General features: G+C 64.9%; 52 protein-coding genes (1 of these 52 running past the window's edge). 18 read left to right on the top strand and 34 right to left on the bottom strand.

Annotated elements, in window-relative coordinates:
• The 3 genes from BH683_RS02870 to purL form a co-directional block, all read right to left on the bottom strand.
• Window positions 1–167, bottom strand: the 5' portion of a protein-coding gene (locus BH683_RS02870) for an MFS transporter (protein WP_084834767.1). It extends 1,111 nt beyond the left edge of the window; 167 of the gene's 1,278 nt are visible here — the first part of the coding sequence; it begins with the start codon at window positions 165–167; the stop codon falls past the left edge of the window.
• The gene (locus BH683_RS02865) at window positions 148–660 is read right to left on the bottom strand and encodes a MarR family transcriptional regulator (protein ID WP_084834766.1); all 513 of its coding nucleotides are present in this window, start codon (window positions 658–660) and stop codon (window positions 148–150) included. The genes BH683_RS02870 and BH683_RS02865 overlap by 20 nt, the downstream gene beginning before the upstream one ends.
• A gap of 125 nt (window positions 661–785) precedes the next feature.
• A complete protein-coding gene (gene purL, locus BH683_RS02860; protein WP_084834765.1) occupies window positions 786–3,065 on the bottom strand; it encodes a phosphoribosylformylglycinamidine synthase subunit PurL in 2,280 nt (759 codons plus the stop codon).
• Between the two features lie 133 nt (window positions 3,066–3,198).
• Here purL and eccA point away from each other — a divergent pair, with 133 nt between their 5' ends.
• Window positions 3,199–5,031 (top strand): type VII secretion AAA-ATPase EccA, encoded by a 1,833-nt coding sequence (gene eccA, locus BH683_RS02855; protein ID WP_084834764.1) that lies wholly within the window; start codon window positions 3,199–3,201, stop codon window positions 5,029–5,031.
• Here eccA and BH683_RS02850 read toward each other — a convergent pair.
• From BH683_RS02850 to cysD, 3 genes are read right to left on the bottom strand one after another with little or no spacing between them, the layout of a single operon-like run.
• Window positions 5,015–5,797: a 3'(2'),5'-bisphosphate nucleotidase CysQ gene (locus BH683_RS02850; RefSeq protein WP_084834763.1), complete on the bottom strand. Its 783-nt coding sequence runs from the start codon at window positions 5,795–5,797 to the stop codon at window positions 5,015–5,017. The two genes, eccA and BH683_RS02850, sit on opposite strands and share 17 nt — an antisense overlap.
• Complete coding sequence (gene cysC / locus BH683_RS02845) at window positions 5,794–7,677, bottom strand: adenylyl-sulfate kinase (protein WP_084834762.1); 1,884 nt, start codon at window positions 7,675–7,677, stop codon at window positions 5,794–5,796. The genes BH683_RS02850 and cysC overlap by 4 nt, the downstream gene beginning before the upstream one ends.
• Entirely contained in the window at window positions 7,677–8,591 is a 915-nt protein-coding gene (cysD, locus tag BH683_RS02840) for a sulfate adenylyltransferase subunit CysD (RefSeq protein WP_094647204.1), read from the bottom strand. Before cysD ends, cysC begins: the two co-directional genes overlap by 1 nt.
• A gap of 69 nt (window positions 8,592–8,660) precedes the next feature.
• Between cysD and BH683_RS02835 the strand changes: the two genes are divergently transcribed.
• The 5 genes from BH683_RS02835 to BH683_RS02815 all read left to right on the top strand — a co-directional run bounded on the left by BH683_RS02835 (window position 8,661) and on the right by BH683_RS02815 (window position 13,827).
• Entirely contained in the window at window positions 8,661–9,533 is an 873-nt protein-coding gene (locus BH683_RS02835) for a helix-turn-helix domain-containing protein (protein WP_084834760.1), read from the top strand.
• A 145-nt stretch (window positions 9,534–9,678) separates the two neighbouring features.
• Window positions 9,679–10,581, top strand: a complete 903-nt coding sequence (locus BH683_RS02830; RefSeq protein ID WP_084834773.1) for an enoyl-CoA hydratase — start codon at window positions 9,679–9,681, stop codon at window positions 10,579–10,581.
• Window positions 10,582–11,757 carry an acyl-CoA dehydrogenase family protein gene (locus tag BH683_RS02825; RefSeq protein ID WP_084834759.1) on the top strand — a complete coding sequence of 392 codons (1,176 nt, stop codon included), beginning with the start codon at window positions 10,582–10,584 and terminating at the stop codon, window positions 11,755–11,757.
• A gap of 1 nt (window position 11,758) precedes the next feature.
• Window positions 11,759–12,733 (top strand): acyl-CoA dehydrogenase, encoded by a 975-nt coding sequence (locus BH683_RS02820; protein WP_084834758.1) that lies wholly within the window; start codon window positions 11,759–11,761, stop codon window positions 12,731–12,733.
• Window positions 12,730–13,827 (top strand): acyl-CoA dehydrogenase family protein, encoded by a 1,098-nt coding sequence (locus BH683_RS02815; RefSeq protein WP_084834757.1) that lies wholly within the window; start codon window positions 12,730–12,732, stop codon window positions 13,825–13,827. The genes BH683_RS02820 and BH683_RS02815 overlap by 4 nt, the downstream gene beginning before the upstream one ends.
• Window positions 13,828–13,894: 67 nt before the next feature.
• Here BH683_RS02815 and BH683_RS02810 read toward each other — a convergent pair whose 3' ends face one another.
• From BH683_RS02810 to hsaA, 8 genes are all read right to left on the bottom strand, one after another.
• Window positions 13,895–14,527 (bottom strand): TetR/AcrR family transcriptional regulator, encoded by a 633-nt coding sequence (locus BH683_RS02810; RefSeq protein ID WP_084834756.1) that lies wholly within the window; start codon window positions 14,525–14,527, stop codon window positions 13,895–13,897.
• Window positions 14,524–15,999, bottom strand: a complete 1,476-nt coding sequence (locus BH683_RS02805) for an MFS transporter (protein ID WP_084834755.1) — start codon at window positions 15,997–15,999, stop codon at window positions 14,524–14,526. The genes BH683_RS02810 and BH683_RS02805 overlap by 4 nt, the downstream gene beginning before the upstream one ends.
• 119 nt (window positions 16,000–16,118) lie before the next feature.
• Window positions 16,119–17,252 carry a sulfotransferase gene (locus tag BH683_RS02800; protein ID WP_084834754.1) on the bottom strand — a complete coding sequence of 378 codons (1,134 nt, stop codon included), beginning with the start codon at window positions 17,250–17,252 and terminating at the stop codon, window positions 16,119–16,121.
• Window positions 17,253–17,264: 12 nt separating this feature from the next.
• A complete protein-coding gene (locus BH683_RS02795) occupies window positions 17,265–18,062 on the bottom strand; it encodes an SDR family oxidoreductase (protein ID WP_084834753.1) in 798 nt (265 codons plus the stop codon).
• Window positions 18,059–19,261, bottom strand: a complete 1,203-nt coding sequence (locus tag BH683_RS02790) for a hypothetical protein (protein ID WP_084834752.1) — start codon at window positions 19,259–19,261, stop codon at window positions 18,059–18,061. The genes BH683_RS02795 and BH683_RS02790 overlap by 4 nt, the downstream gene beginning before the upstream one ends.
• Window positions 19,262–19,324: 63 nt before the next feature.
• Complete coding sequence (hsaB, locus tag BH683_RS02785) at window positions 19,325–19,897, bottom strand: 3-hydroxy-9,10-secoandrosta-1,3,5(10)-triene-9,17-dione monooxygenase reductase subunit (RefSeq protein WP_084834751.1); 573 nt, start codon at window positions 19,895–19,897, stop codon at window positions 19,325–19,327.
• Window positions 19,898–19,900: 3 nt separating this feature from the next.
• A complete protein-coding gene (gene hsaC / locus BH683_RS02780) occupies window positions 19,901–20,821 on the bottom strand; it encodes an iron-dependent extradiol dioxygenase HsaC (RefSeq protein ID WP_084834750.1) in 921 nt (306 codons plus the stop codon).
• A 90-nt stretch (window positions 20,822–20,911) separates the two neighbouring features.
• Window positions 20,912–22,093, bottom strand: coding sequence for a 3-hydroxy-9,10-secoandrosta-1,3,5(10)-triene-9,17-dione monooxygenase oxygenase subunit (gene hsaA / locus BH683_RS02775; RefSeq protein ID WP_084834749.1), 1,182 nt, complete (start codon window positions 22,091–22,093; stop codon window positions 20,912–20,914).
• Between the two features lie 226 nt (window positions 22,094–22,319).
• On the opposite strand from hsaA, the gene BH683_RS02770 reads away from it, so the two are divergent.
• Both BH683_RS02770 and BH683_RS02765 read left to right on the top strand, forming a co-directional pair.
• Window positions 22,320–23,522, top strand: a complete 1,203-nt coding sequence (locus BH683_RS02770; protein WP_084834748.1) for a Rieske 2Fe-2S domain-containing protein — start codon at window positions 22,320–22,322, stop codon at window positions 23,520–23,522.
• Window positions 23,523–23,535: 13 nt separating this feature from the next.
• Window positions 23,536–23,895, top strand: a complete 360-nt coding sequence (locus BH683_RS02765) for a hypothetical protein (RefSeq protein ID WP_084834747.1) — start codon at window positions 23,536–23,538, stop codon at window positions 23,893–23,895.
• A gap of 69 nt (window positions 23,896–23,964) precedes the next feature.
• Here the strand turns inward: BH683_RS02765 and BH683_RS02760 are convergent, their stop codons facing one another.
• The 6 genes from BH683_RS02760 to BH683_RS02735 form a co-directional block, all read right to left on the bottom strand.
• The gene (locus BH683_RS02760) at window positions 23,965–24,960 is read right to left on the bottom strand and encodes a hypothetical protein (protein ID WP_084834746.1); all 996 of its coding nucleotides are present in this window, start codon (window positions 24,958–24,960) and stop codon (window positions 23,965–23,967) included.
• A gap of 72 nt (window positions 24,961–25,032) precedes the next feature.
• Window positions 25,033–25,596, bottom strand: coding sequence for a hypothetical protein (locus tag BH683_RS02755; protein ID WP_084834745.1), 564 nt, complete (start codon window positions 25,594–25,596; stop codon window positions 25,033–25,035).
• Window positions 25,593–26,672, bottom strand: a complete 1,080-nt coding sequence (locus BH683_RS02750) for a hypothetical protein (protein ID WP_084834744.1) — start codon at window positions 26,670–26,672, stop codon at window positions 25,593–25,595. The genes BH683_RS02755 and BH683_RS02750 overlap by 4 nt, the downstream gene beginning before the upstream one ends.
• Before the next feature lie 89 nt (window positions 26,673–26,761).
• On the bottom strand, window positions 26,762–27,838 hold the full coding sequence (dmpG, locus tag BH683_RS02745) for a 4-hydroxy-2-oxovalerate aldolase (RefSeq protein WP_084834743.1): 1,077 nt from the start codon (window positions 27,836–27,838) through the stop codon (window positions 26,762–26,764).
• A gap of 1 nt (window position 27,839) precedes the next feature.
• Window positions 27,840–28,751 (bottom strand): acetaldehyde dehydrogenase (acetylating), encoded by a 912-nt coding sequence (locus BH683_RS02740; protein ID WP_084834742.1) that lies wholly within the window; start codon window positions 28,749–28,751, stop codon window positions 27,840–27,842.
• A 57-nt stretch (window positions 28,752–28,808) separates the two neighbouring features.
• Entirely contained in the window at window positions 28,809–29,597 is a 789-nt protein-coding gene (locus tag BH683_RS02735) for a 2-keto-4-pentenoate hydratase (protein WP_084834741.1), read from the bottom strand.
• A gap of 188 nt (window positions 29,598–29,785) precedes the next feature.
• On the opposite strand from BH683_RS02735, the gene kstD reads away from it, so the two are divergent.
• Entirely contained in the window at window positions 29,786–31,537 is a 1,752-nt protein-coding gene (gene kstD / locus BH683_RS02730; RefSeq protein ID WP_084834740.1) for a 3-oxosteroid 1-dehydrogenase, read from the top strand.
• Window positions 31,537–32,397: a MaoC/PaaZ C-terminal domain-containing protein gene (locus tag BH683_RS02725; protein ID WP_084834739.1), complete on the top strand. Its 861-nt coding sequence runs from the start codon at window positions 31,537–31,539 to the stop codon at window positions 32,395–32,397. The genes kstD and BH683_RS02725 overlap by 1 nt, the downstream gene beginning before the upstream one ends.
• 88 nt (window positions 32,398–32,485) lie before the next feature.
• On the opposite strand, the gene BH683_RS29125 is transcribed toward BH683_RS02725, so the two are convergent.
• Window positions 32,486–32,611, bottom strand: a complete 126-nt coding sequence (locus tag BH683_RS29125) for a hypothetical protein (protein WP_281492263.1) — start codon at window positions 32,609–32,611, stop codon at window positions 32,486–32,488.
• A gap of 193 nt (window positions 32,612–32,804) precedes the next feature.
• On the opposite strand from BH683_RS29125, the gene BH683_RS02720 reads away from it, so the two are divergent.
• Window positions 32,805–34,481 (top strand): MFS transporter, encoded by a 1,677-nt coding sequence (locus tag BH683_RS02720; RefSeq protein ID WP_084834738.1) that lies wholly within the window; start codon window positions 32,805–32,807, stop codon window positions 34,479–34,481.
• A 3-nt stretch (window positions 34,482–34,484) separates the two neighbouring features.
• Here the strand turns inward: BH683_RS02720 and BH683_RS02715 are convergent, their stop codons facing one another.
• From BH683_RS02715 to BH683_RS02685, 7 genes are read right to left on the bottom strand one after another with little or no spacing between them, the layout of a single operon-like run.
• Window positions 34,485–36,107, bottom strand: a complete 1,623-nt coding sequence (locus tag BH683_RS02715; protein WP_084834737.1) for an AMP-binding protein — start codon at window positions 36,105–36,107, stop codon at window positions 34,485–34,487.
• Window positions 36,108–36,118: 11 nt separating this feature from the next.
• Window positions 36,119–37,291: a lipid-transfer protein gene (locus BH683_RS02710; protein WP_084834736.1), complete on the bottom strand. Its 1,173-nt coding sequence runs from the start codon at window positions 37,289–37,291 to the stop codon at window positions 36,119–36,121.
• Window positions 37,288–37,746, bottom strand: coding sequence for a MaoC family dehydratase (locus tag BH683_RS02705; protein ID WP_084834735.1), 459 nt, complete (start codon window positions 37,744–37,746; stop codon window positions 37,288–37,290). Before BH683_RS02705 ends, BH683_RS02710 begins: the two co-directional genes overlap by 4 nt.
• A complete protein-coding gene (locus BH683_RS02700; RefSeq protein WP_084834734.1) occupies window positions 37,743–38,762 on the bottom strand; it encodes a bifunctional MaoC family dehydratase N-terminal/OB-fold nucleic acid binding domain-containing protein in 1,020 nt (339 codons plus the stop codon). The genes BH683_RS02705 and BH683_RS02700 overlap by 4 nt, the downstream gene beginning before the upstream one ends.
• Window positions 38,759–39,922, bottom strand: coding sequence for an acyl-CoA dehydrogenase family protein (locus BH683_RS02695; RefSeq protein WP_084834733.1), 1,164 nt, complete (start codon window positions 39,920–39,922; stop codon window positions 38,759–38,761). The genes BH683_RS02700 and BH683_RS02695 overlap by 4 nt, the downstream gene beginning before the upstream one ends.
• 2 nt (window positions 39,923–39,924) lie before the next feature.
• Window positions 39,925–40,983, bottom strand: coding sequence for an acyl-CoA dehydrogenase family protein (locus tag BH683_RS02690; RefSeq protein ID WP_084834732.1), 1,059 nt, complete (start codon window positions 40,981–40,983; stop codon window positions 39,925–39,927).
• Window positions 40,984–41,042: 59 nt separating this feature from the next.
• Window positions 41,043–43,268, bottom strand: a complete 2,226-nt coding sequence (locus BH683_RS02685) for an acyl-CoA dehydrogenase (protein ID WP_084834731.1) — start codon at window positions 43,266–43,268, stop codon at window positions 41,043–41,045.
• 206 nt (window positions 43,269–43,474) lie between these two features.
• Here BH683_RS02685 and kstR point away from each other — a divergent pair, with 206 nt between their 5' ends.
• Complete coding sequence (gene kstR / locus BH683_RS02680) at window positions 43,475–44,128, top strand: cholesterol catabolism transcriptional regulator KstR (protein WP_084834730.1); 654 nt, start codon at window positions 43,475–43,477, stop codon at window positions 44,126–44,128.
• 139 nt (window positions 44,129–44,267) lie between these two features.
• Here the strand turns inward: kstR and BH683_RS02675 are convergent, their stop codons facing one another.
• Window positions 44,268–46,805 (bottom strand): ATP-dependent Clp protease ATP-binding subunit, encoded by a 2,538-nt coding sequence (locus tag BH683_RS02675; RefSeq protein ID WP_084834729.1) that lies wholly within the window; start codon window positions 46,803–46,805, stop codon window positions 44,268–44,270.
• Window positions 46,806–47,087: 282 nt separating this feature from the next.
• Window positions 47,088–47,696, bottom strand: coding sequence for a TetR/AcrR family transcriptional regulator (locus BH683_RS02670; RefSeq protein WP_084834728.1), 609 nt, complete (start codon window positions 47,694–47,696; stop codon window positions 47,088–47,090).
• 60 nt (window positions 47,697–47,756) lie between these two features.
• On the opposite strand from BH683_RS02670, the gene BH683_RS02665 reads away from it, so the two are divergent.
• Window positions 47,757–48,611: an alpha/beta hydrolase gene (locus BH683_RS02665; RefSeq protein WP_084834727.1), complete on the top strand. Its 855-nt coding sequence runs from the start codon at window positions 47,757–47,759 to the stop codon at window positions 48,609–48,611.
• A 205-nt stretch (window positions 48,612–48,816) separates the two neighbouring features.
• Here BH683_RS02665 and BH683_RS02660 read toward each other — a convergent pair whose 3' ends face one another.
• Together BH683_RS02660 and BH683_RS02655 are read right to left on the bottom strand one after the other, a co-directional pair.
• Entirely contained in the window at window positions 48,817–49,293 is a 477-nt protein-coding gene (locus BH683_RS02660; protein ID WP_084834726.1) for an anthrone oxygenase family protein, read from the bottom strand.
• Window positions 49,290–50,129 (bottom strand): NmrA family transcriptional regulator, encoded by an 840-nt coding sequence (locus tag BH683_RS02655; RefSeq protein ID WP_084834725.1) that lies wholly within the window; start codon window positions 50,127–50,129, stop codon window positions 49,290–49,292. The genes BH683_RS02660 and BH683_RS02655 overlap by 4 nt, the downstream gene beginning before the upstream one ends.
• Before the next feature lie 72 nt (window positions 50,130–50,201).
• Between BH683_RS02655 and BH683_RS02650 the strand changes: the two genes are divergently transcribed.
• On the top strand, window positions 50,202–51,128 hold the full coding sequence (locus tag BH683_RS02650) for an AraC family transcriptional regulator (protein ID WP_084834724.1): 927 nt from the start codon (window positions 50,202–50,204) through the stop codon (window positions 51,126–51,128).
• A gap of 3 nt (window positions 51,129–51,131) precedes the next feature.
• Here the strand turns inward: BH683_RS02650 and BH683_RS02645 are convergent, their stop codons facing one another.
• Together BH683_RS02645 and BH683_RS02640 are read right to left on the bottom strand one after the other, a co-directional pair.
• Window positions 51,132–52,073, bottom strand: coding sequence for an alpha/beta fold hydrolase (locus BH683_RS02645; RefSeq protein WP_084834723.1), 942 nt, complete (start codon window positions 52,071–52,073; stop codon window positions 51,132–51,134).
• Entirely contained in the window at window positions 52,040–53,059 is a 1,020-nt protein-coding gene (locus BH683_RS02640) for a lipase family protein (RefSeq protein ID WP_246833158.1), read from the bottom strand. The genes BH683_RS02645 and BH683_RS02640 overlap by 34 nt, the downstream gene beginning before the upstream one ends.
• Window positions 53,060–53,152: 93 nt before the next feature.
• On the opposite strand from BH683_RS02640, the gene BH683_RS02635 reads away from it, so the two are divergent.
• The 4 genes from BH683_RS02635 (at window position 53,153) to BH683_RS02620 (ending at window position 57,657) form a co-directional block, all read left to right on the top strand.
• The gene (locus tag BH683_RS02635) at window positions 53,153–54,439 is read left to right on the top strand and encodes a PQQ-binding-like beta-propeller repeat protein (RefSeq protein ID WP_168186948.1); all 1,287 of its coding nucleotides are present in this window, start codon (window positions 53,153–53,155) and stop codon (window positions 54,437–54,439) included.
• 111 nt (window positions 54,440–54,550) lie between these two features.
• On the top strand, window positions 54,551–55,048 hold the full coding sequence (locus tag BH683_RS02630) for a sigma-70 family RNA polymerase sigma factor (RefSeq protein WP_246833159.1): 498 nt from the start codon (window positions 54,551–54,553) through the stop codon (window positions 55,046–55,048).
• A complete protein-coding gene (locus BH683_RS02625; RefSeq protein ID WP_084834720.1) occupies window positions 55,045–56,334 on the top strand; it encodes a VOC family protein in 1,290 nt (429 codons plus the stop codon). Before BH683_RS02630 ends, BH683_RS02625 begins: the two co-directional genes overlap by 4 nt.
• 267 nt (window positions 56,335–56,601) lie before the next feature.
• Window positions 56,602–57,657, top strand: coding sequence for an IS110 family transposase (locus tag BH683_RS02620; RefSeq protein WP_084834247.1), 1,056 nt, complete (start codon window positions 56,602–56,604; stop codon window positions 57,655–57,657).
• The last annotated feature ends 14 nt before the right edge of the window (window positions 57,658–57,671 follow it).

Here is a 57,671-nt window from a genome sequence, read left to right as displayed (position 1 = left end):
AGTTGCTTGGCGATCTCGGGCAGGATCGGGTCGACGAGACCGATGCCCATGAAAGCGATGACCGCCGCGAATGCTGTGGCCCAGACCGCGACCGGTTGGCCCCGGACCGCATCCAGGAAACCCTGATGCTCGGGAGCATGCTGCGAATCAGCCTGCTGTACCGTCATTTTCACTCCTTTGTGGCAATTCCTCTGGGAAACCGAGGAGGGCGCTCGTCTCATCGACGTCCTCGAGTTGCGTGCGCAACGCGCGCAGGGCGGGCAGTGCCGAGTGCAATGCCTGCAGATGGTCGTCCGTCAGCCCCGACATCGCGCGGGCCAGGACCTCGTTGCGAGCCGATTGCAGCTGCTCGAGTTCGTGTCGCCCAGAGTCGGTGATGCTCACCTGCACGGCCCGACGATCATCGGGATCGGGGTCGCGTCGCACGAGTCCGTGACCGACCAGCACGCCGACCGCCGCGGTGACCGTCGGCATCCGCACGGCTTCCCTGCGGGCCAGTTCACCCATGCGCATCGGACCATGGTCGGCCAGCGTGGCCAACGTAGATCCCTGTGCTGCGGTGTACTCACCGAACGGCGACCGTCTACGGATCGTCAGATACACCCGCGAGAGCGTGGGGCGAATCGCATCGGCGAGTTCCGTCGGATCAATCTCGGACATAGTTAGCAATACTAATACTTAGGACCTCGAAGTATCAACCCGAGCGCCGCCCCCGCACACCAATTTTGGTGGGTTCTGGCGACTAAACCCGCAGGTCGCGGTCGCCAGAACCCACCAAGATCGGGTTAGCCGAAGAGCTTGGGAAGCGTTTCCTCGAAGGACTCACGCAGCTCCGTGAGGGGGATGGTGAACGCGTCTTGGACCTCGACGGAGTCGCTGCCCTGGTCCACGACACCGATCCGGGTCCACGGCATCTGCCGGGCGTCGAGCATGCCGGTGAACCGCACCTCTTCTGACCGCGGTACGGCGACCAGAACGCGGCCGGACGACTCGGAGAACAACCAGACGAACGGGTCGGCGCCCTCGGGTAGGACGATCCGACAGCCGGTCTCCCCCGCCAACGCAGCTTCGACGACGGTCTGCGCCAGCCCACCCTCGGAGAGGTCGTGCGCTGCCGAGACCAGACCGTCGCGCGACGCGGCGGTGAGGATCTCGCCGAGCAGACGCTCGCGTTCGAGGTCGACCGCGGGCGGCGTACCACCGAGGTGATCGTGAACCACCTGCGACCAGATCGACCCGTCGAACTCGTCGCGGGTCTCGCCCAGCAGGATCAGCGTCTCACCGATCTCGGTACCGAACCCGGTCGGGATGCGGCGACGGACGTCGTCGATGACCCCCAGGACACCGACCACCGGGGTCGGCAGGATGGCCGTCGCACCGGTCTGGTTGTAGAAGCTCACGTTGCCGCCGGTGACCGGGATACCGAGTTGTGCGCAGCCATCGGCCAATCCGCGGACCGCCTGCTGGAACTGCCACATCACGGCCGGATCCTCGGGCGACCCGAAGTTGAGGCAGTTGGTGACCGCCTTGGGGCTGGCACCGCTGACGATCACGTTGCGGTAGGCCTCGGCCAGTGCCAGCTGGGCACCGCGGTATGGATCCAGATAGGTGTACCGACCGGACGCGTCGGTGGCCAGGGCGATACCACGTCCCGAGCCCTCATCGATTCGGATCATCCCGGAGTCGGCGTGCTCGGCGAGCACGGTGTTGCCGCGGACGTACCGATCGTACTGCTCGGTGATGAACCGACGGCTGCACAGCGCAGGTGACGAGATCATCTGCAGCAGCGTCTCCCGCAACTCGTCACCGGAGACCGGACGCTTCAGATCCTTGGTGGTCGAAGCGATCAGGTCGTCCTGCCAGTCGGGACGTGCGACGGGTCGCTCGTAAACGGGGCCCTCGTGGGCGACTGTCCGCGGGGGAACGTCGACGACGGTCTCGCCGTGCCAGGTGATCTCGAGATGCTCGCCGGACGTGACCTCACCGATATCGGTGGCCAACACGTCCCACTTGCGGCAGACCTCCATGAACGCCTCGACGTTCTCGGGTGCCACCACCGCGCACATGCGTTCCTGCGACTCGCTCGAGAGCACCTCTGCCGGGGTCATCCCGGTGGCGCGCATCGGGACCTTCTCCAGCTCGATGCGCATGCCGCCGTCCCCGGCTGCTGCCAGTTCCGATGTGGCACAGGACAATCCGGCGCCACCGAGATCCTGGATGCCGATCACGATGCCGGCCTTGTACAGATCCAGGCAGCACTCGATGAGCACCTTCTCGGTGAACGGATCGCCGACCTGGACCGCAGGCAGCTTCTTCGGACGCCCACCACCGGTGTCGTCGAAGGTCTCCGAGGCAAGCACCGAGACGCCACCGATGCCGTCGAGCCCGGTGCGCGCACCGAACAGGATGATCCGGTTACCGGCGCCGGACGCGAACGCCAGATGCAGATCCTCGACCCGCATCACGCCGGCACACAGGGCGTTGACCAAGGGGTTGCCTGCGTACGACTCGTCGAACACGGTTTCGCCGCCGATGTTCGGCAGGCCCAGCGAGTTGCCGTATCCGCCGACTCCGCGAACCACACCGTCGACCACTCGGCGGGTGTCCGGCGCGTCAGCGGCACCGAACCGCAGCTGATCCATGACCGCGATCGGACGGGCGCCCATGGCCATGATGTCGCGGACGATGCCGCCGACACCGGTGGCCGCACCCTGATAAGGCTCGACGTAGGACGGATGATTGTGCGACTCCACCTTGAAGGTGACCGCCCAGCCGTCGCCGATGTCGACGACACCGGCGTTCTCACCGATACCGGCGAGCATCGACGACCGCATCTCGTCGGTGGTGGTCTCGCCGAAGTAGCGCAGATGCACCTTCGACGACTTGTACGAGCAGTGCTCGGACCACATCACCGAATACATCGCCAACTCGGCTGCGGTCGGGCGGCGGCCCAGGATCTCTTTGATCCGCTGATACTCGTCGTCCTTCAGACCCAGCTCACGGAAGGGCTGCGTCTGATCGGGGGTATCGGCGGCGACGGAAACGGTATCTACGTCTGCACTCACGAGAACAGTCTAGGCGGTTCTCGCGGGTGCCGTCGCCGCGGTCGCCAGGCACTCCTGCGGCTCGACCGGGGTAACATCTGCATCGCGCGTCGGGGGCGGCGTGGCGGGGCGAACGATCGGTGGGGGCTCATCCATGAACGACGGGCGATCAGCGCTGGCTTCACGCACGGGCAAGGCGCGTCAACTCTTCGACTTCGCAGTCCTGTCATCGGGCATTCCGGTCGACGGTCAGCAATACCCTCCCGACCGCGACAAGGCGACGCTCGCCTTCACCCGCGCGACCGAATGGGATCCCGCGCTCGCCGACGCCTGGCTGGGCCGGTTGGTGTGCGGAGACAACTCCGCGGCTGTGTTCCTCCAGCTCTACCGCAGCCGGGCGGCTCTCGGGGCAGAGCAGCGCCGACTGGGATTGCCGCCTCGCACACTGTCGGGGCGCTTCTCCACCGGGCTCTACATCGACTACCCGCTGGCCGACCGCACCGAGGCCATTGCCGCATATGCCGCGACCCTCATCGCAGGCGCCGACCATCAGGGCGCCGAAGACGCGCTCGACGAGGCCGCCGCGACCATCTCCGGACGGGTACCGATCGTCGACTACCTCAGGGCCAGTGTGCATTTCAAGACTCAACGGTGGCCGGACGTGCTGACCGCCCTGGGCGACTCCGAACGCTGGACGGACGACTACATGAGTGCCGGGGCCGACCTGATGGCCGGCTCGGCCTGCGTACAGATGGGACTGTTCGGCGAAGGCATCCGCAGGCTGGAGGCGGCGCGGTCCGGCCCCATCCCCGCCGCTGCGACGGCAGCGATGTTCACCCACGGTCTGGCGCTGCGCGAGATGGGGTCGGAGGAGGCGGCGCGCGAGCAGTTCGAGGCTGTGTACTCGCGCGATCCGTCCTTCGCACCGAATACGCAAGCGTTGGCCGACCAGCGGTTCCGGTTGGTGGTCACGACCGCCGAAACCATCGCATCGCGGACCGACAAGTGGGATCCCGCCACCGCGGCCGTAGGGCCGGCCGCAACCGAAGAAGCAGGCGACGGCCTGCTGCTCAGTGCCGCACAAGCCGAACTCGATGAGCAGATCGGCCTCGAATCGGTGAAGTCGCAAGTATCCAAACTCAAGTCGGCCGCCACGTTGGCGAAACTCCGCGCCGAGAAAGGCCTGGCGACGGGCCCTCGCAGTCTGCATCTCGCGTTCACCGGTCCACCGGGCACCGGCAAGACCACGATCGCCAGGATCGTCGCGAAGATCTACTGCGGACTCGGCCTGATCAAGACCGACAACCTCGTGCAGGTCTCGCGCCGAGACCTCGTCGGCGAACATCTCGGTAGCACCGCCATCAAGACCTCCGCGGTCATCGACCGCGCGATGGATGGGGTGTTGTTCATCGACGAGGCCTACACCCTGATCCAGAGCGGACTGTCGGGCGGAGACGCCTTCGGACGCGAGGCCATCGACACCCTGTTGGCCCGCATGGAGGACAACCGGGACCGACTCGTGGTCATCATCGCCGGTTATGACGCCGAAATCGACAGGCTACTCACGGCCAACGAAGGTATGTCATCACGCTTCTCCAAGCGCATCAGGTTCGATTCGTACACCCCGTCGGAACTGGCGAGGATCGCCGAACTACTTGCCCGCAAACGTGATTCGCTGCTCTCCCCCGAGGCGCTGAGTGAACTCGAGTTCGCCTGCGGCCCGCTGTACCACCAGATCCAGGTCGACGCCGGCGGGCACCAACGCCGCGCCATCGACGCTGCGGGCAACGGTCGCTTCGTCCGCAACATCGTGGAAAGCGCCGAAGAGGAGCGCGAACACAGACTCACCAGCGGTGTGGTCGATCTCGCCGCGCTCGACGACGACGCCCTGATGCGCATCGAGGTCGCGGACATCCAGGCCGCGCTCGCCTCGGTGCTGTCGGGTTTGCAGCCATCGCAACCGCTCGTCCTCAACCCCCGCGGGTGACTTCGAGGATGGTTTCGGCGAGCTCGGGCCTGCAGATCACGAGGTCGGGCAGATAGACGTCGCGCTGGTTGTATTCGAGCGCCAGCCCGTCGGTCCTACTGCACCACAAGCCCTGCGACTTCGCGACCGCAACCGGCGCGGCCGAATCCCACTCGTACTGACCACCGGCATGCACGTACGCGTCGGCCTCGCCGCGAACAACCGCCATTGCCTTCGCTCCGGCCGACCCCATCGCCAGCACGTCGCCGCCGATGGCCTCGGCCACCGCCTCGGAGAATGCCGGAGGCCTCGACCCGCTGACCACCACTCGCGGCCGGTCGCCCCGCGGCTGCGCGGCCAAGCCGTCCGCCGGTGCGATCGGGGCGCCGTCGTCGATGTACGTCACCGCCAGCGCCGGCAGCGCCACCGCACCGGCGGTCAGCCCACCGGACGTGCCGCCTGGTTCGCGTTCCCACAACGCCACGTGGACGGCCCAGTCGGTGTGACCTTCGATTCCGTATTCTTTCGTGCCGTCGACGGGGTCGATGATCCAGACGCGGTCGGCATCAAGGCGAACCAGGTCGTCCGCCGACTCCTCTGAGAGCACCGCATCGTCGGGCCGCAGCCGCGCGAGTTCGGCGAGCAGGAACTCGTTGGACTGCAGATCACCGGCGTTGCCGAGCTCCCTGCCGGTCAGGGACGTGTCGGCCCGCAGCGTCAGCAGGAGTTCGCCCGCGGCGGTGGCCAGACGTCCGGCCAGCTCCGCATCCTCAGATGTCACAGTCACACACCCAGGTTACGGCGGATCGACTCGGCGACGTCCACCGGCGCACCGTCACCGGGCGTGATGACCACATCCGCGCCGGTGGGCCGTTCGTACGGCGAGCTGATCCCCGTGAAATGGGCGACCTCACCGCGCCTGGCCTTGGCGTACAGCCCCTTCGGATCACGTTCCTCGCACACCTCGAGCGGAGTGTCGACGAAGATCTCGAAGAACGGGATCCCACGTTCGGCGTGTATTCCTTTGGCGCGCTGCCGTTCTGCCGCGAAAGGACTGATCAGTGAAACGATCGCCACCGACCCCGAATCGGCGAACAGCGCTGCCACCTCCGCAGTCCGGCGGATGTTTTCCCGACGGTCGTCGTCGTTGAATCCGAGATCCGAATTGAGCCCGTGGCGCAGGTTGTCGCCGTCCATCAGGTACGCGGGCCTGCCCTCGGCGACCATCGACCGTTCCAATTCGACTGCGATGGAGGATTTGCCCGAGCCGGACAGCCCGGTCAGCCAGATCGTGGCGCCCTGGTGCGCCCGCTGTTCCCTGGTCACCGACGAGCTGTGCCAGACCACGTGCGAGTCCTTGCTCACCGGCCCGTTGATCATCCCGGCGCCCACCGTCTTGTTGGTGGCCTCGTCCATGAGGATGAAACTACCGGTGTCACGGTGCTGACGATAGGAGTCGAACATCATCGGTTGCTGCGTCCGCAGGGTCACTCGGCCGATTTCGTTGAGCCGCAGCTCCTGTGGTCCTTCTTCCCGATGGAGTGAGTTCACGTCCAGGCGATAGGTGAGGTCGCCGATGACAGCCTTGGACTCGCGGGTGGAACTCTGGATGGTGTACCGGCTTCCGGGCGTCAGTTCGGTGTCCTCGGAGAACCAGCAGACCATCGCGTCGATGTCGCGGCCGACGTACGGCCGGTTGTTGGGACGGGCCAGCATCTCGCCGCGCGTGATGTCGATCTCGTCGGTCAGCGACAACGACACGGCCATCGAGGCGAAGGCCTCCGTGACCTTCGCACCTCCCGGACCCCAGATCTCCGCAACGGTGGTGGTGAAGCCACTCGGGAGGACCACCACCTCGTCGCCGGGTTTGAAGGTCCCACTGGCGATGGTCCCGGCGTAGCTACGGTGGTCGGAGCCGTCGCTGACCTGTGGACGGATCACGTACTGCACCGGCATGCGGGCGTCGATGAAGTTGCGGTCCGACGATATGTGCACGTCCTCGAGGTGGCCGAGCAACGAAGTACCCTGATACCAAGGCATTTTCGTCGAAGCATCGACCACATTGTCGCCGAGCAGCGCCGAGACGGGGATGAAACTGAGGTCGGAGACGTTGAGCTTGCTGGCGAAGGCGCTGAACTCTTCGCGGATCTCGATGAACCGTTCCTCCGACCAGTCGACGAGGTCCATCTTGTTCACACACAACACCAGATGCGCGATCCCGAGCAGCGACGAGAGAAAGGCGTGTCGCCGGGTCTGCTCGAGCACGCCCTTGCGGGCGTCGATCAGGATCAGCGCCACGTCTGCCGTGGACGCACCGGTCACCATGTTGCGGGTGTACTGCACATGTCCCGGGGTGTCGGCGATGATGAATTTCCGCCTGGGAGTGGCGAAATAGCGGTACGCGACGTCGATGGTGATGCCCTGTTCGCGCTCGGCCCGCAAACCGTCTGTGAGCAGCGCGAGGTTGGCGTATTCGTCACCACGTTCGGCGCTGGTGCGTTCGATCGATTCCATCTGATCGGTGAATATGCTCTTGGAGTCGTACAGCAACCGGCCGATCAGGGTCGACTTGCCGTCGTCAACGCTACCGGCGGTGGCCAGTCGCAGCAGCGCTTTTCGATCGCGCCCGAGCTTGTCGCCGGCGAGGACCTCTTGTTCAACAGTCATCAGAAGTAACCCTCTTTCTTACGATCTTCCATGCCGGATTCGGAGATTCGGTCGTCTGCCCGAGTGGCACCGCGTTCGGTGAGGCGCGTCGCGGCGACCTCGTCGATCACCTCGTGCACGGTGGCAGCGTCGCTGAGCACACAGCCGGTGCACGTTGCGTCGCCGACGGTGCGGAATCGGACCTGCTCGGTGTGAACCGTCTCCCCGGGTGCGAGCTCGACGAATTGTGTTTTCGCAAGCAACATTCCGTCTCGCGGAACCACCTCGCGCCGGTGTGAGTAGTAGATGCTCGGAAGTTCGATCTCTTCGGCCGCGATGTACTGCCAGATGTCGAGCTCGGTCCAGTTGCTGAGCGGGAAGACGCGGATGTGCTCACCTTTGTGGTGCCGGCCGTTGTAGAGGTTCCACAGCTCGGGTCGTTGCGCCCGGGGATCCCAGGCACCGAACTCATCACGGAAGCTGAAGACCCGTTCCTTGGCCCTCGCCTTCTCTTCGTCGCGCCGGGCGCCGCCGAACACCGCGTCGAAGCCGTTGTCACGGATCCCGCGCAGCAGTGCGGTGGTCTGCAATCGATTGCGGCTCGCACCCGGCCCGGTCTGTTCCACCACCCTGCCGGCGTCGATGTCGTCCTGCACACTCGAAACAAGAAGGCGCACACCGGTTTGCTCGACGACACGGTCGCGGTAATCGATGACCTCGTCGAAATTGTGGCCCGTGTCGACGTGCATCAGCGGAAACGGCACTGGCGCCGGCCAGAACGCCTTACGCGCCACGTGGAACATCACCACGGAGTCCTTACCGCCGGAGAACAGCAGTACCGGACGCCGGGCTGTCGCCGCGACCTCCCGAAAGATGTACACCGACTCCGCTTCGAGCGCGGCCAGGTGCGAGAGTTCGTACCCCGTTTTCAACACCGTCAACAATCCTTCCCCGGCCGAGTCGACACTTGACCTGTCGAATATTCGACACTATGGTTTGAAAATATGACACTCACGGTAGGTGACACAGAGTCGGAAGGTCAACCCTCACCGCCCACGCAACGCGTGGTGCGGGTGATCGAGTTGCTGGCGGACAACCCCGGCGCGGCGATCACGCTGGCCGAGATCGTCCGGCGGACCGGCTTCTCGCGCGCCACCGCTCACGCTGTCTTGGCCCAGCTGACCAGGAGTGGATGGGTCACGCGCGAAGACGGGCACTTCACGATCGGCGCCGGATTCGTCGCCCTGGCCAGGCACGCCGAGCGTGGCTATCCCCTGCGACGGCTGGCCGCACCTCTGGTGCACGAACTCGCCGCAGACCTCGACATGCCCGTGTTCCTCGCCGAACGACAGGGCGCCCGGATCACCGTGACCGAGCTGGTCGGCATCCCGGCCATGGACTGGATCCGGCCCGGACGGCACATCCCCCTCCGCCCGCCGGTATGCCGCGAGTTCGTCGCCTGGTCGCCCGAAGAAGACATCGAGCAATGGATCAACGCGGCCCCGCAAGGCGCTCGTGATCGCCTGCGCGAGGTCCTCGAGGTCATCTGTGATCGTGGTTATGCGATCGAGAGGTTGACCGCCGACCACGCGGAGATGATCGGGGCGCTTGCGTCCCTGCGGGATTCACCGGTATCGGACACACTTCGCTCTCGGGTGGCCGGATTGCTCACCGAGCTCACCACGATCGACTACCTGCCCGAAGAGTCCGAGGGGCACGTGGCGGTCGTAACCGTCGGAGCGCCCATCATCGACCCCGGCGGAGTCGTGGTCGCGTCGATCGTGGCTTGTCCCAACCGCGAGATGCTCGCCGCCGAGATGGAGCAGATCGGCAAAGCCGTGGTCGCGGCGGCCGACCGGGCCGCCGTCGCCCGCTGACCACCAGCGTCGACGCAGGAACCCCAGGATCCCGCATCGGCAGGCACGGCGATATCAGGTACTACTCCCGGCCTGACATCGCGTAGAGACGAAAACGTGCCGTGACCACGGGCTGGGTTTACCAACCAAGCACTTGCTAGGTATGGTGGTCGATGTGACGATCCCGAGCCCCCTCAGTGCCGAAGAACTAGGTCCGGACACCTCGCCCGTGGCGTACGAAACGGCCGACGCCATCGCGTACATCACCCTCAACCGTCCCGAGTTCCGCAACGCGCAGAACTCGGTGATGACGTACTCGCTCGACGCCGCGTTCGTGCGCGCGGTCGACGACTCCAACGTGAAGGTGATCGTTCTACGCGCTGCCGGCAAGCATTTCTCGGCAGGCCACGACATCGGGACTCCGGAGCGCGACTTTCACGTCAAGTATCCGAACACTGCGTCGCTCTACTGGGACCACACCGACCGGGTCGGCGGCGACCAGCGTCTCGCGCGCGAGACCGAGGTGTACATGGGGATGTGCCGGCGATGGCGCGAGATCCCCAAGCCCGTGATCGCCCAGGTCCACGGCGCGTGTATCGCCGGTGGTCTGATGCTCGCGTGGATCTGCGACTTCATCGTCGCCTCCGACGACGCCTTCTTCTCCGATCCCGTGGTGAAGATGGGCATTCCCGGCGTCGAGTACTTCGCCCACGCTTTCGTTCTCGGTCCGCGCCGGGCCAAAGAGATCCTCTACACCGGCGAGCGGTTCGGCGCCGACAAGGCCCTCGAATGGGGAATGGTGAATCACGTTGTGCCGCGCGATGAATTGACCGCCAAAGTCGACGAGATCGCCGGACGAATCGCTCAGATGCCGCAACTGGGTCTTGCGCTGACGAAGAAGGCCGTCAACATCTCCGAAGATCAGATGGGTCTTCGGAACGCGATGGATTCGGTGTTCGGCTGGCACCACTTCTCGCACAGTGCGAACGCCGAAGCACCCGAAGGCGACCCACTCGGCGGGATGGACGCGAAGTCCATGAAGGCCGGCGCAGACAAGCAGGGCTCGTAGATGGACCTGTTGTTCGACGACGCCGCCGACGAGTTCCGCGCGGAGATCCGCGGGTGGCTCCACGACAACGTGCCCAGCACGCCCTTACGCTCGATGGACAGCGCTGAAGGGTTCGAGGAACACCGGCAGTGGGAACGCACCATGGCCGACGCCCGGATGTCGGTGGTCAGCTGGCCGGAGGAGTTCGGCGGTCGCGACGTCCCGCTGCTGCACTGGCTGATCTTCGAAGAAGAGTACTACCGCAGCGGAGCGCCCGGTCGGGTCAGCCAGAACGGCATTTTCTTGCTTGCCCCAACTCTTTTCGAGCACGCCAATCCGGACCAGCTGGCCCGCATCATGCCGCGGATGGCCCGTTCCGACGACATCTGGGGCCAGGCGTGGAGTGAACCCGAAGCCGGCAGCGACCTCGCGTCCCTGCGCTCCACGGCCACCCGTACCGATGGCGGATGGCTGCTCAACGGACAGAAGACGTGGAGTTCCCGATCCAGCTTCGCCGACTGGGGCTTCGGACTCTTCCGTTCCGACCCCGATTCCACCCGGCACCGCGGCATCACCTACTTCATGTTCGATCTGCGCGCCGACGGCGTCACGGTACGACCCATCAATCAGCTCGACGGCGAACCGGGGTTCGCGGAATTGTTCCTGGAGAACGTCTTCGTGCCAGACGATCCCGACGCACCCGGCGACTCCGGCGTCATCGGGGCGGTCGACAACGGTTGGAAGGTCGCGATGAGCACCGCGGCGAACGAGCGGGGACTCTCGCTGCGGTCACCCGGTCGTTTCCTTGCGACCACCGACCGGTTGCTCGCTCTCTGGAACGATGCCGATCCGGCAACCCGGTCCGGGGTCGGCGCTCAGGTCGCAGATGCGTGGATCGGGGCAAAGGCCTACGAACTCTCCACCTACGCAACGGTCAGCAGGCTCGCCGAAGGCGGCCAACTCGGGATGGAGTCATCGATCAACAAGGTGTTCTGGTCACAGTGGGACATCGCCACCCACGAGACCGCGCTGGACCTGCTCGACGTCGACGCAGAACTCGCGACACCGCACCCGTCGGGTCCCTGGATGGATGGCTATCTGTTCTCCCTGTCGGGACCCATCTACGCCGGTACCAACGAGATCCAGCGCAACGTGATCGCCGAACGACTACTCGGGCTGCCGCGAGGGGACCGCTGACATGAGATTCCTTCTCGAAGAAGAACATCACGATCTGGCGGCTTCGATCGACTCGATGCTGGCCAAATCAGAACTGCCCGCGGTGATCAGGGCCTGGAACAGCGGCGACGTCGAACCAGGACGCGCCGTGTGGGCCAAGCTCGCAGAGACCGGTGTGAACGCGTTGCTCGTCACCGAGGACGACGGCGGCATCGGCGCCGGCGCGGTGGAGATGGTGGTCGCGGTCGAGCAACTCGGCCGCCACGGCGTGCCCGGGCCCGTCGCCGAAACAATTGCTGCCGCACCCATTCTGCTGCGCGATGCTGGCCTCACCGATCAGCTGGGAGCGATGGCCGAAGGTGAGGTGGTGACGCTTGCGATGCCGCCGCACGTTCCCTACGCGGTGGACACCGCTTTCGCCTCGCACACCTATCTGGTCGAAGGCGCGGCGCTGAGCGCTGCGGTCGCCACCGATTCTCGGGCATCGGTCGACCTGGCCAGGACGCTGTCCGTTGTTCGGGCAGGCGATCATCTCGCAGATGTCGACACCGGCCGCGCCTTCGATCACGGCGCATTGGCCACAGCCGCGCAGCTCATCGGTCTCGCCCAGACGATGCTGACGCTGAGCAGTGAGTACGCGAAGGCACGCAAACAGTTCGGCCGCGAGATCGGATCGTTCCAGGCCGTCAAGCATCATCTCGCCGACGTCGCCGTCGCCGTCGAGATGGCTCGCCCTCTGGTTCATGGCGCTGCACTCGCTCTCGATGGCCAGGTACCCGATCCGCAGTGGGCTTCGCGCGACGTGTCAGCCGCGAAAGTCGCTGCCGGCCAGGCTGCCTACCTGGCGTCGCGCGTGGGGCTGCAGGTGCTCGGGGCCATCGGTTACACCCAGGAGCACGACCTCTCGCTCTACCTCACGAAGACCCGGGCCCTGCTCACCGCATGGGGCACACCCGCAGCGCACCGCGCCCGCGTTTTGGAGTTGATCACCGCATGAGTCTGTATTCCCCCGGCATCGACACCGACGAGCAGGCCGCACTGCGCGATTCGGTAGCGTCACTGCTGCATCGGAAAGCTGATTCCGCAGCTGTTCGCGCAGCGACAACGGCTCCGGAGCGCTACGACCGCGAACTCTGGTCCACCCTGTGCGAGCAGATCGGCGTCGCGGCGCTGATCATTCCGGAACAGTTCGACGGAGTCGGGGCGAGTCTGACGGAGGCGCACGTCGTCCTCGAAGAGCTCGGCAGGCACCTGGCACCGGTACCGATGCTCGGCTCTGCGGTGTTGGCCACCTCCGCACTACTGCTCAGCGGCGACGACGAGGCCTGCGCGGCAACGCTCCCCACCCTCGCGTCCGGAGAAAAGGTTGCGGCCCTGTGCTGGGCGAATGCCGCAGGGTGGCGCGAGACCGGTGTACATGCGGGTGGTGGAATCCTTTCCGGAACGGCCCATTACGTACTCGACGGTGAATCCGCAGACACCTTGCTGGTACTGGCCAAGTCGGGCGGACTGGTCACGTTGCACCAGGTGGACGCGAACGCAGACGGTGTGACCCGGGTCGCGAATCCGACGATGGATCCCACCCGCCCCCTCGCGACCATCACCTTCGACGATGTCGACGCCATCACCATCCCGACACCGTCTGGTATCGAGGACAACCTGCGCGCCATCGCCTTTGTCGCGCTGAGTGCCGAACAGGTCGGCGCGGCACGCGCCGCGCTCGATCTGACGGTCGAATACACCAAGTCGCGCAAACAGTTCGGCCGCGTGATCGGGTCGTTCCAGGCCCTCAAACACCGCATGGCCGACATGTACGCTCTCACCGAGACCGCACATTCGATCTCGTATGCAGCCGTCGATGCGCTGGTCACCGCAGCGCCCGACGCGCTGGATCTCGCCGACAGCGCGCGCATCTACTGCTCAGAGGCGTTCTCCCACATCGCCGGTGAGACGATTCAGCTACACGGCGGAATCGGCATCACCTGGGAACACGACGCCCAGCTGTTCTTCAAACGCGCACACGGGAGCGCACAGCTCTTCGGCCAGCCGCGGGATTCACTCGAACGTCTCGCCCGCGCCGCCGGTCTGTAGCAATCCCCCGGGAGTTTCGGCACGCTCGACACGAGTTCGGGCACGGTCGACGGTCGCTTCAGCACGGTCAACGGGGGTTGAGGCGGGCGAGCACCTGAGCCATCTCGTCTTCCGACACCGGGGTCGCATCGAGCTGCTCGGCGTCCGGGCGCAGGCCGGCGATCATGATGGCCAGGGCTCTGCGCCAACCGGAGTCGGTGATACCTCGGGTGGTTTCGACGACGCCGCGCATCGCCCAGAAGACCACGTCGAGATCGGTCAGCCCAACGTCACTTCGAACCCGGCCGTGTGACTTCGCACCGGCCAACAACTCGGCGAGTATCGTCCGGAACTCGCGCTTGTGGGCGGCGGTCTCGTCGTCGTTCCACACCCGGGACAGACAGCCCCTGTTGGTCGCCTGGATGGTGCCGACCCCGTACATCAGCTGCTCGAGCCCCTCGCCGCGCGGAGCTGCCTGCGCCGCGTGGGCCGCCTGCACGAAGTCACTGAACACCTGCCGCACCAGTTCGCTGATGAGCGCTTCCTTGGTGGGAAATCGTCGGTAGAGCGTGCCCGTACCGACGCCGGCGCGCCGGGCGATCTCGTCCACCCCGACCTCCAGGCCGCGCTCGCTGAACACCGCGGCAGCAGCGTCGAGTAACCGCTGCCGATTCTCGGCTGCATCACGGCGGAGCACCTTCTCGGTGGTTGCGGACTTCATTCCGACTTCGCGCCCGACAGCGTGCCGCCGGCGACCATGGCCAGTTCGGGGTGCGGCAGATCAGGGGTGTCTTCGAGGTGGGTCGTGGTGTTCCGCTTCACCGTGGGAATGAACAAGGCTGCGACCGAGGCCAGAACACCGGCCGCACCGAGCATCGCGAACCCGTTGGTGTATCCCGATTCAACAGGAACGCCCGAAGACGACGCCCCTACGGCGACGACGCTGGCCATGAACGCAGCACCCAAGGAGCCGCCGATGGTTCGGATGTTGGCGTTCATTCCGCTGGCCACGCCGGTCTGTTCTTGGGGTACCGAGGCCACCACCACGTTCGACATCGACGAGAAGACCAATCCGAATCCGATGCCAGAGATCGCATTCGCGAGGTAGATGTCGATCTCGGACGAATGCAGGAACGCCAACATGAAGTAGCTGCCCGCTGTGATGAGCGATCCGACGACCAAGAGGTTCTTGGAACCGAAACGCGCCGCGAGTCGACCGGAGAAGAGTCCGACCGCGAACATCGCGACCGCGTTGGGCAGGAGCATCAATCCCGATTCGGTGACCGAGGCACCGAACCCGTAACCGGCCGACGACGGAGCCTGCAAGAACTGCGGCAGGAACCCCAGGCCGGCGTACATGCCGACGCCCATCAGCAAGGCGATGAGATTGGCCGCCCACACACCGCGGATACGCATCATCTTCATGTCGATCAATGGATTCGACGACCGTGACTCAGCGACGATCCATGCCGCCACCACCACCACTGCAACCACGAGCAGGCCGATCACCTTCGGGGAGCCCCAGCCCCACTTGGGGGCCTGACTGACGGCGAGCAGGAGGGCGACGAGCCAGGCAGACAGCAGAAATGCTGTCAGCCAGTTGATCCTTCCGCGGGTCCGGATCGGGGACTCGGGGATCAGGACCAGGGCGGCAACGCCGGCAAGGCTGGTGATGATCAGCGGGATCCAGAACAGCCAGTGATAACCGAGGAGTTCGACGATCGGGCCGGCCAGCACGATGCCGGCACCGGCACCGACGGAGATCAGGGCGGCGATGAGGCCGATCGCGCCGGGCACCTTGGCTCTGGGGAACTCGTCTCGGATGATTCCGAAGGCCAGGGGCAGCACGCCGCCGCCGATTCCCTGGACGACACGCGCGATGATCATCACCGTCAGGGTCGACGCCAGCGCGGCGAGCAGTGAACCCGCCGCGAGTGCGGCGAGCGCGATGACGAACACGCGCTTCTTGCCGTACATGTCGCCGAGTCGTCCCATGATCGGCGTGGATATCGAGGCCGACAGCAGGTAGGCGGTCAGCACCCAGGTCACATTTGTCTGATTGGTACCCAGCTCCACCTCGACGGTGGGGAGCACCGGCATCACGAGGGACTGCAGCAGGGCGAAGGCTGCGACGCCGACGGTGAGCACGGCAAACGTGATCTGGTGGTGCGTCCGGCTGGGCGCGGATGTCATGCGAACTCCTGAGTGCTAACCGGAGCCGACGCTCCGCATCTCAGAAACATATCAGCTCAACCGGAGCAATCACTCCGGATAGCGAACAACATCACAGCTCCGTTCGCGCGAGGCCACCGTCATTCGAACGCGGCGTTGACCTCGGCCTCGGTGAGTCCGTAGTCCTCGAGCGAGTACTTGTGCACCGGCTTGCGGTCGCCGGACTTGCTCTCTTCGTCCAGCGCTCGCATCTCGGCGGCGGCGGTGTCGCTGAGATCCAGCCCAAAGGTCCGGTAGATGTTCTCCACCGTGCCCATCGGATCGGTGCGGAAATCCTTGAAGTCGACATCGATGAACTGAGCCGGGTCGTACTTGGCCCTGGCCGCATTGAAGGAGTGCAGTCCCCGCGACCACAGTTCGAGCTGCGTCTTTCCGATCAACTCGCCGTTGAAGACGGTCGACCACCCTTCACCCGCGGCCTCGGCGAGGCTGCACATCGAGGGAATGATCGTGGCCGGCGGCCGATGTGTCTGGATGATCAGCGCGTCAGGGTAGACGGCCATCAACTCGTCGAGCGCGAACAAGTGGCTCGGATTCTTCAGGATCCATCGACGCTCGGGCTGGTTGAGCCCGATCAGCTGCAGATTCTTCTTGTGCCGGGTGTAGGCATTGGTCCAGTTCTGCTGTTGCAGCCACTGCGAGTACGTCGGGAGATACGACAGCGACTCATACGAGATGGACTTGAAGGTCTGGCGGAGCAACTGCCAGCACTCCTCGACGTCGGACGCACTCATGTAGTGCAACCCCATAAACTCGGGATTCTCGACGTGATGCTGTTCGAGGCCGCTCTGGATCTCCTGGAACACCGGATTCGACTCCCACGTGTCCCGCGGAGGCCGCGGTTGCGGGAACTCGGCAAGCCACATCTCCAGCCCCTGATGCCCGGGGTCGGCCGTCAGCAATCGATGCAAGGCGGTGGTCCCGGTTCGGGGCAGACCGGTCACGAAGATGGGCCGTTGCACCGGCGCGGTCGCGTACTCCGGGTTGGCCTTCCACGACGCCTCACTCAACAGCCGGGCGACCAACGCGCCACGCAGGAAATACCGATTCATCTTGCTGCCGAGCTCGGTCATCCCCGCGTCCCGCACATACGACTCCAACAGCACGCCGAGCGCCTCGGTGTAGTCGTCGACGCCGAAGTCGTCGAGGCCACAGGCCTTGGTGGCGGAGGCATGCAGGTCTTCCACCGTGCCGACATCTGTTCTGGTGGTCATGGAGCGCTCCTTCTAGACGTGGTACTCGCCGCAGTTGACATCGAGGGTCTGACCGGTGATGGCGCTGGCCCAATCAGATGCCAAGAACACTGCCGCCCGAGCGATCTCATCGGGTTCAGGTAAACGCTTGAGGTCGGACTTCGACGCAGTCTGCTCGTACACCTGCTCGGGTGTGATGCCGTATTTCTTCGCGACCTCACTGAAATACCACTTCAACTGGTCATCCCAGATGTAACCGGGGGCGACGGTGTTGATGCGAATCCCCTTCTCCCCCAACTCGGTGGCAAGCGTCTGTGACATCGCGAGCAATGCCGCCTTGGACAACTTGTAGCTGCCGTACCGCGGTTCGGAGTGCCGCACGACCATCGAGTTGATCATGACGATGGCACCGGACGACTTCTCGAGCTCATCGGTGAAGGCCTTGGTCATGCGAAGGCCACCCAGCACGGTCAGGTCGAGGCTGGATCGGATGTGATCGAAATCAGTGCGTGCCAACGGCTTCATCGAGGGCAACGAGAAGGCGTTGTTGACCAGCACGTCGACTTTGCCGAACTCGGAGACCGTTGCGGCGACGAGCGCCTCGACCGCCGCGTCGTCGGTGATGTCTGTCGGCACCTGGAGTGAAACACCACCCGCGGCGTCGATCTCTTCGGCGATCCTGGCAAGTCGCGATTCCGTCCGTGCGGCGAGGACCACCTTCGCTCCGGCTGCCGCGGCCTGCAGAGCGATCGAGCGGCCGAGACCGGGACCGACTCCGCCGACCACCACGACCTTGTCCGCGAGCAGCCCCGGGTTCCCCACGGCGTTCATCCGAGCATCCGCTGCGCGAAACCACGCTGACGCGAAGCGATACGCTCACGCCAGCCGGCCTCGTCGATGGTGTTGCTGTCGTGATACGGCAGATGCGCCGCGACGTCGCCCACGTCGATGATCGCCACCGACGGCCCGTCGGACTCGGAGAGCTCGCGTGAGACCCGCTGCCACCTGAACTGTGCAATGCCCCGCTGTGTGCCGGTCGTCTCGATCCAGTTGGCGATACCGGGGTTCTGTTTGCTGACGACCAGCCGGATCATGCCATCCGGATCGACCTGTGCCTGCGCCGCGTTCAGACTCGTCTGATGGTTGACGTAATCAAGCGAGATGTACCACATGCTCCCGAGCTGAAATCCCTGGTATGGCGCATCGGATTTCGGGACGGTGATCACCATGGCCTGGTTGTCGGCGAGGTCGTAGTGGCCCACCGATGAGAATTGGGTGCTGAGTCCGCCGGGGGTCAACCGAGGTGCCGTCAGGGTGTTGACCGGGAGATCCAGATAGAACCATTTGGGAAAGTTGAACCAGGTGTTGATGCGGGACAAGAGCATCTTGCCCGCGATCTGATAGCGGCGGGTGATCTGGGGCAGTCCGGCTTCCTGCGGCGCCGTACCGACCGTGTCGACGCGCTCGATACGTAGTTGCCCTTTGTGCGCCGACCAATCGCTGTAGACCTCGCGCACCGCGAGCATCGACGACCCCTCGCCCAGCACAAAGTAGTTCGGGCCCGGATCGTCCTTCGGTGGCCCGAACCGGAGCGTGAACGAGCCGTCCGGTTCGATGTCGAGGCGGCGGTCGTCGAACGCGTCATCACCGCCCGGCACGTCAGTCGCGGTGTAGTCACCTTTGAGCACCTGGAAGCTCAGATCCGCGGTTTCGCCGCGGGTTCCGGTGATCACATACTCGGCATCGGCTTCGACGTTGGCGTGGTAGTAGAGCGTATCGGGGTTGTCGAGACCCATCTTCGTGTAGGGGCCGGTCGACGTCACGAAGAACGGATGACTCTTGCCGTACGCCCACGCCATCTGCAGACTGGCTCGGATACTGCCGGCGAGGTAGTCGTAGCCCTCTGCGAGATCATCGTCGTTGCGAATGAAATCTGCTAAGGCGATCAGCTTCTCGGCTTCGGCGACTGCCGCCGCGAACGGCGCCGTCACGTCAGGGGTGACGGTCGTATCAGTAACGGGGGTGGTCATCTCGCTCCTCTTTGAACGGCCGCAGCACTGAAAGTGCCCGCATGCTTCGGTTACCGCCTCGGGCTACAGCCAGGTGTCGCCGCCGGTCCAGGTCAGGAAGTTCTCGAGTTCCGCCTGAGCCGGGGTGACGTGCGGATGCTCGGTGGACAGGTAACCACCACGGTAGAACAGCAAAGGCTTGTCCTGCAGCACTTCCCCCAAAGTCTTGACCCTTCCGATCACGATGAAGTGATCTCCGCCGTCGTCGACGCGTTCGAGGGTGCAGTCGACCCACGACAGTGAGTGTTTGATCACCGGGAGGCCCAGCGGCGAAGGGTCCCATTCGATTCCGGCGAACTTGTCGTCGCCGGGGGCACCGAACGCCGCACTCACGTTCTGCTGGTTGTTGGAGAGCACGTTGACACAGAACTTCTCGCTCTGCTCGATGACCTTCCAGCTCCGCGAAGTCTTCATGGGACAGAACAGGACGAGCGGCGGATCGAGTGAGAGCGCGGCGAAGGACTGACACGCGAAACCGACCGGGGTGTCGTCCGGCGTCACCGTGGTGATGACGGTGACACCGGTACAGAACTGGCCCATGGCGGTGCGGAATTGCCGGCCGTCGAACTCGTCGGTGCCGAGCGGATGCGAGACCATGTCTCAGGCGTTCTTGAATCCGATGGAGAAATCATGGCCCCACAGACTCACCGCGGTGCTTTCTCGCGCGATCCACTCGTGGTCATCCACCTGCCTTCCCTCGCAACCGAATTCGACATCGAACCCACCGGGGGTCTTCATGTAGAACGAGTACATCAGGTCGTTGACGTGGCGACCGAGGGTTGCCGACATCGGGACCTTCTTACGAAGTGCACGGTCATGTGCGAGCCCCACGTCGTCGGTGTTCTCCACCTCGATCATCAGGTGGACGATGCCCGTGTCGTTCGGGAACGGCAGGAAGGCGAGACTGTGATGCCGCGGATTACATCCGAAGAACCGCAGCCACGGTGGCTCATCGCCCTTTTCGCGACCCACCAACTCCGGCGGCAGTCGCATCGAGTCCCGAAGCCGAAAGCCGAGTACGTCTCGGTAGAACCGCAGAGAAGCGGCGTCGTCATCGGTGGTCAGGACAACGTGCCCTAGGCCCTGCTCCCCGGTCACGAACTTGTGGCCGTAAGGACTGACCACCCGGCGATGCTGCAAGGCCACCCCGTGAAAGGCCTCGAGCACATTGCCGGATGGGTCCTCGAACACCACCATCTCGACGACCTGACGATCCTCGAGCTCTTCGTCCTTGCCCTCACGGAAGATCACACCCGCGGCAGACAGGCGATCGCGAACTTCCTGTAACGCTGCCGCATTGGCGCATTCCCAGCCCGAACTCGCAAGGTGGTCACGATCACTCGGCACGATCACCAGGCGGGCCGGGAAATCGTCCATCCGCAGATAGAGCGCATTCTCGGTGGAGCCCGAACCCTCTGACATGCCGAGGACCTTGAGCCCGAACTCGCGCCAGGCGCCCATGTCCGTGGCGTCGATACGCATGTAGCCAAGAGAACGAATCGGGCCCAGCGTTTCAGTCATCGTCGAACTACTCCTTCGAAAGTGGTGGCTTCTGGTGAGTCCGACCTGGGCGTTGGCTCGCCCGAACCCACCATTTCCGGGTTGCGGGTGTCAGACCATGGTGTCCCCGATGGGGATACCGAACTCGCCGTTACCGAATGCCACATATGCACGCTCGGCGTCGTTTGCAGCGTGAACTCGCCCGGCGTGGGCATCACGCCAGAACCGCTGGATCGGGGTGTCGCTGTCGAGCGCGTGGGCTCCCGAGTTCTCGAAGAGACGGTCGATCGACGCGACGGCACGGCCGGTGGCGCGGACCTGGTCGCGACGAGCCTTGAGCCGCAACTCCATCGGGACCTCTTCGCCGGCGACCAACAGGTCGTACTCGGCCTGTAGGTTTCCCGAGAGTTGGGTCCAGGCAGCATCGATGTCGCTCGCGGCCTCGGCGATACGCACCTTCGCGAACGGGTCGTCCTTCGCCTTCTCGCCGGCGTAGGCGGCGCGCACGCGCTTTCCCTGATGCTCCACGTGGGCCGCGTAGGCGCCGTAGGCCATTCCGACGATCGGTGCCGAGATGACACTGGGATGTACCGAGCCCCAGGGCATCTTGTAGACGGGCGCGGTGTTCTTCTCGAGCCCTGGCGCGGTGCCGGTGCTCATCGCCCGGAAACTGAGCATCCGGTGGCTGGGCACGAAGACGTCCTTGACATCGATCGTGTTGGAGCCGGTGCCCTTGAGACCCACCACATGCCACACATCACGAATCGTGTAGTCCGAGCGCGGGATCAGGAAGCTGACGAAGTCGACGGGCTTGCCGTTCTTGATGACCGGTCCTCCGAGGACCACCCACTCGGCGTGACCGCATCCCGACGACCAGGCCCATGACCCGTTGACCTTGTATCCACCGTCGACGACCTCACCCATACCCATGGGGGCGTACGAGGACGAGATGCGCACCGAGGTGTCTTCACCCCAGACGTCTTCTTGAGCCTGCTGCGGGAAGAGGGCGAGGTGCCAATTGTGGACTCCGATGATGCTGGAGACCCAGCCGGTGGAACCGCACGCCGACCCGATGCGCCTCACGGCCTCGTAGAAGGTCACGGGGTCGACCTGGTAACCACCCCACTGCTCGGGTTGCAACAGCCGGAAGAAACCGACGTCGGCCAATGAAGCGATCGTCTCATCCGGGATCTGGCGCAGGTCCTCGCACTCCTGGGCCCGCTGTTCGATCTCAGGTAGCAACGCGCTGATCTTTTCCAACACCTCTGCGCCCGCCTGGCTGCGATCACTCATCGAGCAACTCCTTGCTGTCGTTCCACGTCGTCGTTTCAAGACTAGAACACGTTCTCATTTATGTCGAGTACTGGGGGTTTACCCCGCAATCTCGCGGGAAACCCTCAATCAGCTGGCGTGCCACGGCAGAGTTTTGTAACATGTTCTAGTAAGCGAAGGCGCTTAAATCAGCCGACGCGGCAGATGCGCAGCTCACCGCGACATCGCCAGACCTAGGGAGCAGAAGATGGTGGAGACGAAGGCGAAGGCCGGGATCGACAACAGTGCCGACGGCGGCGCCGTTCGCGAGATCGACACCGGCACGCCACCGACCCGCTTCGCCCGCGGTTGGCACTGCCTCGGCCTGTTGTCCGACTACGACGACGGCAAGCCCCACTCGGTGACGGTGTTCGGTACCAAGCTCGTGGTGTGGGTCGCCGAGGGTGAACTGAAGATCCTCGACGCGTACTGCCGGCACATGGGCGGGGATCTCTCGCAAGGCTCGATCAAGGACGGCAACATCGCCTGCCCCTTCCACGACTGGCGCTGGAAGGCCAACGGCCGGTGTGCCGGCGTCCCCTATGCGAAACGCGCTCCGAAGCTGGCCAAGACCCGGTCGTGGCCCGGGATGATCCGCAACGGCCAGGTCTTCGTCTACAACGATCCCGAGGGCAATCCCCCGCCGGACAACGTGGTGATCCCCGAACTCGAGGAATTGAACAGCGATCAGTGGACCGGCTGGACCTGGAACACGATCGTGATCGAGGGCTCCAACTGCCGCGAGATCATCGACAACGTCGTCGACATGGCGCACTTCTTCTACGTCCATTACTCGTTGCCGGACTACTTCAAGAACGTCTTCGAAGGCGAAACCGCCGCGCAGTACATGAACTCGCACGGCAGGCCGGACGTCGACATCATGACGGCGTACGGCGACACCAAACTCGAATCGATAGCGGCGTACTACGGCCCGGCCTACATGCTCAACCCGATGGTCCAGTACTACGGCGGATACGCGATCGAGACGATCCTGACGAATTGCCACTACCCGATCGACAACAACTCATTCGTGCTGATGTACGGCGTGATCGCCAAGATTCCCGAGGGTCTCACCGCGGAGCAGGCGGACAAGATGGCCACGAAGATCACGGCAGGCATCGAAGTCGGTTTTCTCCAGGACGTCGAGATCTGGAAGCACAAGAGCCGCATCGACAATCCGTTGCTGGTCGAGGAAGACGGCCCGGTGTATCAGCTGCGGCGCTGGTACGAGCAGTTCTACGTCGACGTCGCCGATGTCACCGAAGAGATGACGCAGCGCTACGAATACGAGATCGACACCACCAAGGCCGTCGAGAACTGGAATCTCGAGGTGCAGGAGAACATCCGGCTCAAGGCCGAACGCGAAGCGAAGACCGGAGAACCGGCCGAGAAGGTGGACGCGGCGACATGACGAAGGGGCACTCATGACGCTCAGCTGGTCCAAGGCCCCGGACTTCACTGCCGATCCGGAGCGGAAAGCCGCTGTCGAGGAGGCGACCACCCGGGACAAAGAGCACTATCTGCGGGGCGGTCTGACCGAGATCGAGTGCCGGACCTGCCACGCCCGCGTGATGGTGAAGAAGTACAGCCCCCACCACACGAGCGTGCAGTGGACCTCGCAGGCCAGGGACAACTGCCCCGAGTTCAAGGCGATCCGCGCCGAAGGCGGGAACCCGGCGATGTTGCCGACGTGCCCGCGGATGTCGGCGAGCATCGATCACGGAGTCAGTGAGGGGATCATCCCCAGAGAGTCTCCCGACGTCGACCCCGACGGTTACTACTGACCGCCCGAGTAGTTCCGATCGCTCCAGTAGTCCCGATCACCCGGGTACTCCTGAGGATTAACGTCTGATCTACTGCTGGCCGTACGGCCCGAACTGCTGTCCCGGCTGTTGTCCCTGACCCGGCTGCTGTCCCTGTCCCGGCTGTTGTCCAGGGCCCGGATAGTTCTGGCCGTACCCCTGACCGGGTTGCTGTCCGAACCCCTGACCCGGCTGCTGGGTATAGCCCGGACCTGGTTGTCCCTGCTGCGGGCCCTGGCCCGGCCACCCGTATCCCTGAGGCGGTTGCTGACCGTAACCCTGTCCCGGGGTCGGTCCGTACCCGGGAGACCTCTGAGTGCCCGGAGGGCGACCTGCCGGGGTCGTGAGCGCGAAGAACACCGACAGCCCGCCGGCGATCAGTGCGGCCAGCGCCCCGATCGTCACCAGCCAGAGCCCGAAGCCGGCATCCGAGACATCGGAGTCACCCGCGTCCTCGAGGACCGCCCCCGCCGGGCCGAACAGGTAGACCAACGTCAGGATGGTCGCGATCAGGCCGAGCACCGTTGCGGTGATGGCGCCGATGGCGGGGAACTTGTTGATGATCAGCGGCACGGCCGCTGCGATGATCAGCACGCCCAAGATCAACGTGAAGATGCCCGGCGATTTGGTGCTGTCCTCCAGCAACTGTGAGATCTCATCGCTCTCCGAGCCATCGACGGACACCGAGCCCATGCCGGATATCGAGACGCTCGCGAGCTCGTTGTCGTCGGCCGCCCAGCTGAAGAAACTGAACAGCACCATCAGCAGTCCGCCGACCGCCAGCGCTATGCCGGTGAATTTCAGGAAAGGACTCGACGACTCGGGAGCGAGCAGTCCGGTCGCGGACGGACGCGCCCCACCTGGCGCGCCGAACGCCGATTGATAGCCGGGTTGCGGCGACGGGTAGCCACCAGGTTGGTGGCCGCCGGGCTGATATCCACCTGCCTGGTATCCGCCGTGCGGCTGACCGGACCCACCGGGCGGAGGAAATCCACCCGGCTGACCGCCGGGCGGAGGGAAGTTGCCGGGTGGTGGGCCGTATGTCATCTGTCCCCCTGCTGTGAGTGGTTCGCCCGTCCCGCGGGCGCTACTGATCGAAATCGATCGTAACGCGCGTACTCACAGGCCGGTCGACGCAGGCGTTGCAGGCGACCGGACGGCCAGTACGAGAGCCCAGCCGGATACGACAAGGGCCACCACAGAACCAATTGCCACCAGCCAGAGTCCCCACCCGACGTCGCCGATGGACGAGTCTCCCGCGTTCTCGATCAGGGCGTCGACAGGATCGAAGAGGAAGAACAACACCCTGATCGTCGCAAGGAGGGACAGCACGGTGGCGACCGCGGCAGCGATCCCCGGGAATCGGTTGAGGATCAAGAACACCGCGGCGAGGATGAGCAACACACCGAAAACTGCAGTGGAGATTCCGGGAGATTTGCTGTTGTCCTCGAGCAGCTGCTCGAGTTCTCCTGAGCCGGAGCCGAATCCACCCTCGATCGATACTGAACCCATACCGGTCACCGCCGCACTGAAGAGCTCGTCTTCGGCGGAGGCCCAACTGAAGAAACTGCAGATCACCATCACGGCACCTGCCAGAGCAAGGACGATGCCGGCCGGCTTGAGTTTGGGATCCACCGACCGCCGAGCAAGGAGCCCGGAGCCGGACGCATGGCCACTCGTCATCGTCCATCCTCTCCGTGCACGTCGGTTCGGGGCGCCGGCGCACGTCGCGGTGGCGGGCGCTGACCGGGCGGCATGCCCCTGTCCGGCGGGATCTGGCCAGGCGGCACAGGTCCTGGCGGTACCGATCGAGGAAGCCGATCTCGACCTCTTACCGGCTGAGCCACAGTCGGATACGAGTTCGGGAGGGGCCGAGGCCGTGGAGCCGGACGGTATCCGGGCTGAGCGGGCGGTGGGCGTCGTCCCATCGGCCCATCACCGCCACTCTGGCGGGCGCGGTGCCCCGGTTCGGGCCGGAAGCTCGGGCGGGGTGCAGCCGGCGGTACCGGCGGGGCGGTGGGCCGGGCTCCGCGGCGCCTCGCAGGCGGTGTGGCCGGCGCCGGAGAGTCGGCTCTGGGCCGGGGCGCCGCGGTCTCCGTCGCGGGAGATCGCCCTCCGCGTAGCGCAATGATCGTGCCGGATCCGGACGCTGCCAGCGCACCGAACGCACCGATGGCGACCAGCCAGAGTCCGAGGCCGGCGTAACCGATGCCGGTACTGCCGGCGCCATCGAGCACGGCGTCACCAGGTGCGAAAAGGTACTCCAACGACATGAACACCGCGATGAGCGCAAGGACGGCACCTGCCGCGGCTCCGAGTCCGGCGTAGCGGCCTCGCACCATGAAGATCGCTGCGCCCACCAGCAGAGCACCGAGCAGCGCCGTGACGATCCCTGGTGACTTGGCGCGCTCGTCGAGTTCGGCCGCGACGTCGGTGGACCCACCCAGAGCTTGAGCTCGCGCCTCCGACGCCTCGAACGACACCGAACCCATCCCGGTCACCGACAAGCTCAGACTGTCGTCTGATGCGCTCGCCCAGGTCAGGAAACTGCAGACGACGACGAGCACACCCGCTGCGGCGAGCGCCAGACCGACGAACCGCAACCGCGTATCGCCGGATGCGGACGCGAACAACCCACCGCCCGTCGTCGACCGACGGCGATCATCACTGGCGGCGGGCACCGTGCGTGGTCGGCGCCCCGAGGTCGTCCCGGAAGTCTGCCAACTGCCGGGATCGACACGCGACCGGTCGTACGTCATGGGCCCTCACCGATCACCTCGCGTGGAGTCCGACTCGCATCCGAGTCGTCAATTCGGACAAATGGTAACCCGAGCCATCTGCTCAGGCGTCATACTCCGGCGTTGGCGTCCTGCTTTTTCTTGAGCTCGAGGGCGATGTCTATCAGCTGGTCCTCCTGGCCACCGACCAGTTTGCGGCTGCCGGCCTCCAACAGGATCTCTGCCGCCGACACCCCGTATTTCTCGGCGTGGCCTTCGGCGTGCTTGAGGAAGGAGCTGTAGCAGCCTGCATAGCCCATCATCATCGCCGGACGGTCGACGAGGCACTCGGTGGGCATCACCGGCCGCACCACATCTTGGGCGGCATCGGCGATCTTCATGAAATCGATGCCGGTGCTGATGCCGAGCTTGTCGCAGACCCCCACAAACGCCTCGACCGGTGTATTACCCGCGCCGGCGCCGAATCTACGCACCGATCCGTCGATCTGCTGCGCGCCGGCCCGCACCGCCGCAACGGAATTGGCGACGGCGATGTCGAGGTTCTCGTGGCCGTGAAAGCCGATCTGGGCATCGTCACCGAGCTCGGCCTTGAGCGCCGACACCCGATCGGAGACCTGTTCGAGGACAAGCGCTCCGGCTGAATCGACGACGTAGACGCACTGGCATCCGGCATCGGCCATGATCCGTGCCTGCTTGGCCAGGACCTCCGGCGGCTGGCTGTGGGACATCATCAGGAAGCCGACGGTCTCGAGACCGAGTTCGCGGGCGAGCCCGAAGTGCTGGATCGACACGTCGGCCTCGGTGCAGTGCGTCGCGATCCGGCAGATCTGGGCTCCGTTGTCCTGAGCGGCCCGGATGTCGTCCTTGATCCCCAGTCCTGGCAGCATCAGGAACGCGATCTTCGCCGACGTCGCGGTCTCCACTGCCGCCTTGATCAGCTGCTGCTCAGGGGTTTTGGAGAAGCCGTAGTTGAACGACGAGCCGCCCAGACCATCACCGTGCGTCACCTCGATCACCGGGACTCCCGCGCCGTCGAGGGCGCCGACGATATCGCGGACCTCCTGCTCGGTGAACTGGTGCCGCTTGTGATGGCTGCCGTCACGCAGGGACGAATCCGTGATGCGGATGTCCAAGTCGTCGCTGTACTTGCGAGCACCGGCCATCAAATCGGTTGAGTTGGCGAACATGTCACACACCTACCTTCGCTGCGAGCTTCTGCTTGGCGATCTCTTCGCCGACCTTGGTGGCTGCGGCGGTCATGATGTCCAGGTTGCCTGCATACGGCGGCAGGAAATCCCCGGCGCCCTCGACCTCCACGAAGATCGACACCCTGGCCATGCCGCCGTTGCCGACGCTGGGCGGATCGAACTGTGGGTCCTGGAGCAACCGATACCCGGGTACGTACTCCTGGATCTCCCGCTCCCGCTTGCGAATCGACTCTGCGATCGCATCGAGGTCGGCGTCTTCGGGAATCGCACAGAAGATCGTGTCGCGCATGATCATCGGCGGGTCGGCCGGATTGAGGATGATGATCGCCTTACCGCGATCGGCACCACCGATCGTCTCGATCCCGCGGGATGTGGTCTTGGTGAACTCGTCGATGTTGGCGCGCGTACCGGGTCCCGCCGATTCCGACGACACCGAGGCAACGATCTCCGCATAGACCACCGGGACAACCGATGACACCGCATGCACCATCGGGATGGTCGCCTGGCCGCCGCACGTGATCATGTTCGTGTTGGGTGCGTCGAGGTGCTCGCGCAGGTTCGCCGGTGGCACGACCGCCGGACCCACTGCCGCGGGGGTCAGATCGATGGCGGTGATGCCGGCTGCCTCGTACTTCGGTGCGTACTCGCGATGCACATAGGCCGAGGTGGCCTCGAAGATGAGGTCGGGCTTCTCCGTGGACGCGAGCAGTTCGTCAGCGCCGCCTGCCATGGTGATCAGTCCGCGGTCAGCCGCCCGCTTCATGCCTTCGGAGTCGGCGTCGATGCCGACCATCCATCGCGGTTCGATGACCTCGGATCGGGCCAACTTGTACATGAGGTCGGTTCCGATGTTGCCCGACCCGATGATCGCGGCGGTGAGCTTGTCTGACACTAGAACTCCTGACATTGAAAACGTTTGCGAACGTGTGTTGTGCGAGATGCGGTGGGCTCAGGTGAAATCGAGGGTGACACTGCCCAGGCCGACGAAATCGGCCACGAAGTGATCGCCCGAACGGATGTCGATCGCCCGGGTCGCCGTCCCCGGCAAGATCACGTCGCCCTTGCGCAGGCGCACCCCGAAACTCTCGACCTTGCGCGCCAGCCACGACACAGCTGTGAGCGGATGGCCGAGGACAGCACTCGAGTTGCCCTCGGCGATCAACTCCCCGTTGCGATGCAGTGTGGCGTCGATGTTGCCCGTGTCGATGTCGGCGATCGCGACCCGCTGCTCCCCCAGCACCCACCCACACGACGACGCGTTGTCGGCGATCGTGTCGGGCAGGGAGATCTTCCAATCACGGATACGGGAATCGATCAACTCGATCGACGGAACCACCCACTCGACCGCAGCGATCACATCCTCATTGGTGCAGCCCGCCCCGGGCAGATCCTCACCGAGAATGAATCCGACCTCCACCTCAACCCTCGGGAAACAGAACTTCGTCGCATCGATCGGGGTGTGCTCGTGGTACTGCATCACATCGAGCAGATGCCCGTAGTCGGGCTCGTCGACGCCCATCATCTTCTGCATCGCTTCCGAGGCGAGCCCGACCTTGTGGCCCGCAACCCTTGCCCCGGCCTCCAGACGCTTGCGAATATTGATCAACTGGATCTCGTAGGCGTCGGTGACGTCGATGTCCGGGAACGCGACAACCGGCGGATCGACGGCCACCGCCGTCGCCTCCGCCCTGGCCAGTTCGTCGGCGATCTGGTGACGCTGCTGGTCGGTGATCGTCATGGTCTGCCTCGCTCTCCTACCGGCCCAGCGAACTGGAACGTGTTTCTGTTTTGCCATCCATCAGGCACTCGCCAATGCCTTCCAGGCTGGTATAGCCTGCCTAGTGAGTCACTTTATAACGTGTTCTACCTTGGTGGTGGAAGTCGGCCGGCTCGAGAGACGTTTTTCGGCGCGCAAAGGGGTAATTGATGACCAGTTCGGACCACACTGGACCTGGACAGACCGGATCGGGGCAGACCTCGGTGGACGAGACCTTCGATGTGATCGTGGTCGGTGCTGGTGGCGCCGGGATGAGCACGGCGATCACTGCCGCGGCACACGGTCTCGACACCGTCATCATCGAGAAGTCTGCGTACTGGGGCGGGTCGACCTCGCGCTCCGGCGGCGGCGTGTGGATCCCGAACAACCAGGTCCTTCAGCGCGACGGCGTGAAAGACGACCCCGAGGCCGCGAGGACCTACGTGCGCTCGATCGTCGGCGACGGGGTGGCGCCTGAGCGGATCGACGCCTACATCGACCGTGGACCCGAGGCGTTGGCCTTTCTGACGGAGCACTCACCACTCGAACTCGAATGGGTCAAGAACTACTCCGACTACTACCCGGAGGCCCCGGGCGGACGCGTGGGCGGACGTTCGTGTGAGCCGAAACCCTTCGATTCCCGCAAGCTCGGCGACGACTTCAAGACGCTGCACCCGCCGTACACCAAGTCCCCGCTGAACGTGGTCGTGATGCAGTCGGACTACCGCTGGCTGAGCACCGGCCTACGGCACTGGAAAGGCCCGCTGCGTGCGGTGAAAGTCGGATCGCGCTTCATCTGGGCGAAACTCACCGGCAAGAAGCTCATCGCCATGGGAGCCGCTCTGATGGGCGAGCTGCTCCTGGGCGTGCGTCAGGCCGGGATTCCGTTGCGCCTGAACACACCCCTCGTGGATCTCGTCACCGAAGGTGGCCGGGTCGTCGGCGTCGTCGTCGAGTCGGACGGGCAGACAAAGACGTTGCGCGCCCGCCAAGGTGTGGTCCTGGCCTGCGGCGGATTCGAGCACAACGACGAGATGCGCCACAAGTACCAGCGGGAACCTATCGGTTCGCAGTGGACCACGGGCGCCGAGTCCAACACCGGTGACGGCATCAACGCGGGACTGAAGATCGGCGCGGGCGTGAGCTACATGGAAGACGCGTGGTGGGGGCCGACGATTCCGCTGCCGCGCGGCCCGTGGTTCGCGTTGTCCGAGCGGGCCCTCCCCGGCAGTTTCATGATCAACGATCGCGGCCGGCGATTCATGAACGAGTCCCTGCCGTACGTCGAGGCCGTCCACCAGATGTACGGCGGCGAGTTCGGGCAGGGAGAGGGCCCGGGCGAAAACCTGCCCTGTTGGCTCGTCTTCGACCAGACCTACCGCAATCGGTACATGTTCGCGTCGGTCTCCGGCCGGCAGCCGCTGCCGGGCAAGTGGTTCAAGTCGGGTGTGATCACCAAGGCGGACAGCCTCGCGGGCCTCGCAGAGAAGATCGGCGTGCCGGCGGACGGTTTGACCGAGACCGCACAGCGGTTCAACGCCTTCGCTGCAGCAGGCAAGGACGAAGATTTCGGGCGCGGCGTCAGCCAGTACGACCACTACTACGGCGACATCACCAACAAGCCCAATCCGAGCCTCGGCCCACTGAAGAAGGGGCCCTTCTATGCGGTGAAGATGGTGCCGGGCGATCTGGGCACCAAGGGCGGCATCAACACCGACGCCGCAGGACGAGCGCTGCGGGCAGACGGCTCCGTGATCGACGGGCTGTATGCCGCCGGCAACACCAGCTCGCCGGTGATGGGCCACACCTATGCCGGACCAGGAGCCACCATCGGACCCGCCATGGTGTTCGGATACCTTGCCGCCCTGGACATCGCGACCAACGCACAGAGCACTCGGGCCACCGAAGAGAAGGCGGGCTGATGCCGATCGATCCGGGCGTCGCCCTCGGCGCCGTGGTGGCCAAGGAGACGTTCAGCTGGAACGCGTCCGACGTCGCGCTCTACAACCTCGCCGTGGGCGCGGGGGCAGACCCGCTCGACGCTGCCGGCCTGGAATACCTCGACGACCGGCGGCCCAAGGTCCTTCCGGCGTTCGCCACGGTCGCGGCACACTTCCACGAGACCGAACCACCAAAGGTGTCCAAACCGGGCATCGAGATCGACCTGGGCTCGGTGGTGCACGGGGCGCAGGAAGTGCAGGTGCACAAGCCGATTCCGGCGGAAGGAACGGCCACCACCACCACCACGATCGTCGAGTTGCAGGACAAGGGCTCGGCCGCGGTCATCGTCGAGGAATCGAGCACCGTCGACGACTCCGGCGAGCCACTGTGGACGGCGCGGTCGTCCATCTTCTGTAAAGGTGAAGGCGGCTTCGGCGGCGAGCGTGGCACCTCGGACAAGGTCACCTATCCCGACCGAGAACCCGATCACGTCATCGAAGAGAAGACCCTTCCGCAGCAGGCCCTGCTTTATCGGCTGTGTGGAGACCGTAATCCCTTGCATTCCGACCCGGCGTTCGCCGAGAAGGCCGGGTTTCCCCGGCCGATCCTGCACGGTCTGGGCACCTACGGAATCGTGCTCCGCACGGTGGTCGATCAGCTCCTCGACGGCGACGTCGAGCGCGTCGCGAGCTACGGTGCCAAGTTCGCCGGAATCGTCTTTCCCGGCGAAACGCTGCGGATCAAGGTGTGGGAGGACGACTCCCGACTGCTGATCACCGTGTCAGTGGTCGAGCGGGACGATTCGCCCGCGCTCGGAAATGTAGTGCTCACCAAGCGGTAGAAGGTGACCGGGCAAGGACTTTGCTCACCGATCTTCACCTTGCTCGTGAAATATTGCGAGCAGGGCGGGAGTTTTCCGAGCGGAGCCGTCAGCCGGCGCTCATGAATATGGCAACGAGTCCGACGATGACGGCCACGAGTGAGGCCAGCATCGTAAGCACCCGCCACAGGCGGAGTTTGACTGCGGAGACGTCGTTGACCTGAGATGCGGCCATCGGATTCCCTCTCGTCCGAGTGCGGCTGATCCGGATGGGTCGGCCATACCAGCAACGCGTCGATGTGAGTTACCAGTGTGACTAATGTGACACAAGAGACAGAAGTACTGTGGAAGCCACACCGTGCGTAGTGATAACGATTACACAACGCGAACTACCGATGTACGCCGGGCGTTCTGGCTAGGTTGGATCAATGGAAACAACGGTGGGGGCGTCACCGGCGGAAAAAATCGGTCTCAAAGGTATTTGGCTCATTGTCGTGGCCTGCGCCGGATTGAGTATGGTCATCGCCGCGATGGCGTCGCTCAACACAGCGGTCGCCGACATCGCCCCCGCCGTCGGTGCCAATTCGAATCAGGTGACCTGGTTGATCGACGGCTACACCCTGGTGGTCGCCGCACTGCTGCTCCCCGCCGGTGCGATCGGCGACAGATATGGGCGACGAGAGGTGTTGATCGGCGGCCTTGTCGTGTTCGCCATCGGTTCACTGCTGCCGATCTGGATCTCGGATCCCAACCAGTTCATCGCCGCCCGAGCCCTGACCGGTGTCGGCGCCGCATTCGTGATGCCGGCAACGCTGTCGCTCATCACCTCCGGGGTCCCCGACTCCAAACGCCCATTGGCCGTGAGCATCTGGGCGGGGGTCGGCGGATCGGGTGGTATTGCCGGGTTCTTCGTCACCGGCGTACTGCTGGAGTTCTTCAGCTGGCACTCGATCTTCCTCACGTTTGCGATCTCGGCCGCGATCACCGCGGTGCTCGCCTGCACGATTCCGACGTCCCGGGACTCGACCCGACCCAGATTCGACGTGCTGGGATCTGTCACCTCCGCATCCGGGATCGGGCTGGTCGTCTTCGGCCTCATCGAGGCCCCCCATCGCGGCTGGTTCGACCCCTTGGCATTGGCCGCCATGATCGGCGGACTCGGCCTCATCGCCGTGTTCTGGTATTCGCAGACCAAACTCGAGGAACCACTGCTCGATGTGAATCTGTTCCGTAATCGCGCCTTCTCGGCCGGGTCGTTCAGCATCACCATTCAATTTCTCGTGATCTTCGGCGTCTTTCTCGTGCTGCTCCAGCGGCTCCAATTGGTATTCGGCTTCTCTGCTCTGAAATCCGCACTGGCGTTGATGCCCATGGTCTTCGTCGTGATGGTCTTTTCTCTCATCGGGAACTGGCTCGCCGTGCGGATCAACCTGCGGGTGATCCTGGTGTTCGGCATGGTCGGGATGGCCACGGGTTCGTTCCTCCTCGGTTTCCTGGAGCACAAGGAGTACTGGACCCTGGTCGTCGCCATGATGGTCCTCGCGGTGGGTCTCGGAGTCGGCACCGCACCCTCGACCACGGCAATCATGGTCAACACCCCAGCAGACAACCAGGGCGTCGGCTCAGCGGTGAACGACACCGCCCGCGAACTCGGTTCCGCCATCGGCATCGCGATCGGCGGCAGCCTGCTCGCCGCCGGCTATACACGGAACATCCAGGCGACCGCAGAGTCCGCAGAATCTCAACTGCAACAGACAGCCACAGCACTCGAGGCGTCCGGGCAGACGCAACAAGCCCAGGAGACCGCGGCCGCGGCCGGCTCCATCGGCCAGCACATCACCAATACCCTGGCCGAGGCACTACAGGTGGCCGAACGACTCGCTCCCACCCAACCCGAGTTGGCGGCCCGTATCGCCGACGGAGCCAAGGATGCCTTCATCGAACCCATGAACCTCGCATGCATCACGCTCGGAGTGGTCTGCGTCGTGAGCGGCATCGTGCTGGCTGTTCTCACCCCCACCCAGATCGGGGGCACCGTCCAGGACGAAATCGACGCCGAAGCAGCGAAGGTCGGGGCCGCCGAAGAGCCTGCGGCCCGCGACTGAGGGTCAGACCGGGGTGCCCGCGAGGTCGAGTGCGGCCTGTTTGGCCCACTTGTAGTCGGCCTTGCCTGCGGGTGTCCTCTTGATCTCTTCGACGATGACCAAAAGGCGAGGAATCTTGTACCCGGCCAACATCGTTCGGCAGTGCGACTGAATCTCGTCCAGTGAGGGTTCGCTCACGCCCGGTCGAATCGCGACGACCGCCGACACCTTCTGACCCATCCGCTCATCCGGCGCGGGCACCACGAGCGCGTCCGCCACCGCGGGATGCGCGTGCAGGCACGCCTCGACCTCTTCGGCGTAGACCTTTTCACCGCCGGTGTTGATGCACTGCGACCCACGGCCCAGGAAGACGATCGTGCCATCGGCCTCGACCAGACCCATGTCGCCGAGCACCGCGACCCTGGTGCCATCCGGGAGCTGAGGGAAGGTGCGCGCAGACTTCTCTTCGTCGCGGTAGTAACCCAGCGGCACACGACCGATCCGCGCGATCATCCCGACGTCCTCGGATCCCGGCGGGATCACGTTGAGTTTCTCGTCGAGTACGGTCATCTTCGAGGTCGGCGGCATGGCGAGGGTGCCGTCTTCGCGCACCTCGAATGCACCGTCGTTGCCGGTCTCGGATGCCCCGAAGTTGTCGCGCAAGACCAGATCCGGCTTGACCGACAACATCCGCTCACGCACGCCCACCGACCAGATCGCACCGCCCGAGGTGATCGAGAAGAGTGTCGAGAGATCCACCTCGTCCTTCAACTTCTCCATCGCGTCGGCGAGCGGCGACCCCATACCGTCACCGACGATGAGCACCACGTTGACCTTGTCGGCCTCGATGGAGCGCACCACCTTCTCCGGATCGAACGCCCGCATCAGCACCAGCCGGGCGCCGAGCGTAAGGAAGGTGAACAGCGAATACAGCGCAGCCCCATGCATCAATGGCGCGGCGATGAGGAACGACAGACCGGGGAATTCCTTCGCTGCCGCGCCGACTTCGGCGAGGTCTTTACGTGGGTTCTCGTCGTACGGATTCCCACCGGAGAGCGGCTTGTGGAAGAAGTCGTCGTGCCGCCACATCACGCCCTTCGGATAGCCGGTGGTGCCACCGGTGTAGAGCACCCAGAGTTCGTCTCCGGTCCGCGGCTCGAAGTCGCGCGCCGTCGACTGGCCGGACGCATCGAAGGGCAGTACTCGCACACCTGCGTCCGCCGCGGCCGCAGACAGCCCCTCGGTGATGTCCCCGATGACGAAAATGGTTCGTAAGGTGGGGATCTCACCGACGATCTGCGCGAGGTTGTCTTGGTGCTCGGCCTCTTCCACGACGATGCCAACCGAGTCCGAGTTCTCGAAGATGTACAGCAGTTCTGCCGGGGTGTACCGGTAATTGATGTTGATCGGCACGGCCCGGATCTTGATGACACCCAGAATGGTGGTCACGTGCTCGACGGAATTCTTGAGGAACAACGCCACGTGTTCACCTGCGCCCACCTCGGCGGCGGTCAACATGTGAGCGACCTGATTCGACTCCACCTCGAGCTGACGGTAGCTGTGATCCACGCCTTCATAGGTCAGCGCGATGGTGTCGGGGACCGCATCCGCGACAGTTTCGAAGACGTCGGCAAGATTGAACGCCATTGTATGAGCTCCTAAGCCGTGAGAACCAAACCACTTGTGGGCACACCGGTTCCGGCGGTGACCACGACCTTACTGGCACCGGGGACCTGATTGACCGATTTTCCGCGAAGTTGCCGGACGGCTTCGGCGATGCCGTTCATGCCATGGATGTACGCCTCACCGAGTTGACCACCGTGGGTGTTGAGCGGAAGTCGACCGCCCACCTCGAGAGCCCCGGGTTCCCGGACGAAGTCTTTCGCCTCACCGCGTCCACAGAATCCGAGTTCCTCGAGTTGCATCAGTGTGTACGGCGTGAAGTGGTCGTACAGGATCGCGAGGTCGACGTCATCGGGACCGAGACCCGACTGCTCCCACAATTGCCTGCCGACGAGACCCATCTCGGGTAGTCCGGCAAGATCGTCGCGGTAGTAGCTGGTCATGATGTACTGATCTTCACCGCTGCCGGACGCGGCCCCGGCGATGATCGCCGGGGTGTGCGGAAGATCCTTGGCCCGTTCCGCCGACACGATCACGAATGCGACGCCACCGTCCGACTCCTGACAGCAATCGAGGAGATGGAGCGGCTCCGCGATGTACCGGGAATTCTGATGATCTTCGAGCGTGATCGGTTTGCCGTAGAAGAATGCCTCCGGGTTCACGGCCGCGTGCTTTCGGTCGACAACAGAGATGCGCCCGAAATCCTCGCTGGTGGCGCCGTATTCGTGCATGTACCGCTGGGCGACCATGGCCACGAAGGCGGCGGGGGTGCTGAGCCCGTGCGGATAGCTGAAGGCGTTGTCGGTCCCCGACGAGTTGTCCTGTGCGACCAGAGACGTGTTGACCTGACCGAACCGCATCCCTGAACGCTCATTGAACGCGCGATAGGCGACCACGACGTCGGCCACACCCGTGGCCACGGCCATGGCGGCCTGTTGCACAGTGGAACACGCTGCACCGCCGCCGTAGTGGATGCGGGAGAAGTACGTCAATTCGCCTATCCCCGACGCTCTGGCGACTGCGATCTCGGTGTTGGTGTCCATCGTGAACGACACCAGTCCATCGACATCGGCGGGCGTCAGACCCGCATCGGCGATGGCCGCCGTGACCGCCTCTGCGGCGAGCCGCAGCTCGCTCCGCCCGGAGTTCTTGGAGAAATCGGTGGCGCCGATCCCGGCGATGGCCGCCTTGCCGGACAATCCACTCACTGCGCCACTCCCGCTTCGCTTTTGGCTTCTGATCCGGCAACCGCAGTGTGATCCATCACCAGCGTCACCAACGATGTGACGTGGTTTCCGAGACTGTCCTTGCCGATCACCTCGACGGTCACGAGATCACCGTCCACCGCTGACACCGTGCCCGAGAGAGTCAACGTGTCGTAGGCGTACCAGGGCACTCCGAGCCGGAGTTTGATCGAACGGATCTGGGCCCGCTGCCCCGCCCAGTCGGTGATGTACCGCTGGACAAGGCCGGTGTCGGTCAGGATGTTGACGAAGATGTCCTTCGACCCCTTACCGTGCGCCAGGTCGCGGTCGTGGTGGACGTCCTGAAAGTCTCTGGTGGCCAGCGCGGTCGACACCACGAAGGTCGGTGTCGCGGTGATGGTCAGCGGTGGGAGTTCGGTTCCGACCACGGCCTCGGGTGGTGTAGCGGGAACACTCATGCGGGTTCTCCTGTCGTGGCCGGCTGCCAGGCGTACAACGTCCAGGCCTCGGTTCCTGCCTTTTCATCCGCCGGGAAATCGAGGAACTCGACCTGGACGGGCAGACCTACGGCGACCTGCGCCGGGTCGATTCCGCGGAGTTCACCGAGCAGCCGCACGCCTTCGTCGAGTTCCACCAGGGCGATGACGAACGGGAGCTTGCGGCCAGGCACCTGCGGAGCATGGTGCACCACATAGCTGTAGACGGTGCCCCGGCCCGAGGACACCACGTACTCGGTGCTCTCCCCCTTCGGTTTCCACAGTGCCGGGATCGGCGGATGGCGCAGGGTCCCGTCCTCGACCTGCTGGATCCGGAGCTCGTGATCACGCACCCCGTCCCAGAAGAACAGGGTGTCGAGCGACGGCGTCGGACGCATCATCTTTGCCGGGTCGACGTCATCCGTCGCGGCACCGAGCGACGAGATGACCTCTCCGCCGGCACCTTCGGCAGCCGTGGCCTTTTCCGCCGGCCGGAACTTGAGGATGCGAAAATCCATCTCGGCGACGACTTCGTCGCCGACCTTCCAGATGTTCTTGGTGGTGAAGAACCATCCCTCACCCAGCGCGGTCTGTTTGGGCCCGACCACATCGGTGAGGGCGGCCTCGATGGTCACCTCCTCGCCGGGCCTTGTGTACCGGTGATACGTGGAGTCACAGTTGGTGGCGACCACCGACGAGTAGCCCGCCGCGTCGAGGATCTCGGTGACCTGACCCAGCGGATCGTCCGCGGCGCGAACGCCGTTCAGACCGCGCATGGTCCAGACCTGGGCCATCGCCGGCGGTGCGACCACATCGTCGTATCCGGCGGCGCGGGCGGCGTCGGGGTCGACGTAGATCGGGTTGGTGTCGCCGATCGCCTCGACCCAGTTGTTGATCATCGGGGTGTTGATCGGATCACGTCCGGCTTGCGGCGCACTCGTACCCGCCGCACGTACCTCATCGGTGGCCGCAAGGATCGCGGACCGGCCGTCGCTCATCGTTTACCCCTGGGAAGACCGAGGCCTGCGGTCGCGATCATCTCTCGCATGACCTCGTTCACGCCGCCGCCGAAGGTGATGACGACATTGCGCTTGGCTTGGACGTCGAACCAGTCGGCGAGCTCCGCCGTCGCCGGGTCGGAGAAGTCGCCATGACGGCCCAGGATCTCGTCGATCAGCCTGTGTACGTGCTGAAGTCGTTCGGTGGCAAACACTTTCGTCGCCGCCGCGTCGGCCATCGAGATGGAGTCGCCACCGGAGGCGACCTGCCAGTTCAGCAGTTCGTTGATCCGGTAGTAGGCGTGCAGTTCGGCCAGCGCCCGGCGCACGTCCGTGTGCTTGCCCGGTACCGTTCCGTCCGGGCCCGGCCGATTCGCCCAGTCCGTGATGCGGGCGAGCAGTCCGTCGAGCCGGCCGGCGGGCCCGAGCATCACGCGTTCGTGATTGAGCTGGGTGGTGATCAGACGCCAGCCACCGTTCACCTCACCGACAACCATGGTCGCCGGGACGCGAACGTCCGAATAGTAGGTGGCGTTCACGTGGTGAGCGCGGTCGGCGGTGATGATCGGGGTCCAGCTGTAGCCGGGATCTTTGGTGTCGACGATGAGCATCGAGATGCCCTTGTGCTTCGCGACATCCTTGTCGGTGCGGACCGCCAGCCAGACGTAGTCCGCGTCGTGGCCGCCGGTGGTGAAGATCTTCTGGCCGTTGACGATGTATTCGTCGCCTTGGCGTACCGCGCTGGTCTTGAGCGAGGCGAGGTCGGTGCCCGCGTCGGGTTCGGTGTAACCGATGGCGAAGTGGACCTCACCGGCGAGGATGTCAGGAAGGAAGCGCTGCTTTTGTTCGTCGGTGCCGTAGGCCTGCAACGTGGGCCCGACTGTTTGCAGGGTCACCGCAGGCAGTGGGATGTCCGCGCGCGCTGCCTCGTTGACAAAGATCTGTTGCTCTATCTGGCCGAAACCTCTGCCGCCATACTCTTTTGGCCAGCCGACTCCGAGCCAGCCGTCGCTGCCCATCTGCCGGATGACCTTGCGGTACGTCGGCCCATGCCGCTCGGTCAGCATCGTGACCGCGTCTTCCGGCGAGACCAGGTTCGAAAAATACTCGCGCAGCTCCATTTTCAGAGCCCGCTGCTCGGGGGTCAGATCAATGAACATTTCTACGCTCCTGCCTCGACCTGTTGCGCCAGGGCGTCGAGCCGGCCGGTGGGTCCACCTACGAGCCGGGCCAGGTCCTTGGCGATGGAAAAGTAGCGGTGCAGTGGGTACGTGAGGTCGACTCCGACACCACCGTGCAGGTGGATCATCGTCCGCATGGTCGCCGGGATCTCCTGCGCCAGCCAGTAGCCGGAGAGCGCGAGATCGGTTCCGGCGTCGAGTCCTTCCGTGAGCCGCCAGCCCGCGGAGGTGGTCGCCAATGTCATCGACCGGGCGACGACGTAGATGTCCGCGAGCTGCTGCTGGACAGCCTGAAAGGTGCCGATCGGCTTGTCGAACTGGATGCGTTCGGACACGTGGGTCGCCGTGAGCTTCATCGCGCCGGCGATCAGTCCATCGGCGTAGGCGGCGAGCCCCAGGCTGTGATGCTGCTGGAGCCAGCTCGGGTCTCCGTCGATGATGGCGTCCGCAGCGACGTCGGTGAACTCGACGGCGTACTCCCCCCATCCTGACGACGACGTCGTGCGCGTGATCCGGACTCCGGGGGCGTCGGCGGGAACCACTACGACTCCGACATCAGCGGAGACAAGGATCGCGGATGCGCCTTCGGCGTGCAGGACGCCGGTCTTGATGCCGGAGAGTGTGCCGCCCGACACCGAGGTGTGCGGCGTATCGGTCAGGGCCGCCCCCGGCTCGTTGACCGCGGTCGCCAGCCAGCCGCCCGCCTGCACCTTGGCTCCCAGCTCCGCCGCCAGCTCGGGCGCACGCTGCGCCAACGGCGCCAGACCCGCGATCAACGTTCCGATCGCGGGCGTCACCGCGGCGGCATGACCCAGGGCCGTCGGAATGGGCATGAGGCCGCCCACTGCGACATCGTCGCCCCCTGACGCCTCGGGCAGCGGTAGGGCCAACAGCCCTGAGTCGGCCAGCGATGCCCATAGAGAGGTCTCGAAGCCACCGACGCCCGCCAGCGCCGCGTCCCAGATCGATTCATGGCGTTGCAGTACGGAGTCGATGACATCACTCACAGTTTCAGCTGTGGAGTCGCGCGTGAAGTCCACTATTTACACCTCTTCAGCGAATTAGAACCTGTTCTAGTTGTATCAGAAATGAGGAGGTCTCAGCGAGGCAATCCCAGGAGCCGTTCGGCGGCAGCCGTGGCGAGGATCTGGGTGGTGCCACCGGCGATCGACAGGCACCTGTTCAGGAGGAAATCCTGCGAGGCCGTCGATTGCGCCAGACCGTCGACGCCATGGAGTTGCTGCGCGAACTCGGGCACCGCCTGACGGTGCCGGACGCCGATCAGCTTCCGCACACTCGAGGCCGCCCCCGGGTCGGTCCCGTTGATCGACCCGAGCACGGATCGCAGATCGAGCACCTGACCCAACTGCGCCTGCGCGATCAAACCACCGAGCTTCTCCCGCTGGGTCCCCGTGAGCTCGTCACGCTGCGTTCCCGATTCACCGCCGTCGATCTGCGCGAGCAGCGCCTCCATCTCCTTGCCCAAGGCCGAGCCGCCCATCGCGACCCGCTCGTTGGCCAGGGTGGTCCGCGCCAGTCGCCAGCCGTTGTTGATCTCGCCGACCACGCACTCGTCCGGGACGAACACGTCGTCGAGGAAGACCTCGTTGAACATGGCGCGGCCGGTGATCTCCCGCAGCGGCCGGGTCTCGATCCCCTTCGATGTCATGTCGACGAGAAAGTAGGTGATGCCCTTGTGTTTCGGTGCCTCGGAGTCGGTCCGAGCCAGACAGATCGCCCAGTCTGCGTCGTGCGCGTGCGAGGTCCATACCTTCTGGCCCTGCAGGGTCCAGCCACCGTCGACCTTGGTCGCCTTGGTGCGCAATGCCGCGAGGTCCGAACCCGCCCCCGGCTCGGAGAACAGCTGGCACCACATGATCTCGCCGTGCAGCGTCTGCTCCACAAAGCGTTCGCGCTGCGCCTCGGTGCCGTGCTCGATGATCGTGGGGATCGCCCAGCCCGCGATCACCAGGTCGGGCCGGCGCACCCCCGCCCGGTCGAGTTCCTCGTCGATCAGCACCTGCTCCAGGGCGTCCGCCCCGAGGCCGAAGGGAGCCGGCCAGTGCGGGGTGAGATACAACGCGTCGGCGAGAGCGCGGCGCTGATCGTCGGCCGCCGCTATCGCCTCCACCGTGGCGCGGACCTGCGGGCGTCGACTCTCGACATCCGAGAGGTCGATCCGCAACGACCTGCGCACCCCCCGCCTGTTGAGCTCCGCGACCGCCGCGTGCCATCGCTCCGCCGAGCCGAGCTGGGCCTGCCAGGCGAGCGCACGGCGCAGATACAGGTGGGCATCGTGCTCGAAGGTGAACCCGATACCGCCGAGGATCTGGATGCAGTCCTTGGCATTCGCGACCACCATGTCCGAGACAGCCGCCGCTGCGACAGCGGCGCTGATCTCGACCTGATCGGCGGCGGTGGTGCGGGCGGGTCCGTCGGCCTCGGTGAGTTCGTCCACCGCGGAAGCGAGGTCCCAGGCAGCGGCACTGACCTGCTCGCTGCGGCACAGCATCTCCGCGCAGATGTGCTTGACCGCCTGGAAGCTGCCGATCGGCGCGCCGAATTGCTCCCGCACCTTCGCGTACTCCACCGCGGTGTCGAGGGTCCAGCGCGCGACGCCCGCCGCCTGCGCGGCGATGACCGCGATGATCGCGGCCCGAACGAATGCGTCGGAAACGTGCAGTACGTCGTGGGCCGGGATCACCACATTGTCCAGCCGGACCCAGGACAACTCCATCGAGAAGTCGAGGGCATCGACCGGCTCGGATCCGATTCCGGCGGTTCCCGGCTCGAGTAGAACCCAGCGATGACCACCGGCGATGTCGATCGGCGCCAGGAGCGCGACGTCGGGCGAATATCCGGCGACCAGACCGAGGTCGCCGGATGCCGACAACACCCCGCGCTCGGCCTCCACCGCGGCAGGTGCGGCGGAGCCGGCGAGGACGGAGGTCGCCACTGCGGCACCGACCTCCCCCGCGATCAGTTGTGCGAGTAACGCGTTCTCGTTCGGAGCGCCCGACACAGACGTGAGCAGGGCGCTCAGCGCGGTGGCGGCCACCGGCCCGGGCACCAGGTCGTGGCCGGTCTGCTCGAGCATGACCGCGAGATCGACGAACAGCGCGTCCATCCCGCCCTTCCGTTCGGGCACCGCGGCCGCAAATACGCCGAGCTCGGCCAATTCCCGGAACAGCGCAGGCCAGGGTTCGGCGGTGACGTCGGATCCCGGCTCACCGGCCCGCACCGTCGTGATGACCGACACCTTTTTGGACCATTGACCAATTGCGTCGGCGACGGCGGTATGTTCTGGGGTGGTAGCAAGAGTCACGGAAGTCTTTCCTTGCCTGCTCGGGGTTGTCGGTGCGTGGTAGAACCTGTTCTAATATTGCACGTCTGCCGGGGCAGAATGAAGGGGACCGTGTCGCGGAGTCCAGAAAGTCGCGTTTTCGCTGCCAGCGATTAACGTGGAGTGGACAAGCGACCAGCTCGATGAAAGATCGACAAACCGACAGATGAGAAAGTGGGGACGCCCCGATGGCTAGCCCGATTCCGGCCGGCAACTCGGCCAGCGACGTGGCCGTCGGGTCCGACGTGGACCTCGGGTCCAGCGCCCAGCGTGAACGTCGGCGCCGCATCCTCGACGCCACCTTGCAGTTGGCCTCCAAGGGCGGCTACGACGCGGTGCAGATGCGCGCGGTCGCCGAGCGGGCCGACGTCGCAGTGGGAACCCTGTACCGGTACTTCCCGTCCAAGGTCCATCTCCTGGTCACCGCGCTCGCCCGGGAATTCGAAGCGGTCGAGAGCCGGGCTGACAAGACCAGGCTGCGCGGGAACACGGCCCTTGAGCGGCTCCGCCACGTGCTGGACATGATCACCCTTGCGATGCAACGTGATCCGCTGCTGACTGAGGCGATGACGCGGGCGTTCATGTTCGCCGACGCTTCGGCGTCGGCCGAGGTCGATAAGGTCGCGCTGATCATCGACCGCCTCCTGGCCAACGCGATGGTCGAAGGCGAACCGACAGAACTCGACCTGAAGATCGCCCGCGTGGTGTCCGATGTCTGGATGTCGAATCTCGTGCAGTGGTTGACCCGCCGCGCGTCGGCGACCGACGTCACCAACCGGCTCGAGCTCACGATCACCCTGCTGCTCGCCGGCCGCGATCAGGATCCCGACGTCAAGGACTGACCCGCTCTACAAAAGCACCCCGTTGAGTTAAAAGCACACGTTGCGACGTGTGCTTCTAATTCAACGGGGTGTTTTTGTGGGGAGGGCCACCACAAAGGGGCGCAACCACTTTCGTGGTTGCGCCCCTTCGGGTCAGTGCTTACTTCTCGGAGTCTCCGGTCTTGGCGAGTTCCACCGGGGTGTCGGGAAGCGCGATCGGCTTCTTCGAACCCTTGAAGGTGAACTTGGCGTCTTCGCCTTCGCCTTCGCCGTCCCAGTTCTCGACGTCGACGAGAATGATCTCACCGGCACCGATCTCGTTGAACAGAATCTTCTCGGACAGCTGATCTTCGATCTCGCGCTGGATGGTGCGACGCAGCGGCCGCGCACCCAGGACCGGATCGAATCCGCGCTTCGCGAGAAGGCTCTTGGCCTTGTCGGTGAGCTCCAGAGCCATGTCCTTGTTCCGCAGCTGGGTCTCGACGCGGGCGATCATGAGATCGACCATCTTGATGATCTCGTCCTTCGTGAGCTGGTGGAACACGATGACATCGTCGATACGGTTGAGGAACTCGGGCCGGAAATGCTTCTTGAGCTCGTCGTTGACCTTCTGCTTCATCCGCTCGTAGTTCGAGCCTTCCGCATTCGACTGCGAGAAGCCCAGCCCCACGGCCTTGGAGATGTCACCGGTACCGAGGTTCGAGGTGAAGATCAGCACGGTGTTCTTGAAGTCGACCGTACGACCCTGACCGTCGGTGAGACGGCCGTCTTCGAGGACCTGCAGGAGCGTGTTGTAGATCTCCTGGTGGGCCTTCTCGATCTCGTCGAACAGGACGACGGAGAACGGCTTGCGGCGCACCTTCTCGGTGAGCTGGCCGCCCTCTTCGTATCCGACGTAGCCGGGAGGGGCACCGAAGAGCCGCGACGCCGTGAAGCGGTCATGGAACTCGCCCATGTCGATCTGGATGAGCGCGTCGTCTTCACCGAACAGGAAGTTCGCCAGGGCCTTGGACAGCTCGGTCTTACCGACACCGGACGGGCCGGCGAAGATGAACGAACCGGACGGGCGCTTGGGGTCCTTCAGACCGGCGCGGGTACGACGAATCGCCTTCGACACTGCCTTGACGGCCTCGGTCTGCCCGATGATCCGCTTGTGCAGCTCCTCCTCCATACGGAGCAGACGGGTGGTCTCCTCCTCGGTGAGCTTGAAGACGGGGATGCCGGTCCAGTTACCCAGAACCTCGGCGATCTCGTTGTCATCGACCTCGGCGACGATGTCCATGTCGCCGCTGCGCCACTGCTTCTCACGCTCGGCGCGCTCGGTGACGAGCTGCTTTTCCTTGTCGCGCAGGTTCGCGGCCTTCTCGAAGTCCTGGGCGTCGATCGCCGATTCCTTCTCTTTGCGGGCGTCGGCGATCTTGTCGTCGAACTCGCGCAGATCTGGTGGTGCGGTCATCCGGCGGATACGCATCCGGGCGCCCGCCTCGTCGATCAGGTCGATCGCCTTGTCCGGTAGGAACCGGTCGTTGATGTAGCGGTCGGCCAGGGTGGCGGCGGCGGTCAGGGCCCCATCGGTGATCGAGACGCGGTGATGCGACTCGTAGCGATCGCGCAGACCCTTGAGGATCTGGATCGTGTGCTCGACGCTGGGCTCGCCGACCTGAACCGGCTGGAAGCGGCGCTCGAGGGCGGCGTCCTTCTCGATGTACTTGCGGTACTCGTCAAGGGTGGTCGCACCGATGGTCTGGAGCTCGCCGCGGGCCAGCTTCGGCTTCAGGATGCTGGCGGCATCGATGGCACCTTCGGCAGCACCTGCACCGACGAGCGTGTGGAGCTCGTCGATGAACAGGATGATGTCGCCGCGGGTGTTGATCTCCTTGAGGACCTTTTTGAGGCGCTCTTCGAAGTCACCGCGGTAGCGGCTGCCTGCGACCAGCGAACCGAGGTCGAGGGTGTAGAGCTGCTTGTCCTTGAGGGTCTCGGGAACGTTGCCGTTCACGATCGCCTGGGCCAAGCCCTCCACGACGGCGGTCTTACCGACGCCGGGCTCACCGATCAGCACCGGGTTGTTCTTGGTGCGGCGGCTGAGCACCTGCATCACGCGCTCGATTTCCTTCTCACGGCCGATGACCGGATCGAGCTTGCCGTCGGCGGCCGCAGCGGTGAGGTTGCGACCGAACTGATCGAGGACGAGCGACGTCGACGGGGTGCCCGCCTCCGTGCTGCGTCCGCCGGTGCCCGCCTCCTGGGGCTCTTTGCCCTGGTAGCCCGACAGCAGCTGGATGACCTGCTGGCGCACCCGGTTGAGGTCGGCGCCGAGCTTGACCAGCACCTGGGCGGCCACGCCCTCGCCTTCACGGATGAGGCCGAGCAGGATGTGCTCGGTACCGATGTAGTTGTGGCCGAGCTGGAGGGCCTCGCGCAGTGAGAGCTCGAGGACCTTCTTGGCCCGGGGGGTGAAGGGGATGTGTCCCGAGGGTGCCTGCTGGCCCTGGCCGATGATTTCTTCGACCTGGCTGCGCACACCTTCGAGGGAGATTCCCAACGACTCGAGGGACTTGGCGGCGACGCCTTCACCCTCGTGGATCAGCCCGAGCAGGATGTGCTCGGTACCGATGTAGTTGTGATTGAGCATCCGCGCTTCTTCTTGGGCCAGGACGACAACCCGACGAGCGCGGTCGGTGAACCGTTCGAACATTGTTCTCCCTTACGTTTCTAGGGTCGATCTTCGCCTTCGGCTTCGTCCACCAGTCTGACTGGTCGACGGGCTGCGATCTTTCCCAGGGTTGGCCTTTGTCGACGATGAACCGATGCGCCACCGCGACAGCCTTGGCTCCCACTGTAATGCGCCCAGGTCACCGGCACCTCAGATGTGTCACCGAGCAACCATGAGAGCACTGCGGTCAGCAGGCCACAATCCGTCAACGTCGCAGCTCGAAAGGGTGTTTCACCTCCGGATACGCCGTCAGCGAACGCGTGCTCACAATTCGATCGTGATGGCACGAATCAGTCGCCGGATGACATCGAGCATTTCCGCACGCGCCTTCTCCGGTTCATCGGACCGGGAAACGTACAGCGCAGCCTCGTCGATCGCACCGATCATGACGTGGGCGAGTGGCCGCACCGGCTGCTCGGGCACGGCGCCGGTGGCGACGGCCTGCGCGATCAGTGCCTCGACCATTCCGAGGGCGTACCGCTGCCCGATCTCACGCCATTGATCCCACCCGAGTACAGCCGGCGCTTCGATGAGGACGATCCGATGGACCTGCGGATCCGCGCAGAGTTCGAGCCATCTCTTCGCGCCCACCTCGAGAGCGGCGATCGGGTCGGTGATCGCCGCCTCGGTCATGGCAGACCCGATCTCGGCGAGCAGCTCCTCCTCGATCCCCTCGAAGACCGCCATGAAGAGTTCGGCCTTGTCGGCGAACTGGTGGTAGAGCGCACCCCTGGTCACCCCGGCAGAGGCAGCGATCGCCTGGGTCCCGACGGCACTGAATCCCTGGTCGGCGAACAGGGTGCGGGCAGCCTTCATCAACGCCGCACGCGTGGTGGCGGTGCGGTCGGCCTGAGTACGACGATTGACTTCCATGCAGACTGTATGTAACTTCCATGCTAGGTGTACGTAAGTGACTAACGGAGGTTACCCGTCATGGCCACGATCGAGACAACGCTGGGGACGATCGAGTACAGCACCGTCGGACCCGACAACTCTGATAAACCACCCGCCCTCTTCATTCACGGCGCTCTCGTCGACGCCGAGTTGTGGCGAAAACCCGCCGAGCTCCTCGCGTCGCAGGGGTACCGGTGCGTTCTGCCGACGCTGCCGCTAGGTTCACATCGGATCCCGATGAAGCCGGACGCAGAACTCAGTCCGACCACGATCGCCGGGCTGATCCGCGAACTCATCGTCGGCCTCGACCTGCAGGACGTGACCCTGGTCGGCAACGACACGGGCGGCGCCCTGTGTCAGTTCACGGTCGACGCCTACCCCGATCACATCGGCAGACTCGTCCTCACGAACTGCGACGCCTTCGACACCTTCCCGCCGTTCCCCTTCAACGCGATCTTCACGCTCCTCAAGGTCCCCGGGGTCCTGAAGCCGTCGATGAAGCTCATGAAGTTCCGGGCACTGCGTCACTCACCGCTGGGCTTCGGACTCCTGGCGAACGATCCCGATCCCGACCCCACCGCGTCCTGGGTCGCGCCGGCGCAGAACTCGGCCGAGATCAGACGTGACATCACACGACTGTTCGCGAACATCGAGCCCGCCGAACTCGACACTGTCACCCGCCGGCTCGGGTCGTTCCACAAGCCGGTGACGCTGGTGTGGGGCCTGGCGGACAAGAGCTTCAAGCCAGAGCTCGGCCGTCGGCTGGCTGCCCAGTTCCCCGAAGCGACGTTCACCGAGGTCCCGGGCGCGAGGACGTTCGTGTCCCTCGACAACCCTGCCGCGGTCGCCGACGCGGTCGTCCAGATCTCCGCGCCGGCGTCGTCCCCCACCTGAATTCGCGCCGCCCACCGGTAATTCTTGGTGGGTCGCGCAAAAACGGGTGGGGGGTGACAACCCGAGCGAATCAGGCACCACCCACACCCAGGTCCCCACCTCACGCACGCACGCCCCCACCCCACGCACGCACGCCCCCACCCACCCGAATTCGCGCCGCCCATCGTTTGTTTCCGGTGGGCGGCGCAAAAACGGGTGGGAGAGATCAGCGGGTCACGGCCCCGACCACGAGGACGGCGAAGGCTGCGGTGTGGATCACCGCTCGCGCGATGTTCCAGCGAACCCACGACGCCTCGAATGCCTCACGTACCGCGCGGAGGTCCGCGACCCGATCGGGGTCTCCGGCCGCTTCGAGTTTGTTGTTGAGCGGAATGTTGAAGACCATCGTGATGACCAGTCCCAGCCCGTACAGGACGGCACCGGCCACGATCCACCAGAACATCCGGTGGTCGCGGTAGAGAACCGTGGCCGCGACGGTGAAACCCAGCCCACCGAAAAGGAGGAGCAGGAACACCGGGTTCACGATGACGACGTTGATGCGTTGCATCGAGGCGATGAAGCTCGTGTCATCGGTCTGGCCGAGCCCTGGCATGACGGCATAGGCGAACGAGGCGAACAGACCGGCGATCAGCCCGACCGAGACGATGCCGAGGATCAGGGCGGACTCTCGCAGCCCGGTCATGACCAAACCCCCTGCGCCACGGCCTTCTTGACGACATCACCGAAGTCCACGGCGTCGCGCCCCAGGAGCTCACGGACTCCGCTCGCCATCCGGGAGTTCCGACCGTCGAACAGGGTGCCGAACAGGGCCATCACCATCTCGGCGTACTCATCGGGCACACCGGCCTCGGCCATGCCGGCCCGGTACTCATCGAGGCCCACCTGGATGAAGGCGATGTCGCGCCCGAGTTCGCGCCCGATCTCTGCGGTGGCCTCGGCGAACGTCAGAAGTCGCGGTCCGGTCAGCTCATAGACCCGGCCATCGTGCCCGTCACCGGTCAACGCCTCCACCGCGGCGTCGGCGATGTCGTCGGCATCGAGGAACGGCTCCCCCACTCCCCCGACCGGGAGCACCACGGCGCCTTCGTTCACACCGTCGGCCAGGAAGGCCTCGCTGAAGTTCTGGGCAAACCAACTGCAGCGCAGCACGGTTGACGGGACGCCCGACGTCAGAACAATGTCCTCGCAGGTCTTGGCCTCCGGCTCGCCCCGTCCGGACATCAACACCAGTCGGTCGATGCCCGCGTCGCGGGCCACGGCCACAAAGGCCGTCATGTCGTCGGCCGACCGCGGAACGATCAGGTCCGGCTGGTACGTCACGTAGGCGGCTCCGGCCCCGGCGAGTGCCGGTGGCCAGGTCGACCGGTCGGTCCAATCGAACGCGACCTCGGACGTACGACTCGCCGCACGCACCGGCAGGCCTAGCTGCTGGAGTCGTTCGACCACGCGCCAACCGGTCTTGCCGGTCGCGCCGATGACGGTGATGGGACGTTGCTGGTGACTCGCGGTGTTTGTCATGGTTCCCAGTACAACGGCCAGATGCGAGCTTCTCCATGGCTTCAGCACTCACTTTCATGTTCAATCGTCTACATGGACGTGCTGGGAAGCCTGCTGAACGGTCCTCGCGCAAAGGATGCATTTCTCCTGCGCTTGGTGATGGCGTCGCCGTGGTCACTCCGTATCGAGGACGAGGCGCCGTTGACGATCGTGGTCACGGTCAGCGGGACGAACACCATTCGTTTCGACGACGGCGAGCAGGTGATCGTGCGGCCCGGAGATGTCGCCATCGTGCGCGGGCCCGAGCCGTACGCGGTCGGAGACGAGTGCGCGCCGACCGCGATCATCGATCGCAACCAGAACTGCACCAGTCTCGACGGGGTGGACCTCGTCGAGGAACTGAGCCTCGGTGTGCGCAGTTGGGGCAACAGCACAGACGGAGAGTCCGTGTCACTCGTGGGAACATACGGCGTGGCGGGCGAAGTGTCTGCGCGCCTGCTGGCAGCGCTTCCTCGGTTGATCACGTTGCCGAACAACAACAATCCCCTCATATCCCTGCTGTCGGCCGAGATCGACCGTGACACACCTGGACAAGAGGTGATGCTCGACCGGCTTCTCGATCTCGTCTTGATCGACACACTCCGCAACTGGTTCTCTCGTCCGGACTCTGCCGGCCCGAAATGGATTGCTGCCGAGTCTGATCAGGTCGTCGGCCACGCGTTGTCCCTGATCCACCACAATCCCGGGCACTCGTGGACGGTCGCCGAGCTGGCCGCGGAGTGCGCGGTGTCGCGCGCCGCGCTCGCCCGACGGTTCACCGACCTGGTCGGCGAACCCCCGATGGCCTACCTCACCCACTGGCGGCTGTCGATGGCGGCGGATCTGCTCGCTACCGGAGATGTCACCCTGGAAACCGTTGCGCGGCAAGTGGGATACAGCAGCGCATTCGCATTGAGCGCCGCCTTCAAACGCGTCCGAGGGGTCAGCCCCCGCGACTACCGACGCTCGCAGGCCGGATAGCGGCTACAGACCGAGCCCAGGAGCCACCGGCACGCAGGGCACCGCCGGCGCGGCTGCCGGATCGAGCGCACCCAGCACTATGGCCACCGTTCGCGGCGAGGACACGATCGAGAGGTGGTCAGACCGGTCTGCCGCGCAGGTGTCCTGCAACACGATGTTCCTCGCGCCCGGGCCGGGCACGAACCCGTCGGTCCACGGCTCGACGATACCGTCGTACCTCGTCATCACATTGGTGTAGGAAATGCCCGGAACGTATGGCGAACCACCCGAATTGATCTGCTGCATGAACGGACTGCCATAGTTCTCCTGCCCGCATTCCGGACACGGCAGCACCTGGCCCGGGTCGAACCCGAAAGCCATTGCCATCGCCTCCAGCTGCAGATACGCAGCCTGGTCCTGGCCCTTCCAATACGGTGCCAGGGAGACATAGCGATCGACGTACTGCGCCCCGCCGAGGTATTTGAGGTAGTAGGTCGGCATCAGGGTGCCCTCCGAATGACCGACCAGGTCGACCCGCGCGGCTCCGGTCCCCTGGCGCACCCGCGCGATGAATGAGGCGAGCTGCTCCGCGCTGTCCTCCATCCGGGTCAAGCCGCCGAAACCACTGACCGGCCAGACGGTTCCGGACAGCGTGCCATAGGTCAGCGCGAACACGCAGTATCCCTCGTTTCGCAGCGCCGGGATCATCGTCGCCCAGTTGGTCTGACGATTTCCGCCGGTACCGTGCACCAGCACAACAGGATTCGGGTGTTTCATGGATGGACGGCACGAAAAGTCATTGGAACCGGGGTACGAACCACCGGGGTTCGCCACCTCGGCTCGGGCACCGTCGAAGAAGTCATGGCTCACCGGTTGCGCACCCGCGGTGGCCGGCAGCGCGGTCAGCGACAGCAGAGCAAGCGCCGACCAGCTCAGGAACCGAAGAACGGCGGAACGAACATACATGGGACATCCCTCGGATCTGCTCGGTCATCGAGTGCGTTCAGCACACACAGCGCGGCCCGCTGCGATCCGCAGATGGCCAGGTGATCACTGTAATCATGTGAACAATTTTCCTGCACAACAATGTTGGTGACGGTGGCGTCGGGCCCACCGGGCAGCTGCCCGCTGGTGTACGGCACCACGAACTCGTCGTACCGGGTGGAGATGTTGATGTAGTCGATGCCGGGAACATACGGACCGCCGTCGGCGTGCATCTCGGCGATGAACTCCGATCCCGCCATCATCTGGGCGGCCGAGTAGCACGGCAGGATGCGGGTGGGGTCGAGGCCGAGGGGCAGATTGATACGGCTCATCACCCCGGCGAACGCCGAAGTCCCCTGCCACATCGGCGCCAGCGAGACGTACTTACGGATCAGTTCCGCGCCACCGAGGCACTTCGCCCAGTAGTTCGGCATCAAAGTCCCCTGCGAGTGCCCGACCACGTCGACCTGGGCGGCGCCGGTCGCCTCGAGCACCCGCTCCACGAACACGCCGAACTCTTTGGCACTGTCCTCGATCTTGGCCATTCCACCGATGGCCGACAACGGCCACGGCACCCCGGCGATCGCACCGTAGGTCAACGAGAACACCGAGAAACCCTCGTTGCTGAGCAGCGGCACATAGGTGCCCCAATTGGTCTGGGCACCACCACCGGTGCCGTGCACCAGGATCACCGGATGTGGATGATCTGCCGACGGCGCACGATGCCACTCATTTGCACCGGGCAGATCACCGCCAGGGTTGCGTAGTTCGAACGGTATGCCCGAGAAGAAGTTGTACGCGACCTTGCGTCGGTCGTGCTCGGTGAGCGCGGGAGCCGGGTTCGCGACGCCGGGATCGACCCGAAGGGCACGCGGGCCGAGCTTGGCACGCACACCCAGCATGCCTCCCACGCGGAGCGGGACGGTCATGGCGTCTCCGAGCAGACGCCCCACCACATTGTTTGACACATGGCCAGACTAAACGGTCGTCCAGTTCGGCTGGAGAACGTCTGCTCCGACCGACCGTGGCGGCCGAGTTCGGGGCGTGTCCCCCGTGGTTGGATGTACGACATGCTCAAAGGCCGGTCCGCACCCGGGATAGGGATCGTTGTACTGACCCTCTCGATCGCGATGGTGATCAGCGTCGGGCTCGTTCTCTCGATGGGAACCCCGACGACGACATCCGGCGACTTCTCGAACGGCCAACTCCGCTCCTATCAGGGTGAGCCCACCGAACAGTGGAGCCTGGACCTGACCGACATGCGCACGTACGGCGAAGGTGCGACCCCTGTCGTCGCCGGAACCCTCGGCGACATCTGGCTCATCGCGTATCCGTCCGGTCTCGGTACGACGTACCTGGCCATCGATCGCCGCAACGGCGAACGGCTGTGGGATGTGCCCATCGACGCCGGGCTGGGCTCGTGCGCGATCAACGGGCAGGGAGAGCTGGGGTGCGCACTGAGCCTCACCGACCGGCCCGACGGTTTCTATCTCGCCGACCTCACCTCCGGTGAACTCCGCGGGCGATCCGACATCAGGAACACCAGGGCGGTGACGGGATTCGGTCCGGACTTCCTGAGGGTCAACGATTCGGGCTACCAGGTCAGCCGCAACGCCCCGGACGGACGTCAGATCTGGGCTCGGACGTTCGCCGCGGCGGCGAAGGTCGAGGTTCAGGACGACGTCGTGGCCATCAGCGCCTCGGACGGTTCCAAGCACATCATCGACCCTGCGACGGGGATCGACCGGATCGGGTGCGATTCGTGCGACATGGAAATCTACCCCTCGGGTGTCGCACTGCAGTTCACCGGCACCGACGAGCAGCGCGTCGAGTTCTACCGCGCCGACGGCACCCGCACCTCGGTCAACGACAAACAGCAACTCGTCTCCGGTACCTCTGTGCTCCCGGTGACCACCGGGACCGGACCGGCCCAGATCATGCAGACGCAGGGCACCTACGCGGTCTTCGATCCCCCCGACGCGCAGCGGCTCTGGCAGATCACCGATCCCGAACTGTCCAAGGTCAACACCCGCCCGTGCGGGTCGGTGGTGATCTTCGCCCTCAAGGACGCCACCCGAACGGCCTTCGACCTGCGGTCCGGTGAACAACTCGGCAGGTTCGCCCGCCCCGATCTGATGAATCCGGCGGCCAACATCGACTACTTGTCGTGCGTCGGGCAGGGTGGCGACATCGCCGTCTTCGGCAACGGCGGAGAACTCACCGCGTTCGACGTCCGCAACGGTTCCATTGCCTGGCAGCGGTCGATCGTCGGTGGTCAGGCGGAGGTCGTGGACGGATATCTGGTGCTCGAAGAGGGCAGCACGCTCACCATGCTGGCCCCGTCGTAAATCGATTTCGGATTTGGGCGTCGGAAAATGCCCGGCTCCGACGACGATAGATATGTGAGCGGCACAGCGGGAAACTCATCGCGAGGCACGGCGCCGCCCGGTGGCCGGGCGCTGCTGGCGATCTACGACGACGCCCTGCCTGCGGTGTACGGCTATCTGATCCGCCGAACCCGGGACAAGAGCCTCGCCGAAGACCTCACGTCAGAGACGTTCTTGGCCGCGATGGACCACGCCAGGAGCGACGACCCGCACGATCCGTCGATCCCCTGGCTCATCGGCATCGCGCGCCACAAACTGGCCGACCACTGGCGCCGCATGCAGCGCACGCCGACACCGGTCGAGGAGGTACCGGACGGTCCCGCCCACGACCTGTGGGACGTACATCTCGATCGCATGCTCGCCGAGTACACACTTCTTCGGTTGTCCGACACCCACCGGGCAGTGCTGACCCTGCGCTATGTCGACGACTGCACCGTCGCCCAGTGCGCCGAACTGCTCGACCGCACGGTCACCGCGACCGAGGCACTGCTCACGAGGGCGAAGCGGGCCTTCCGCGCGTCCTATCCCTCCGATCCAGCCACATCCGCAGCGAAGGGAGGCCGGCGATGAACGCGCACAACGACTTCGATCCGTTCACGGCGCTGGCCGTCGGGGACGTCCCGGTGGCCCCCGACGCCGACTTCGCGCGCCGTCTGCGCATCCGCCTCGAACGCGGCCTCGACCTACCCGAAGGAGTAACCATGACCACCGACGCACTACCCGAAACCTCGACTGCTGCAACTTCCGTGGCGGTCGAGCGCCCCGGCGCCCTGCCGTACCTCACCGTCGCCGATCCCGCCGCCGCGATCGACTGGTACGTCGCCCACCTCGGTGCCGAACTGCGCGGCGAGCCCATTCTCATGGACGACGGCAGCATCGGGCACGCCGAGCTCCTCATTGGTGGCGGCGTGATCTACCTGGCGGGCGAGTTCGCCGAATTGGGGCTCAAAGGACCGGCACCACAGTCTGTCTCGGTATCGCTGATGCTCCCCGTTCCCGATACCGACTCCGCGCTGCGGTCCGCTCGCGACGGCGGTGCCGAAGTCCAGCGCGAACCGTACGACGCCCACGGCACCCGCACCGGCGTCATGGTCGACCCCTTCGGACACCGGTGGATGCTGACCGGACCGGTATCGGCCGAATCGGTGAAAGATGATTCACCAGAACAGATCCGCCGCGGCGACCTCGGATACTGCTCGCTGTGGACCACGGACGTGGATCGGGCGGTGGCCTTTTACGGGTCGGTACTCGGCTGGCAGTTCGACGCAGCCACCGGGCAGGTCACCAACCTCTCCCAGAGGCTGGGGATCTACGGGGTCCAGAGCGGTCAGGGAATGTTGTGCGCCTATGCGGTCGACGACATCGACCGGGCCCGCGCCGACATCGTCGCGGCCGGCGGCACCCCGAATGAGCTGCAGCGGTTCCCCTTCGGCGAGCTCCTGGATGCGGTCGACAATCAGGGCGTCGCCTTCGCGGTGTATCGCCCAACCGTGGACGATCCTCGTCCACCCCTCAACGCCACCGGTCACGGCGAGCTCACCTACATGACGCACTACACCCCCGACAGCGCACTGCTCCGGGAGTTCTACGGCAGCGTCCTGGGATGGACCTTCAGCGGCGGGAGGATGGACGACGGCTGGGAGGTCGAGAACAACCATCCGATGACCGGTATCGCCGGTGGCCAGACAGGCTCGGTCGCGGTGCCGATGTGGGTCGTCGACGACATCGAGGTGGCGGTGCAGCGAGTTCGAGACGGCGGTGGCACCGTGATCAGCGGCCCCGAACAGCAGTCCTACGCGATCTCCGCCGAATGCCTCGACGACCAGGGTGCCCACTTCTACCTCGGCCAGTACTAGCAACCCCGATGATGGGGCCTCAGTGTGACTCTTGTGTTGCCGCTCTGGCGGTGGTTGGGTCCTGATCACCTGGTGTTTGGCTCTTGATGGGCCTACCGGCATCACCATCAAAGGGTGAGGTCTGGTCTCCAAAAGTTGTGCCAACACCAGGTGTGATGGACCGACCGATGTGGCTTGATAGGAGCGTGGCACCGCCCCCAACTGAGGATTGCCCACCGGCCGGCCCAACCGTCCCTGTCCCTGTTTCTGAATCAGGAGGCAACCACCATGGTTGTTGTTGGAGTCGATGTACACAAGTCCACTCACACATTCGTCGCCGTCGATTCCGTCGGCAAGAAGCTAGGCCACCTCACCTCTGCGGCCACCACCGAAGGGCACCACACAGCGATCAACTGGGCACTCACCGAGTTCGGTGGCGATCTGGTGTGGGGTATCGAGGACTGCCGGCAGATGTCGACCCGCCTCGAGCGCGACCTGCTCGGCGCCGGCCAGACCGCGGTGCGCGTACCCACCAAGTTGATGGCCCAAGCCCGCTCCAGCGCTCGCACCCGCGGCAAGTCAGATCCCATCGACGCCCTGGCCGTGGCGCGAGCGGTACTACGCGAACCGGACCTGCCCGCCGCTGGCGCCGACCCCCAATCCCGCGAGTTACGGCTCCTCGTCGACTACCGGGAAGTCGCTGTCGCCCAACGCACTGCGTCAATCAACCGACTGCTGTGGCGGGTCCATGAGATCAATCCCGCCTACGCTCCCAAACCCCGGTCGCTGAGCATGAACAAGCACCAAAAAATACTCGCCACCCATCTCGCGAACCACACCAGCCTCCTCGCCGACATCGCCCGCGCGGAACTCGACGACATCATCTCGCTGACAGCCCGGATCAACAAGCTCGCCACCGAGATCGGCAAGCGAGTACGCCAACTGGTGCCGACCTTGCTCGAGTTGCCCGGCTGTGCCGAACTGACCGCCGGCAAAATCGTCGGCGAAACCGCCGGCATCTCCCGCTTCCGCTCCGCCGACGCCTACGCCAGCTACGCCGGCACAGCACCCATCCCCGTCTGGTCCGGCAACAGCGCCGGCCGCGTGCGACTACCCCGACACGGCAACCGACAGCTCAATACCGCACTGCACCGCATCGCCCTGACCCAAATCCGCCTCGAAGACTCCGACGGCTACACCTACTACCGCAACCGCCTCGCCGCCAACGACACCAAAACTTCAGCCCTACGGTGCCTGCGACGACGACTCATCCGCACCGTCTACCAACGACTCACCACCGACGCCCACACGCACCCCGCACCGACCGAACAAGCCGCCGCTTGACATAGGAGCAACTT

The organism is Williamsia sp. 1138, assembly GCF_002095435.2.
GTDB lineage: Bacteria > Actinomycetota > Actinomycetes > Mycobacteriales > Mycobacteriaceae > Williamsia.
This window is presented reverse-complemented; position numbering and strand designations above follow the sequence as displayed.

Coding starts and splice junctions, on each gene's coding strand:
- BH683_RS02665 (WP_084834727.1), top strand. CDS start 47,757: ATGGCCACGATCGAGACAACGCTGGGGACGATCGAGTACAGCACCGTC.
- BH683_RS02795 (WP_084834753.1), bottom strand. CDS start 18,062: ATGAACGCCGTGGGGAACCCGGGGCTGCTCGCGGACAAGGTCGTGGTG.
- BH683_RS02820 (WP_084834758.1), top strand. CDS start 11,759: ATGAGATTCCTTCTCGAAGAAGAACATCACGATCTGGCGGCTTCGATC.
- BH683_RS02670 (WP_084834728.1), bottom strand. CDS start 47,696: ATGGAAGTCAATCGTCGTACTCAGGCCGACCGCACCGCCACCACGCGT.
- BH683_RS02700 (WP_084834734.1), bottom strand. CDS start 38,762: ATGAGCGACGGCCGGTCCGCGATCCTTGCGGCCACCGATGAGGTACGT.
- eccA (WP_084834764.1), top strand. CDS start 3,199: ATGAACGACGGGCGATCAGCGCTGGCTTCACGCACGGGCAAGGCGCGT.
- BH683_RS02620 (WP_084834247.1), top strand. CDS start 56,602: ATGGTTGTTGTTGGAGTCGATGTACACAAGTCCACTCACACATTCGTC.
- kstD (WP_084834740.1), top strand. CDS start 29,786: ATGACCAGTTCGGACCACACTGGACCTGGACAGACCGGATCGGGGCAG.
- BH683_RS02815 (WP_084834757.1), top strand. CDS start 12,730: ATGAGTCTGTATTCCCCCGGCATCGACACCGACGAGCAGGCCGCACTG.
- BH683_RS02790 (WP_084834752.1), bottom strand. CDS start 19,261: ATGACCACCCCCGTTACTGATACGACCGTCACCCCTGACGTGACGGCG.
- BH683_RS02755 (WP_084834745.1), bottom strand. CDS start 25,596: ATGACGAGTGGCCATGCGTCCGGCTCCGGGCTCCTTGCTCGGCGGTCG.
- BH683_RS02735 (WP_084834741.1), bottom strand. CDS start 29,597: ATGACGATCACCGACCAGCAGCGTCACCAGATCGCCGACGAACTGGCC.
- BH683_RS02725 (WP_084834739.1), top strand. CDS start 31,537: ATGCCGATCGATCCGGGCGTCGCCCTCGGCGCCGTGGTGGCCAAGGAG.
- BH683_RS02705 (WP_084834735.1), bottom strand. CDS start 37,746: ATGAGTGTTCCCGCTACACCACCCGAGGCCGTGGTCGGAACCGAACTC.
- hsaB (WP_084834751.1), bottom strand. CDS start 19,897: ATGGTCTCGCATCCGCTCGGCACCGACGAGTTCGACGGCCGGCAATTC.
- BH683_RS02765 (WP_084834747.1), top strand. CDS start 23,536: ATGACGCTCAGCTGGTCCAAGGCCCCGGACTTCACTGCCGATCCGGAG.
- kstR (WP_084834730.1), top strand. CDS start 43,475: ATGGCTAGCCCGATTCCGGCCGGCAACTCGGCCAGCGACGTGGCCGTC.
- BH683_RS02805 (WP_084834755.1), bottom strand. CDS start 15,999: ATGACATCCGCGCCCAGCCGGACGCACCACCAGATCACGTTTGCCGTG.
- BH683_RS02770 (WP_084834748.1), top strand. CDS start 22,320: ATGGTGGAGACGAAGGCGAAGGCCGGGATCGACAACAGTGCCGACGGC.
- BH683_RS02650 (WP_084834724.1), top strand. CDS start 50,202: ATGGACGTGCTGGGAAGCCTGCTGAACGGTCCTCGCGCAAAGGATGCA.
- BH683_RS02750 (WP_084834744.1), bottom strand. CDS start 26,672: ATGACGTACGACCGGTCGCGTGTCGATCCCGGCAGTTGGCAGACTTCC.
- BH683_RS02625 (WP_084834720.1), top strand. CDS start 55,045: ATGAACGCGCACAACGACTTCGATCCGTTCACGGCGCTGGCCGTCGGG.
- BH683_RS02675 (WP_084834729.1), bottom strand. CDS start 46,805: ATGTTCGAACGGTTCACCGACCGCGCTCGTCGGGTTGTCGTCCTGGCC.
- BH683_RS02660 (WP_084834726.1), bottom strand. CDS start 49,293: ATGACCGGGCTGCGAGAGTCCGCCCTGATCCTCGGCATCGTCTCGGTC.
- dmpG (WP_084834743.1), bottom strand. CDS start 27,838: ATGTTCGCCAACTCAACCGATTTGATGGCCGGTGCTCGCAAGTACAGC.
- BH683_RS02715 (WP_084834737.1), bottom strand. CDS start 36,107: ATGGCGTTCAATCTTGCCGACGTCTTCGAAACTGTCGCGGATGCGGTC.
- BH683_RS02800 (WP_084834754.1), bottom strand. CDS start 17,252: ATGACCACCAGAACAGATGTCGGCACGGTGGAAGACCTGCATGCCTCC.
- hsaC (WP_084834750.1), bottom strand. CDS start 20,821: ATGACTGAAACGCTGGGCCCGATTCGTTCTCTTGGCTACATGCGTATC.
- BH683_RS02695 (WP_084834733.1), bottom strand. CDS start 39,922: ATGTTCATTGATCTGACCCCCGAGCAGCGGGCTCTGAAAATGGAGCTG.
- BH683_RS02865 (WP_084834766.1), bottom strand. CDS start 660: ATGTCCGAGATTGATCCGACGGAACTCGCCGATGCGATTCGCCCCACG.
- BH683_RS02760 (WP_084834746.1), bottom strand. CDS start 24,960: ATGACATACGGCCCACCACCCGGCAACTTCCCTCCGCCCGGCGGTCAG.
- BH683_RS02810 (WP_084834756.1), bottom strand. CDS start 14,527: ATGAAGTCCGCAACCACCGAGAAGGTGCTCCGCCGTGATGCAGCCGAG.
- cysC (WP_084834762.1), bottom strand. CDS start 7,677: ATGACTGTTGAACAAGAGGTCCTCGCCGGCGACAAGCTCGGGCGCGAT.
- BH683_RS02635 (WP_168186948.1), top strand. CDS start 53,153: ATGTACGACATGCTCAAAGGCCGGTCCGCACCCGGGATAGGGATCGTT.
- BH683_RS02835 (WP_084834760.1), top strand. CDS start 8,661: ATGACACTCACGGTAGGTGACACAGAGTCGGAAGGTCAACCCTCACCG.
- BH683_RS02720 (WP_084834738.1), top strand. CDS start 32,805: ATGGAAACAACGGTGGGGGCGTCACCGGCGGAAAAAATCGGTCTCAAA.
- hsaA (WP_084834749.1), bottom strand. CDS start 22,093: ATGAGTGATCGCAGCCAGGCGGGCGCAGAGGTGTTGGAAAAGATCAGC.
- BH683_RS02655 (WP_084834725.1), bottom strand. CDS start 50,129: ATGACAAACACCGCGAGTCACCAGCAACGTCCCATCACCGTCATCGGC.
- BH683_RS29125 (WP_281492263.1), bottom strand. CDS start 32,611: ATGGCCGCATCTCAGGTCAACGACGTCTCCGCAGTCAAACTCCGCCTG.
- BH683_RS02645 (WP_084834723.1), bottom strand. CDS start 52,073: ATGTATGTTCGTTCCGCCGTTCTTCGGTTCCTGAGCTGGTCGGCGCTT.
- BH683_RS02825 (WP_084834759.1), top strand. CDS start 10,582: ATGGACCTGTTGTTCGACGACGCCGCCGACGAGTTCCGCGCGGAGATC.